Here is a 54,827-nt window from a genome sequence, read left to right as displayed (position 1 = left end):
CGCGGAGTGGATCGAGAGCCGCACCTGCCCGAGGCGGGTCGTCGCGGTGACGCCGTGGTTGTGGAGCGACGCCGTGAGCAGGGTCACCTGCTCGGCCGGCGGCTCCAGCACGACCATGCCGGCCCGCTCCTGCTCGTCGCGCGACGAGACGACGGCGATCGCGTACTCGTCGGCGAGCTCGATCGCGCGGCTCACACGCTCGGCCATGGCGGCGTTGATCGCGGAAACGCCCGTCTCGGCGATCTCCTCGAGGGCGGCCGCGAGCCGCGCCTGCGCGAGCGGGTCGGGGTTGGCGATGCGGTAGGCGCGGGCGTCGGGCGCGGGCGGCGGCACGTGCCCCCAGGGCTCGATCTCCTCGGTCGCACTGAACCCCGAGAACACGGGCGTCAAACGCTCGAGGGCACGGTCGGAGAGCACGAGCAGGCCCGTACCCCAACCGGCGCGGCACCACTTCTGCCCACCGGTGACGACGACGTCGGCGGCCTCCCACGGAGCATCCACGACGCCGAAGCCCTGGATCGCGTCGACGATCAGGAGCCGGTCGCCGATGACCTGACGGATGCCCTCGATGTCGCAGAGGTAGCCGGTGCGCGAGTCGACGAGGCTCACGGCGACGGCCGCGACGTTCTGCTCGAGCTGCTCGCGGATCTGGCCGGGCGTGACCTTGCCGTGGTCGGTCTCGAGCCACACGGGCTGCACCGTGTGCAGTGCCTCCTGCGCACGCACGGCGCCGATCGGCAGGCTCGGGAACTCCTCGGCCGAGAGCAGCACGCCCCCGGTGAGCCCGAACATCGCGTGCATGATGCCGGTCGTGGTGTTCGGCTCGAAGACGATCTGCTCGGGGGTGAAGCCGGTGACCGCCGCGGCGGCGGCGCGCACCCGCGCGTCCTGCTCGGAGAACGCGTCCATGCTGCCGTGGCGGGCGCGCTGCAGCACCTGCGTGAACGCGAGCACCTCTTCGGCGGCAGCGGTCGACAGCGGCCCCACCCGGCCGTAGTCGAGGTAGCCGGGTTCTTCCGTGAATCCGGCGTTGAAATCGTCGATGGTCACCTGATGTGCCCCCTTCTCCGTCGATCATCCTTGCAGAACGAGGGGATGCCTCGCAGCCCGGCTGACGACGGCGGTCGCCGGTCAGCCGCCGAAACGGCGGTGACGCTTGGAGTAGTCGCGGAGTGCCCGGAGGAAGTCGACCTTGCGGAGGTCGGGGCCGAGGGCCTCGACGAAGTAGAACTCGCTGTGCGCCGACTGCCACAGCATGAAGTCGCTGAGGCGCTGCTCGCCCGACGTGCGGATGACGAGGTCGGGGTCGGGCTGACCGCCGGTGTAGAGGTGCTCGCCGATGAGGTCGGGGGTGAGCCGCTCGGCCAGGTCCTCGAGGCTGCGCCCCTCCGCGTGGTGCGCGGCGACGATCGAGCGCATGGCGTCGGTGATCTCCTTGCGGCCGCCGTAGCCGACCGCGAGGTTGACGTGGAGGCCGTGCTTGTCGGCGGTGCGGTGCTCGGCCGCGTCGAGCGCGGCGACGAGCGGCTCGGGCAGGCCCGTGTCGGAGCCCACGTGCTGCACCCGCCAGTCGCGGTAGTGGCTGAGCTCTTCAGCGAGTTCGGCGATGATCTCGATGAGGTCGGCGAGCTCGTCGCTCGGACGGTTGCCGAGGTTGTCGCTCGAGAGCAGGTAGAGCGTGACGGTCGAGATGCCGGCGTCGTCGCACCACTCGAGGAACTCGCGCATCTTCGCGGCGCCGGCGCGGTGCCCGTGCGCGGCGGTCTCGAAGCCGAGCTGCTTCGCCCAACGGCGATTGCCGTCGATGATCATCGCGACGTGGCGCGGGAGGGCCGCGGGGTCGAGTCCGCGTCGGAGCCGGTTCTGGTAGAGCCGGTAGAGGATCCCGCGACCGAGGGGCTGATCGCTCGTCTGCACGGCACTACGCTACCCCTTCACCGGCGCCGCCGAACTCACAGCGGACCGTGACCGCCGAGGCTCTACGCTGTGACCATGACCCCCGAGCGCCACCGCGAACCCGCCGACCTCGTCGAAGGGTTGACGCTCCCGGTCGCTCCCGACGACCCGAGCGACGACACGGTCGCGCGTGACGAGCACGGCCCCGACCTGCCGAACATTCCGCTCCTCGACGACTCGCTCAGCCACGCTGTAGAGGTCAAGCCGACGTGGCGCGGCTGGATCCATGCCGTGACCTTCCCCGTCACGATCATCGCCGGCATCGTGCTCATCGTGCTCGCCGAGGGCGCCCCCGCGAAGTGGGCCTCCGCGGTGTTCGTGCTCACCTCGATGCTGCTGTTCGGCAACTCGGCGCTCTACCACCGCTTCAACTGGAAGCCGAAGACGAAGGTCGTGCTCAAGCGCATCGACCACGCGAACATCTTCCTGCTCATCGCCGGCACCTACACCCCGCTCGCGATCCTCGCGCTGCCGCCCGAGAAGGGCTGGCTCCTGCTCTCGATCGTCTGGGGCGGGGCGCTGCTCGGAATCGGGTTCCGCGTCTTCTGGATCTCGGCGCCCCGCTGGCTGTACGTTCCGCTCTACCTGCTGCTCGGCTGGGCCGCGGTCATGTACCTCGGCGACCTGCTCGCGGCGAACGTCGCGATGATGGTGCTCGTCATCGTCGGGGGCCTGCTCTACACCGTTGGCGCGGTCGTCTACGGCTTCAAGAAGCCGAACCCCTGGCCCGGCGTCTTCGGGTTCCACGAGATCTTCCACACCTGCACGGTGCTGGCCTTCATGTGCCACTGGACGGCGACGCTGCTGATCGCCATGGCGCCGGCGTACCACGCCGGCTGACGCTCAGCCCCGGTTCGGGGCGTCGTCGTCGCGCGGCCCGTCCTCCGCGGCATCCGTCGTCTGCGCGTCGGCCTCGCCGACGGCGGCTTCGTCCACCGCGGCCGCTTCGGCGGCGGCCTCGGCCTCGAGCTCGGCACGCACCTGCGCCCGGTAGTTGGTGCGGCGGATGCGTCGAACCATGTCGAGGATGAGCAGGAGCACCACGACCATGATGAGGAAGGTCACGACGAAGCCCCAGACCCCGGGGGTGACCGTGTTCGGGTCGAACTCGTCCTGCTCGGCGACGAAAGGAGTCGCCGGGAGCAGCAGAGAACGGACGGAGTCGACGAGCATCGGATTCCCTTCAGGGGGCGGCGTTAGGCTTGATGCAGCCTAGTCGATCCACCTCTGAAGGAGCCCGGGTGCCCACCCAGACCGACGCGCCCGCGAGTGCGCAGCTCGACGACCGATACGGGCGCACCCGCCGTCATCGCTCGCGCGACCGATTCCTCCTCATCGGCGCCGCGATCGCCTTCGCCGTGGTGCTCATCGCGTGGGTGGTCTGGGCCGGCCTCGACGGTCAGAAGCCGCAGCTCGAGGTGACCGACACCGGGCATCGCCTCCTGAACGAGGAGCGCGCCGTCGAGGTGAGCTGGAACCTCTCGGTGCCGCCCGGCAACGAGACCGCGTGCATCGTGCAGGCGCTGAACGAGGACTTCACGGTCGTCGGCTGGAAGGTGATCGAGGTCCCGGCCTCCGACCAGCACATCCGCAGCCTGACCGAGACCGTGCGCACCGCGCAGGAGGCGAACACGGGTTTGATTTACCGCTGCTGGCTCACCTAACATTGGACATTCGCCCTGAACGTCGTTCGGGGCGACACGTCTATCCGGCGTGACTTCCCCTACACAGGAGTGTGCATCATGGCGCAGGACGCCACCGTCACCTGGCTCACCCAGGAGGCCTACGACCGCCTCGCGGCGGAACTCGAACAGCTCTCGACCACCGGTCGCGAGGAGATCGCGAAGCGCATCGAAGCGGCACGCGAAGAGGGCGACCTCAAGGAGAACGGCGGCTACCACGCCGCGAAGGACGAGCAGGGCAAGATCGAGGCGCGCATCCGCCAGCTCAAGGGGCTGCTGAAGACCGCCGAGGTCGGCGACGCCCCCGCGTCGAAGGGCATCGTCGAGTCGGGCACCGTCATCACGGCGATCATCGCCGGCGACGAGGAGACCTTCCTCATCGGAAGCCGCGAGATCGCGGGCGACTCCGAGCTCGACGTGTGGAGCGAGCAGTCGCCGCTCGGCGCCGCGATCCTCGGCCTCGCGGTCGGCGCGAAGACGAGCTACACCGCGCCGAACGGCCGCGAGATCGCCGTCGAGGTCACCGCCGTCGACACCTGGGGCGGCCAGTAGGGCGCTCCCCCACCGACGAACGCGAAGAGCGGATGCCACGTGGCATCCGCTCTTTCGCGTTGTGCCCCGGTATCAACAGGGAGCACGCACTTCGGGACGATCCGCCGGGAATCGTCCTGAACCGCGCGCGTTCACCTGAGACGGCGCCCGCTCAGTCGTCGAGCACGACGGGCGAGTACCCGGCGCGACGGAGGGCCTCCACGACCTCGGTGCGGTGGGCGGGGCCGCGGGTCTCGACCGAGATGTCGATCTCGACCTCGGAGATCTGCATGCCGCGCCCGTGGCGGGTGTGCATCACCTCGACGACGTTCGCGTGGGTGCCCGCGACGAGCTCGGCGACGCGTACGAGCTGGCCCGGGCGGTCGGGGAGCCCGATCCGCACGGTGAGGTAGCGGCCCGATGCTGCGAGACCGTGCGCGATGACGCGCTGCACGAGCAGGGGGTCGATGTTGCCGCCCGAGAGCACGGCGACGGCCGGCCCGTCGTTCGGCACGGCGCCGGTCATGATCGCGGCGACCGCGACCGCGCCGGCGGGTTCGACGACGAGCTTCGCCCGCTCGAGCAGCACGAGCAGCGCGCGGGCGATGTCGTCCTCTCCGACGGTGACGATCTCGTCGATCGTGTCGCGGATGATCTCGAAGTTCAGGGCGCCGGGACGGTACACGGCGATGCCGTCGGCGATCGTCGGCACGACGGGCACCTGCTGCGGCGACCCGGCCGCGAGCGAGGCGACGTAGGGGGCCGCGTTGGCCGCCTGCACGCCGATCACGCGGATCGTGCGCCCCTCGGCCGCGGCCTGCTGCTTCACCGCGCTCGCGATGCCCGCGGCGAGTCCGCCGCCGCCGATCGGCACCACGATGGTCGTGGCGTCGGGAGCCTGCTCGAGGATCTCGAGGCCGAGCGTGCCCTGGCCCGCGACGACGTCATGGTGATCGAAGGGCGGGATGATGACCGCGCCCGTCTCCTCGGCAAAGGCGGCGGCCGCGTCGAGCGTCTCACCGATCGAGGCTCCGGCGAGCACGACGTCGGCGCCGTAGGCGCGCGTCGCCTCGAGCTTCGGCAGGGCGACGCCGACCGGCATGTAGATCGTCGCGCGGATGCCGAGCTCGCGTGCCGCGTACGCGACGCCCTGGGCGTGGTTGCCCGCCGATGCGGCGACGACGCCGCGCGCCCGCTCGTCGGCGGAGAGCGAGGAGAGCCGGTTGTAGGCGCCGCGCAGCTTGTACGAGCCGGTGCGCTGCAGGTTCTCGCACTTGAGGCGCACGGGGGCGCCGAACAGCCGCTCGAGATAGCGCGACGACTCCATCGGCGTCTGCCGTGCGACGCGCGTGACGACCTCGCGAGCGGCTTCGAACTCGGCGAGGGTCGGCCCCGCGACGGTGGTGCTCAACTCGTTCATTCTCCTCGGAATCCGGGTCGCTGGGGTACGGTGCGCCAGAGCGGAGATCGCACGTCGACGGTCGACGGTGGCGCGTCGTCCTTCCACGCTCCGCCCGAGACGTAGAGGATCATCACGTTGACCACCGCGGCCACCGGCACTGCGAAGAGCGCGCCGGGGATGCCGGCGAGCAGCGACCCCGTCGCCACCGCGAGCACGACGCCGAGCGGGTGCACCTTCACCGCGGTGCCCATGATGAGCGGCTGCAGCACGTGACCCTCGACCTGCTGCACGAGCAGCACGACACCGAGCATGATGAGCGCGATGGCCCAACCGTTGTAGACGAGCGCGACGAACACGGCGAGTGCGCCCGTGACGACTGCACCGACGATGGGGATGAACGAGCCGAGGAAGACGAGGATCGCGATCGGCACCGCGAGGGGCACGCCGAGCAGCAATGCGCCGAGACCGATGCCGATGGCGTCGATCGTGGCGACGAGGATCTGCACCTTGACGAAGTTCTGGAGCGTCGTCCAGCCGGCCCCGCCGGCGCCGTCGACGGCGGCGCGGGCGCGTCGCGGGAAGATCGCGACGATCCAGTTCCAGATGCCGCGGCCGTCGATGAGCATGAACAGGGTCGCGAAGAGGGCGAGCAGCATGCCCGCGAGGAAGTGGCCGAGGCTCGAGCCGACCGAGAGCGCACCGCTCCAGATGATACCGAGGTCCTGCTGCACGGCGGAGACCGCACGCTCGACGAGCGCGTCGAGTTGCGTCTCGGTGATGTGCAGCGGGCCTTCGAGGAGCCACTGGCCGAAGTCCTTCCAGGCGACGAGCGACTGGGCGGCGAGCTCGTCGGCGCCGCGCGCGATCTGCCAGATGCCGAGCGTGAGCAGGCCCCCGACGACGGCCAGCGCCGAGAGCATCGCCGTCGTCACCGCAAGCCACTTGGGCCAGCGGTGGTGCTGCAGGATTCCGGAGAACGGCACCAGGAGGGCGCTGAGGAGGACCGCGACGAGGATGGGGATCACGATCAGCCGGAGCTGGATGACGAGGAAGACCACGACCGCGAGCACGCCGCCGACGAGGAGGAGCCGCCAGGACCAGGCCCCCGCGAGCCGCATGCCGAACGGGATCGACTCGACCGGATCGCGCACGGGCTCGACGGGCGTCGGCGACGGGTCGGTCGCTCGCCCGGCCCATCGTCGCGACCATCGGCCGCGCTTCCCCGCCCCACCAGTCGAGTCCGCCATTCGTCCAGTCTAGGCACCGAGTATGCGCGGTTCGGCATGTCGTGCGCGACCGGCTCGTGAACGGCGAGCGCTGTGTCGGTCGTCGGCGGTAGCGTCGGATGCACCATGGTCGACGTCGTCAGTCCCGCTCTCGCCCGCCGCATCGCCCTCGCTGCGCAGGGTTTCGCCCGCCCGCACCCCGAGGCCGCCGGAACGCGCGCCCTGAACGGGGTGGTCGATCGGCTGGGCCTCCTCCAGATCGACTCGGTCAACGTGTTCGAGCGCAGCCACTACCTCCCGGCGTTCAGCCGGGTCGGCCACTACGACCGGGGGCTGCTCGACCGCATCACCTCGGGCCGCCGGGGGCGGATGGTCGAGTACTGGGCGCACCAGGCCGCCTACATCCCGCGCGAGCTCTGGCCGCTGTTCGAGTTCCGCCGCTACGAGTACCGGCGCGCGGGCAGCGACTGGGGCGGCTGGGTCGCCGAGCAGCGCGATCTCGCGATCTGGCTGCGCGCCGAGCTCGCCGCGAACGGCCCGATGCGCGCGAGCGAGATCGAGCACGACGCGAACGAACGGCGCGGCCCCTGGTGGGGCTGGTCCGACGTGAAGCGCACGCTCGAGATGATGTTCCGCACGGGCGACGTGATCTGCGTCGACCGGGTGCGCTTCGAGCGGGTGTACGCACTTCCCGAGCAGGCGCTGCCCGCCGAGCTCCTGGGCTCCGCCCCGGCCGAGGCCGACGCGGTGCGCGAACTCGTCGAGCGCGCCGCGGCGGCGCAGGGCGTCGCGACCGAGGCCGACCTCGCCGACTACTGGCGCATGAAGCGGGCACCGGTGCGGCAGGCCGTCGCCGAGCTGGTCGACGCGGGCGTGCTGCTGCCGGTCGAGGTGCCCGGCTGGCAGACGGGTTCGCGCCCGACGCCGGCCTGGCTCCACCGCGACGCGCACCGACCCCGCCGCATCGACCAGGTCGCGCTGCTCTCGCCGTTCGACCCGGTCGTCTGGTTCCGGCCTCGCACCGAGCGGCTCTTCGACTTCCACTACCGCATCGAGATCTACACGCCCGAGCCCGACCGCAAGTTCGGCTACTACTCGCTGCCGGTGCTCGTCGACGACCGGGTGGTCGCGCGCATCGACCTCAAGAGCGACCGCAAGGCGCGCACCCTGCGGGTGCAGTCCGCGTGGGTCGAGCCCGGCGCGCCCGCCGAGACGGCGGCCCGCCTCGTGCCCGTGCTGCGCCGCGCGGCGGCGTGGCAGGGTCTCGACGAGGTCGTCGTGGCCGGCCGGGGCGACCTCTCCCCCGCGCTCGCGAGCGAACTCGCCGCCGCGGCCGCCTGAGCGCGCAACGGGTCGCCTCGCGGCCCGGCGGCTCGATCGCCGCAGCCTAGAAGCTGCCGCCCATCTTCTCCAGGCGCTCGATGCGGTCGGCGATGGGCGGGTGGGTCGCGAAGAGGCGATCCATGACGCCGGGCTTCAGCGGGTCCGCGATCCAGAGGTGGGCCATCGACGAGTTCTGACGCTTCATCGGCCGCCCGTACGCGTCGAGCTTCGCGAGCGCGCGGGCGAGCGCGTCGGGGTGGCGGGTGGTCATCGCGCCCGTGGCATCCGCCAGGTATTCGCGCTGACGCGAGACCGCGAGCTGCACGAGGCTCGCGACGAGCGGTGCGATGAGCATCGCGACGAGCCCGAAGATCATGACGATGGGGTTCGAGTTGTTGTTGCTTCGCCCGAAGAACGCCATGCGCACGAGCATGTCGGAGATGAAGCCGACGGCCACCACGAGCCCGAACACGATCATCGACAGGCGGATGTCGTAGTTGCGCACGTGCCCGAGCTCGTGCGCCATGACGCCCTCGAGCTCGGCGTCGTCCATGATCTCGAGCAGGCCCGTCGTCGCGGCGACGACGGCGTGCTCGGGGTCGCGACCGGTCGCGAACGCGTTCGGCGCGGGATCGGAGATGACGTAGACGCGCGGCATCGGCGTGCCCGTCGTGATCGAGAGGTTCTCGACCGTGCGCCAGAGCCGAGGGTGCTCGGCCTTCGAGGTGATCTCGACCGCGCCCGACATCGACAGCGCCTGCCGGTCGGCCGTGAAGTACTGGATGAGCGCATACCCGGTCGCCACGACGAGCGTCACGATGACGATCGTCAGGTCCTGGTAGATGACTGCGGCCAACCAGCCGAGCCCGCCGATGACGGCGAGGAAGAACAGGATGATGAAGACGGTGTTGCGCTTGTTCTTCGCGATCGCTCGGTACAACGCCGGCCCTTAGAACTGGACGCGCGGCGGCTCGGCGATCGCCGCCGGCTCGGTGACCTCGAAGAAGTCGCGCTCGTGGAAGCCGAGGCCGCGCACGAACAGCGTGTTCGGGAACACCTTGATCTTGGTGTTGAGCTCGCGCACGCCGCCGTTGTAGAAGCGGCGCGACGCCTGGATCTTGTCTTCCGTGTCGACGAGCTCTGACTGCAGCTGCAGGAAGTTCTGGCTTGCCTGGAGCTGCGGGTACGCCTCGGCGACGGCGAAGATCGACTTCAGCGCCTGCTGCATGTGGTTCTCGGCGGCACCGGCCTCGGCCGGACCCTGCGCCTGCAAGGTCTCGGCACGCGCCTGCGTCACCGATTCGAAGACGTTCTTCTCGTGCGCGGCGTAGCCCTTGACCGCCTCGATGAGGTTCGGGATCAGGTCGGCACGGCGCTTCAGCTGCACCGTGATGTCGCTCCACGCCTCGTCGACGCGCACGTTGAGCGTGACGAGCGAGTTGTAGGTCGCCCAGAGGTAGATGCCGATCACCAGCACGAGTGCGACGACGATGAGGACGGGAATGAGCCATTCCATGGCGCGGACTCCTAGGGCATTCGGCTGCGTGATCGCGGGCTCTGCAATCCTACCGAGGCCGCCTTCGCGCCACGGCCGTTCCCATGAGACTCGGAGGAACCCCGGTGGATGCTCCGGGGTTAGGCTCAGACTGTGACGGAGCGTTCCAGCCCGCGGCGCCCCGGTCGCCCTCGCGGTGCGAAGCCCGGAGACATGCGGGCACGGATTCTCGCCGCAGCGACGGCCGAGTTCGGCGAGCGCGGCTACGAGGCGGCCTCGATGCGGGCGATCGCCCGCCGCGCAGGTGTCGACCCCGCCCTCGTGCACCACTACTTCGACGACAAGCAACGGCTCGTCGCCGAGGTCGTCGAGGTGCCGCTCCGCCCCGACCGCCTGGTGCGCACCGCGCTCGACGGGCCGCTCGACGGCCTCGGCGAGCGTCTCGTGCGTGCGGTGCTCACGGCGTGGGACTCGCCGGCCGTTCGCCCGGCCGCGGTCGCAGCCCTCCGTTCGGCGATCGGTCAGGGTCCGGTCGCCCGCATGCTGCGGGAGTTCCTGCGCGGCGAGATCATGCACCGGATCGCGGTGCGACTCGACGACGGCGGGGCCGGTGACGACGCCGGGGCCGTCGACGGCGGCGACGCCGAACTGCGCGCCGAGCTCGCGGCATCCCAGCTCGTCGGCGTGATCATGGTGCGCTACGTGCTCGAGTTCGACCCGGTCGCCTCGCTCCCCGTCGACGAGCTCGTCGCCCGCGTCGGTCCGGCGGTGCAATGGCACCTGACCGGTCGTCCGCCGGGGTCTTGACAGCGGGCTCGCGCAGCGAGATATTCAGCACATGCTGAATACCGCGGATGCCCCGGCGACGCAGCCGAGCGCCACCGCCGCCATCATCGCGGAGGACCTTCACGTCCACCGCGGAGGCACCCCCGTGCTCGAGGGGCTCTCGCTCGCCGTGCCGAGCGGCATGATCGTCGGCCTCCTCGGCCCGAGCGGCAGCGGCAAGACCACGCTCATGCGCTCCATCGTGGGGGTGCAGATCGTGAAGTCGGGCACGATCGACGTGCTCGGCCTGCCCGCCGGCAGCCGGGAGCTGCGCCACCGAGTGTCCTACGTCACCCAGCAGGCGAGCGTCTACGACGACCTCACAGTACGACAGAACCTCGGCTACTTCCGGCGGGTGCTGGGGGCACCGGCGAGCGACGTGGCGCGGGTCATCGAGCGCACCGAACTCGGATCCGTGGAGCACCGCCTCGTGGGCACGCTCTCGGGCGGCCAGCGCAGTCGGGTCTCGCTCGCGGCGGCTCTGCTCGGCAACCCCGAGCTGCTCGTGCTCGACGAGCCGACGGTCGGCCTCGATCCCGTGCTCCGAGTCGAGCTGTGGAACATGTTCCGCAGCCTCGCCGACGAGGGCGCCACCCTCCTCGTGTCGAGCCACGTGATGGACGAGGCGAAGCGCTGCGATCGCCTGCTGCTGATGCGCGACGGCGCCCTGCTCGCGGACGACACGGTGCAGGGCGTGCTCGAGGTGACCGGCACCGACGACGTCGAGACCGCGTTCCTCCGGCTCATCGAACGCGGCGAGCCCGACCTCAGGCCGCGAGACTCCACGACTGCCGAGCACGGCAGGCATTCGGCATCAGCCGGAGCCGAGACGGACGCCGCCGACGTCGAGGAGCCCCGATGACCCTCACCCGGACCTTCGCCACCGCTGGGCGCGTGCTCTCGCAGATCAGGCACGACCCGCGCACCATCGGGCTGCTGCTCGTCGTGCCGAGCCTCCTGATCGGGCTCGTCGCGTGGATCTTCGTCGACACCGACGTGTTCAGCGACATCGGCCCGGCGATGATCGCGCTGTTCCCGTTCATCGTGATGTTCCTCGTGACGAGCATCGCGACGCTGCGCGAACGTCGCAGCGGCACCCTCGAGCGCCTGCTGTCGATGCCGCTCGGCAAGGGCGACTTCATCCTCGGCTACGCGCTCGCGTTCGGCCTGCTCGCGGTCGCGCAGACCGCGATCGCGGTCTCGTTCGCGGTATGGGTGTGCGGCCTGGAGATCGAGGGATCGATCTGGCTGCTCTTCGCGGTCGCGGTCGCCGACGCGCTGCTCGGCACCGCGCTCGGGCTGCTCGCGAGCGCGTTCGCACGCACCGAGTTCCAGGTCGTGCAGTTCATGCCGCTGCTCGTGTTCCCGCAGATCCTGCTCGGCGGCATCTTCATCCCGACCGACCAGCTGCCCGAGGGGCTCGAGGCCATCAGCTCCTGGCTCCCGCTCACCTTCGCCATCGACGCGCTCCAGGCGGTCGCCGCCGACAGCGAGACGCCGGAATGGATCATGGCGAAGATCCTCGTGATCGGGGCGTGGATCGTCGGATCCATCGTGCTCGGGTCGATCACGTTGCGCCGTCGCACCGCCTGACCGCGCGCACGCCCGACCGCGCCGCGAACGGCGGATGTCGCTGCCCGCGGCGCGGGCGCGCACGGCGCCGGCATCCGCGGTTCGTCGGCTCAGACGCGCGCGTGCACCCCGTCGAGCACCCGCTCGAGGTAGGGGTTCTGGAAGCGCCGCTCGGGGTCGAGCTCCTCGCGCACGGCGAGGAAGTCGTCGAACCTCGGGTAGACACCGCGCAGCGTCTCGGCCGACTGCGTGTGCATCTTGCCCCAGTGGGGCCGACCCTCGTACGAGCGCATGATGTCCTCGACGGCGGTGAAGTACTCCCGCTCGTCCTCGCGGAAGTAGCGGTGGACGGCGATGTAGCCCGAGTCGCGACCGTGTGCGGTCGAGAGCCAGTTGTCGTCGGCCGCGGCGGCGCGCACCTCGATCGGGAAGCTCACCCGCCACCCCTTGCGGTCGATGAGCTCGCGCACCTCGCGGAACGCGTCGGGCACGGCCTCGAGGGGCACCGCGTACTCCATCTCGCGGAACCGCACGGTGCGGTTGGTGATGTACACCTTCTGCGAGAAGTCGGCGAAGTCGCGGTCGCCGGTGAACTTGTCGACCTGCCGGGCGAAGAACGGGGTCGTCGCCGGCGCCGCCTTGCCGAGGGCGCAGATGCCCCGGTAGAGGCCGTTCGCGAGCAGCTCGTCGTCGATCCATCGTGAGACGGTGCCGAGCGGCTTGCGCGGGGCGTCGCCGGGGAGGCGCGTGTTCGTCTTGGTGAGCGCCTGCTCGGTGTGCGGGAACCAGTAGAACTCGAAGTGGTCGGCACCCTGCACCCGGGGCATCCACTCGCCGAGCACCTGCTCGAGCGGCTCGGGCTTCTCGACGGCGTGCAGCACGTAGCGCGGAACGAGCTGCAGGGTGAGCTCGACGATGACGCCGAGGGCGCCGAGGCCGAGACGCACGGCGGGCAGCAGTTCGGGTCGTTCGGTCTCGCTCACGGTGATGAGCTCGCCCGTGCCGGTCACGAGCTTCGCCGCGACGATCTGGGTGGCGAGGCCGCCGAAGCCGAGCCCCGTGCCGTGCGTGCCCGTCGAGGTCGCGCCCGAGATCGTCTGCCGGTCGATGTCGCCCATGTTCGCCAGGGCGAGGCCGTAGGGCGCGAGCAGCGCCGGCAGCTCGTGCAGGCGGGTTCCCGCCCCGAGCGTGACCCGCCCGGTCGCGACGTCGGCGTCGATGACGCCAGAGAGCGAGGTGAGATCGAGCTGCACGCCCGGCGCCACGGCGATGCCCGTGAAGCTGTGGCCCGAGCCGACCGGCTTGATGCGCAGGCCGCTCGTCGCGGCCGACTGCACGGCGCGCTGCACGGCCTCGGGCGAGGCGGGGCGCTCCACCCTGAGCGGCCGAACCTGCTCGGTCCGCCCCCAGTTGCGCCACACTGCTCCGGTCGCGGTCACAGGAACGCCTTCCCTTCTCCCCGATACGTCGGGATCATCTCCACGGTCTCGTCGCCGTCGACGACGGCGAACTCGTTCAGGTGCTCGGCGAGCTCGCCCGACTTCGTGTGGCGGAACCACACCCGGTCGCCCACCGCGAGCCGGCGCGCGGCGCGGCCCGACACGGGCGTCTGCACCTCGCCGGCCATCTCGCGCGGCTCCATGACGAGCCCCTCGGGCCAGACGATGCGCGGCAGTCGATCGGGCGCGGGCGGCCCCGAGGCGATCCAGCCGCCGCCGAGGATCGTCGCGTGCGCCGAGCTCGGGCGCCGCACGACGTCGAGCGCGAACGCCGCCGCCGGAGCCGGGGTGAAGTGCTCGTAGCCGTCGAACAGGTGGCCGCCGAACAGGCCCGAGCCCGCGGCGATCTCGGTGACCGCCGGATCGGCCGAGGTGCGTTCGAGCGAGCCCGTGCCGCCGCCGTTCACGAACTCGAGCTCGGCGTGCTCGCGCACGGCCGCGACCGCGCGGGCGCGACGCTCGAGGAGCTCGGGCATCGAGCGCGACTGCATCCAGCGGTTGACGGCGCCGTCGACGGGCCGGCCGGCCGGCCGGTTCACGACCCCGGCGATCTGCGCCTCGTACGACATCATGCCGACGAGCTCGAAGCCGGGGCGGCGGACGATGTAGGCCGCGAGCGCTCCGGCGTCGGCAGGAGCGTGCACGGGCGAACGCCGCACGCCGAGGTGGCCCAGCACCGGGGCATCCCAGGAGGCGTCGAGTTCGAGGCAGACCCGGATCGTCTCGCGCTTGCCGGGCGGCAGCACGGCGTCGACGAAGTCGAGCTGCGCGGGCGAGTCGACCATGAGCGTGATGCGCGCAGCGGCGTCGGCGTCGGTGGCCAGACGACGCAGGCTCGCCCGCTCGGCCGTCGGGTAGCCGACGACGATGTCGTCGACCGTGTCGGCGAGCCAGAGGGCCTCGGCGAGGGTGTACGCGAGCACGCCGCGGTAGCCCGGCATCGTGAGCAGCGATTCGATGACGCTGCGCACCCGTACCGACTTCGACGCGACCCTGATCGGCATGCCGTTCGCCCGTCGCAGCATGTCGAGCGCGTTGTGGCGCAGGGCGCCGAGGTGGAGGGCGCCGACCGGGGCGTCGAGGTGCGCGGTCGCCGCGGTCAGGCGCGGCCAGTACTCGGCGGGCGTGCGCCAGTTCGAGGCGTCGGTCGTGGGGCTGCCGGTCATGCGCAGGTCGATCATGGTCATCAGCGCACGCTCCGCACTCGGGCGACGGCGAACGCCCCCGCGGTCGAGAGGGCCGCACCGAGCAGGAACACGAGCATGAACGAGCCCGAGACGACGACGGCGGCCGCACCGATCATCGGGGCGACGGCCTGCGGCACGGCCGAGGCGATGTTCATGATGCCGAGGTCCTTGCCGCGCGACGTGGCGTCGGGCAGCACCTGCGTGGCGAGCGCCTGGTCGACCGAGAGGAAGCAGCCGTAGCCGAGGCCGAGGAGGCCAGCGCCGACCATCGCGACGGTCAGGTCGGGGAACAGGCCGAGCAGCAGCGCCGCGACGCCCTGCAGGGCCGAGGCCACGAACACGAACTGCTTGCGGCGCCCGAGCTTGTCGGAGAGCTTGCCGCCGATGAGGGACGCGAGGATCACGAACACCATGTAGATGAGCGTGAGCACGATGAGGTCGTCCTCGGCGTTCTGGTCGTTCAGCTGGAACATGAGGAAGTAGAGCAGCAGGCTCGTGCCGAGCGCGTTGCCGGTCGAGACGAGCACTCGGCTGAGCAGGGTCCACCCGAAGTCGGGGTGCTTCCTCGGGCTGATCCAGAAGCCCGAGATGATGCTCTTCAGCGTCATCGGGGTGCGCAGCGCCGGGGCGAGCGGCTCGTCGTGCCGGGTGAGGAAGGGAACCGCGAGCACGAGGAGGAGCACCGCGAGCAGGACGTAGCCGAGCGACGCGTCGGTGACGAGCTCGGTCACGAGGATGAGCCCGACGATGATGCCGACCGCCTGGGGCGCCGACATCCAGCCCGACACGAAGCCGCGCTGGTTCACCGGCACCTGGTCGGAGATCGTCGCGGTGAGCGCAGCGGTCATGATGCAGAAGCCGATGGATGCCACGACCCACGCGGTGCCGATCGCCCACATCTCGGTCTGGAAGCCGAGTGCCACGAGCGATGCCGCGAACACGAGGCCGCCGATGAGGATCCAGGGCCGGCGGCGACCGAAACGCGAGCTCGTGCGGTCGGAGAGGGCGCCGGTCAGCGGGTAGGCGATGATCGTCGCGATCGCCGCGATGCCCGAGATGGTGCCGAACGCGACGACGGAGTCGACCCAGTGCTCGGGCTTGAGCTCGGCGTCGATCTGGGCCGGCAGCAGCAGTTGCACGGGAGTGAGCTGCGCCATCCAGATGCCGAACCAGACGGTCGCGAACGACGCGATCCATCCGGCGCCGATGCGGCGCGTCGGTTCGGCGAATGCCGCGGGGGTGGTGGGGGCGCCAGGGGCGTCGGCACGCGTCATCGGGTGTCGGCCATTCTTGTGAGTGCGTCGGCGGCCGCGTGCGCGACCGCCCGGGCGGCATCGTCGTCGCGGTCGACGAGCCAGGTGAGGGTGAGCCCGTCGGTGAAGGCGACGAGCACGCGCGCGACGCGTTCGACGGGGACCGTCCAGCGCGCGCCGGCGAGTTCGGCGCCGAGTTCGAGCGACTGCGCCGCGAGGGCGATGTACTTCTCGTACTGGGCGGCGGCGAGCGGCTGGCGTTCGGGTGAGCGGAGCGCGTACTGGGTGAGCTCGAGCATCGCCTGCTCGTGCTCGGGATCGGCCTTCAGGTGCTCGAAGTACCGGAGGATGCCGGCCTCGACGAGTTCGAACAGCGTGAGCCCCTCGACCTCTTCGGGCGTGACCGCCTGCTGCTCACGGGCGACCACGGTCGAGATGAGCTCGTCGATGAGCTCGTCGCGCGACTCGAACGCGTAGTGGAAGCTCGCGAGGCTCATGCCGGCCTCGGCGACGATCGCGCGGGTCGTCGCTTGGGCGAGGCCCTTGCGGGAGACCACGATGAGCGCGGCGGCCACGAGCGCGGCGCGTCGCTCGGCTGCGGGGATTCGGGCCACGTTGCTCCTCTCGACTGCGATGCCGACGAAGTGGGACAATCGTCCCAGTCGCATCAGTATGCACGAAAACGCTACGGCATGCATGCTCGCCACCGACTACGCTCGCAACATGCGTCTCGGTGTTCTCGATGTCGGTTCCAATACGGTGCACCTCCTCGTGGTCGATGCGCACCGCGGCGCCCGCCCGATCCCGATGACGTCGCACAAGTCGGTGCTGCGCCTCATGCGCTACCTCGACGCCTCCGGCGCCATCGACGAGGAGGGGGTCGCGGCCATCATCGAGGCCGTCGGCGCCGCCGCGGCCGCTGCGCGCGAGGCCGACATCGACGAGTTCCTCCCGTTCGCGACCTCGGCGATCCGCGAGGCCGCCAACGGCGAGGAGGTCCTCGCGCGCGTCGCCCGCGAGACCGGCGTCGAGCTCCAGGTGCTGCCCGGCGAGGACGAGGCGAACCTGACGTTCCTCGCCGTCCGGCGCTGGTACGGCTGGTCGGCCGACAACCTCCTCCTCTTCGACATCGGCGGCGGCTCGCTCGAACTCACCCAGGGCGTCGACGAGATCCCGGATGTCGCGCGGTCGGTGCCGCTCGGCGCCGGGCGGTCGACCGTCGAGTTCCTGCCCGACGACCCGCCCTCCGAGCAGCAGGTCGCGCGGCTGCGAGCCCACGCGCGAAAGCTCCTCGCCGACGAGGTCGGCGCGTTCCGCGGACTCCCCGCCCCCGACCACGTCGTCGGGTCGTCGAAGACGATCCGCTCACTCGCGCGGCTCGCCGGCCACGTCGCCGAAGGCGTCGGCTCGAGCGAGCGCTACGTGCTCACACGGCGCGGCCTCGACGACTGGACGCCCCGGCTCGCGAAGATCCCGGCCGACGCGCGGCCGGCGCTGCCCGGCATCACCGCCGACCGCACGTTCCAGATCGTGGCCGGCGCGGTCGTGCTCTCCGAGGCGATGCGCGCCTTCGACGTCCGCGAACTCGAGGTCTCGCCGTGGGCGCTGCGCGAAGGACTCATCCTCCGCCGGCTCGACCTGATGGACTGAGCGGGGCGGGCCCGAAGCATCCGTTCATGCGCGAAACGGCGGTCGCGCAGCCCCCACTGCGCGACCGCCGTTTGTTCTCGTCGGCTGCGGCGCTACCCCGCGATCGCCTTCGCCTTCAGCTGCTCGTACTCGGCCTGGTTGATCGCACCGGAGTCGAGCAGGCGCTTCGCCGTCTCGATCTCGCTCGCCGACGACGCGCCGCCACCGCCGCCGGTGCCCGCGACGGTGCGGATGTAGTCGGCGTTCTGGGCCTGCACCTGCTGGGCCTCCTCCATGCGACGCTGGGCCATCGAGTTGCCACGCGCGATCAGGTAGATGAAGGCCGCCAAGAACGGCAGGAACACGAGGAAGATCACCCACAGCGCCTTCGCCCACCCGTTGAGGGTGTGGTCCTTGAAGATGTCGATGATCACCGTGATGAAGATCCAGATGCACGCGATCAGGACGTAGAACCAGAAGAGCCAGATGAGGAAGTCCCAGAAGCTGTTGTTCACAGTGGTGCCCCTTTCGTCCGCGGCGTGACGGTCGCGCCGTCGTGCCTCGACACTAGACCTCCGCAGGGTCTCAGCGCATCACCTCATTCGGGTGGAATCCGCACCGCCGTCGCTTCGCGCGGCACGTTCGTGGAATCGAGATGGATGTCGCTGAGATCGACCGTGACCGGGGTGCGGGTGGTGTCCGGCGATCGATCGGGGAGGCGAAGGTGGACCCGGCGGCTCGTGGACAGGGTGATGCCGTCGATCTCGACATGCTCCGCCACGTACTGCGTCGTCTTGGTGTAGTCGTCGACCTCGGGCTGCACGTCGCTCCGCCGCAGTCGGTACTCCTCGTCGAAGTAGTACAGCTGGGTCCGATTGTGGCTGTCGACCTCCGGCGGGAATGTGACGCTGAGCCCGCGCCAGATCTCACCGTGCTCGGAGTGCGCCGCGATCTCGTGGCTCGTGACGCCCGGAAAGGCGAACACGAACGGCTCGACGAGGTGGAGCCAGGTCGCGTAGCAGCGGAAGTACGCCATCTGCGCCTCGCTCCAGACCGAGCGCTCGGTGTACCCGTCGAACGACCGCCGCGGATCGTGCAGCTCCTCGATGACGTCGCCGTTCGACTCCGTCACCGTGATCAGGTTCGCCGCCCGGTCGAAGACCATCTGAACCCCGCCGTCGGCATCGGTCTGCCGGATCCACTGCTCGTGCGCGCGGGCCTCCACGACCGCGGCTCCGGCGTAATCGGGATGCCCCTTCACCTCCCAGAACGAGCCGCCGTACCGCGCCGTGGCGGTGATCGTGGAGAGCGAGGCGAATCGGTCCGCCCCGTTCGCCTCGAGGACCAGCTCGAGTAGCGACGACATCTTCCCCCCGTCTCAGCGAGCGGCGCCCGCCGCTGTGGAGATTCTGGCGTCCGCCTGCTGGCGGTGCCCACGGGCGCGAGCCAAACGTCCGCGATCGCGTTCGCGTCGAGGGGATCGGCGCCGCGGCGACGCGTCGCCGCCGTCGGGTCGATCGTCAGTCGACCAGCACCTTGGCGATCTCGTCGAGCGAGCTGAGCTGTGTCAACGGATCGACATCCGCGTCGCAGGCGAGTTGGAGTGAATACGCGTTGCTCATCTGCGAAGCCGCGGAATCCAGGTTCGTGAACACGCGCGCGGCCATGAGCCACATCTTCCCGTCGGCCTCCACGATCACCGACCTGTTGGCCACTTCGCCATCCGCGACCCCGGGCGTCGATGCGTGGGTGAGCACGAAGTACTCATCCGCCGCGTACGTCGCCACCTCATCGGCCGATAGACCGGCCACTTCTGCGAGGAGCTCGTCGGACGCGGACCGGTCGTCGGCCGCCGCCGTCTCGAAGACCTCCTGGTAGTAGTACGCCGTGCACGTGCCATCGGCGTTCACGAAGCTCACTTCCCCCGTCTCGGCATCCGGGTTGTGCGTCCAGGCGGCGTCGTCGCCTCCCATGGACACATTCCAGCCCACCATCGCCATCGGGTCGAGCTGCGCGCCCTCGGCGAAGCCGAGCGATTCCGGCGCGTCGGCCGGTGCGGAACTCGAGGGGGTCTCGGCGGGGTCCGACTGCGACGGGGTCGAGGTCGCGTGCGCCCCGCCATCCGGGACGGCGGCGCAACCGGCGGAGAGCAATGCCGAGGACATCACGAGGATCATGCCGACGAGCCTCGCGCCGCCGAGGACTCGAACGTGCGGATTCCGCCTGGACCCGACGACTCGTGGCATGGCGAGCTCCCGTCCGTACGACGACCGGCCGCGTGACCGAAGGACGACGTGGCGTCACGCGTTGCCGCGTTCCGCTGACACGACGCTCTGCTCAGAGGCTAGCGAGCGCATGATCCCGGTCCCAGTCCCCCGATCGGGTGGACTCGGGAATCGCCGAGGTGTCGCCGTTGCCTCCTTCCGCGGATGGGTGTGCCGTGGTGGCCATGAACGCTCCCCCACGATGCACGGCGCACAGTGGATCGGGAGCGGCGCGCTTCGCTTGAGGGGGCCCGCTCTGGGTCTTTCGTGCGTCCGGCCCACGTCGTACTCTGACCCCGTGGACACTAGCGACACCTCGGCATTGTCCGCCGCCACCTCCTCGACGCCCGGCCGCCGGGCGGAATCCGAAGCGGTGTACGCGGCGCTGTCCGCCGGCATAGTCGGTGCGATCTACGGTCTCATCCTGGGGTCGGTCGTGCCCGACCGTCCCGTGGCCGGAGCGGCCGATTCGTTCGCGATCTGGGCGGCGACCGGTGCGGGAATCGTCGCCGCCGTCGCTTCGTCGATCGGGTACTGGCGGGCGCGCCACCGTCCAGGGCAGGAGTGGCGGGGGTCGCTCCCGTTGTGGAAGGCCATCGTCAACACGGCGTCGGTCGTGGTCGTGCACGCCGCACTCGCGTTCGTCGCTGCGTACGCGCTCTTCAGGGTGTTCGAGCGAGGGTTCATCGGGCTGCCGATCGTGACGTTCTGGTCGGTCGTCATGATGGCGACCACCCTGGGCCTCGCCGCCTGGATCGTCTACCTCTCGGTGTCAGCCATGACGACCCAACGAATGTCGTCGCTGATGCTGGCCTTCATCGCGATCGGCACGTTGACCGCGATGGTCACCACCCCCGACCCGAAGTGGTGGACGATCCACTTCAGCCACCTCGGCACCTTCGAGGACGACCTGTCGAGCTGGCTCTTCAACGGCACGTTGATCGCCGCCGGGCTTCTCGTGACGACGTTCGCCGTCTACGTGGCCCACGACATGCGCGCCCTCGCGGCGGCCGGGGTGCTCGAGAACCCGAGGGGGCCGCGCATCGTCCCCGTGCTGTTCGTCATCATGGGGATCATGCTCGCCTGCGTGGGCATCTTCCCCGTCGACGTGAACATGACGGCCCACAACCTGTCGGCCTCCGGCATGGCCGTGATGTTCCTGGTGCTCCTCATCGGTGGCCCGAGGTTCTTCCGCGGCCTGCCCCGCACGTACTTCGTCGCGTCGTGGGGGTTCCTCGCGGCGGTGGTCGTCTCGGTGATCCTCTTCATCCCCGCAATCGGCTACTTCTCGCTCACCGCGTTCGAGATCATCGTGTTCGCGCTGATCTTCGGTTGGATCGCGGTGTTCATCCGCTTCCTCGGCGTCGCGGGACGCCACGACTGACCGCAAGCTGTCTCGATCGATGGGAGTTCACGATGACACTCACCAGGGCAGAGCAGTTCCAGGACGGACGCGACCGGCGACACCGGATGCCGCGCAGTGCGCACGGCGAGTGGGCACCCGCGAAGGAACGGGCCGACCTGGTTGATGTGCTGACGGCATCCGATTCCGGCCGCTTGCAGGAGCTCATCCCGATCCGCTTCGCTCGCATGGCGGCGAGCCCCTTCGCGTTCTTCCGGGGCTCGGCGGCTGTCATGGCCAGCGACCTTGCCCACATCCCGACGACGGGACTGGGGGTCCTGCTGTGCGGCGACTGCCACCTCGTGAACTTCGGGCTGTTCGCGACTCCAGAACGCAATGTCGTCTTCGGGGTCAATGACTTCGACGAGACGATGCCCGGACCATGGGAATGGGATCTCAAGCGACTCACCGCCAGTCTGGTCGTCGCCTGCCAGGACTCGGGTATGGACGACCATGACGCGAAATCCGTCGCGATCGCCGGTGCGGCCGCGTACCGGCGTCGCATCGCCGAGCTCGCCACCATGACTCCGCTGGAGGTGTGGTACGACCGCATCGACCTGGCAAGGTTGATCGAGGAGGCGCCGGACAAGAAGACGAGGAAACGTCGAAGGAAGCTGCGACGCAAGGCACGCCGACGGGTTGCCGAGAACGTGTTCCCGAAGCTCGTGGACACCACTGCGGGAGGGCTGCGGATCGCCGATCAGCCGCCACTGATCTTCCACTTGGATGATGTGACGGTGGAGAGCGTCCAGGGGTTCTTCAGTGCCTACCGGTCCTCGCTTTCTCGCCCGCTTCAGGTGCTGTTCGACCGCTACACCCTGCGCGATGTCGCGATCAAGGTCGTGGGAGTGGGCAGCGTCGGCACCCGCTGCTACGTCGTGCTGTTCACCGACGATGACGGCAAGCCCCTGCTGCTCCAAGTCAAGGAAGCGAACGAGTCGGTCCTCGCCCCGTACGTCCCCCGACGCCCGGATGCGCTGACGCACCACGGCCAGCGCGTCGTCACCGGTCAGCGGCTGATGCAGCCCGCGAGCGACATCTTCCTCGGATACGCCACCAGCCCCGCCGGCCGTGACTTCTACGTGCGTCAACTGCGCGACATGAAGCTGTCGGTCGACCTCATCGCCGATGTCGGGCTGATGACGCGATACGCCGAATTCTGCGCAGCCGCGCTGGCCCGCGCCCACGCCAACACAGGTTCCGCCGCCGGGATCGCGGGCTACCTCGGCAAGAGCGACACGTTCGACAAGGCTCTCGGGCGCTTCTCGCTTGCGTACGCCGAGCAGACGGTCCACGACCATCACGCACTCGTCGACGCGATCAACGCCGGGCGACTTGAGGCGACCCTCGACACCGACTGACCCCTCACGAAGCACCGATCCGGCCTTCAAAGAGCATCAAGAACGGTGCTCCCGCTGGGATTCGAACCCAGACTCGAGCGGGTTTAAGCCGCCTGCCTCTGCCGATTGGGCTACGGGAGCGTCGCGCCCGGAAGATGCGGAACGCGGCGCCGCCCCGAAGGGCGACACCGCGTCTCAGCTTAGTCAGGGGCCATCCGCTACTTGGCGGCGACGGGCTCCTTCTTGGCGGGCTTGGCGTCCTTCGCCGCGGCGGGCGCGGCCGGTGCGGGCGCCTCGACCGCCGGCGGCTTCGGACGAGCTGCGAAGAGCTCGAACTGGGCGCGCGGGGTCTGCACCGCCTCGATCGCGACGATGTCGCGGCGGAGCCAGAAGTTGTTCCACCAGCCCCAGAACACGCGGAACTTGCGCTCCCAGCTGGGCATCGCGAGGCCGTGGTAGCCGCGGTGCGCGAACCAGGCCAGCAGGCCCTTGATCGCGAGCTTGCCCGACTGGAACACGCCCGAGCCGATGCCGAGGCCGGCGACGGCACCGAGGTTCTTGTGGAAGTACTGCTTGGGCTCCTCGCCGCGGAGCACCGCGACGATGTTCTTCGCGAGCAGCTTGCCCTGACGCACCGCGTGCTGGGCGTTCGGCACGCAGTAGCCGCCGACGCCGCCGCCCGAGAGGTCGGGCACGGCCGAGATGTCGCCGGCCGCCCACGCGTCGGGGACGAAGTCCTCGTCGTCGCCGACGCGGAGGTCGGCGCGAGTCTTGATGCGGCCGCGCTCTTCGACGGGAAGGTCGCTCGTGCGCACGATCGCCGGGTTCGCCATGACGCCGGCGGTCCAGACGATCAGGTCGGACTCGAAGCTCTCGCCGGTCGACAGCTCGATCTTGCCGTCCTGCGCGCTCGTGAGCTGGGTGTCGAGGTGGATCTCGGCACCGCGCTGCGCGAGGTGCTTGATGACCCAGTGGCTCGTCTCGAGCGAGACCTCGGGCATGATGCGCCCCATCGCCTCGATGAGGTGGAAGTGCGTCTCGTCGAAGCTCAGCTGCGGGTAGTACTCGAGCAGCGAGCTCGCGAAGGAGCGGAGCTCGGCGAAGACCTCGATGCCGGCGAAGCCGCCGCCGACGACGGTGACCGTGAGCAGTCGCTCGCGCTCGGGGCCGGCGGGCAGGCTCGCCGCCTTGTCGAAGTTCGAGACGAGGCGGTCGCGGATCGCGACGGCCTCTTCGATCGTCTTCAGGCCGATCGCGTTGTCGGCGATGCCGGGGATCGGGAAGGTGCGCGAGACGGCACCGCCGGTCACGACGACGACGTCGTACTCGAACTCCCACGGCTCGCCGAGCTCGGGGGTGATCGTCGCGGTCTTCGAGGCGTGGTCGATCTTGGTGACCTTCGCCGTGACGACGTTGGTCTTCTTCAGGTGGCGACGCTGCGAGGTGACTGCGTGGCGGGCCTCGATCGAACCCGCCGCGACCTCGGGCAGGAACGGCTGGTAGGTCATGTAGGGCAGCGGGTCGACGACCGTCACCTCGGCCTCGCCGGCGCGCAGCCACTTCTCGAGCTTCCACGCCGTGTAGAACCCCGCATAGCCACCGCCGACGATGAGAATCTTGGGCACGGTGAATGGACTCCTCAGTATCTGGTGATGCGGCCTGATGCGTGCGATCACTGCTCGCGAGTGCGGACAGTCCGCCTGGTATGCCGAGTGGCGCCGATGCCCAACAGCGCTGCTAGCGTACCAAATCCTGCGACGAGCGAGAGCGGCACCGTGATGTAGGCCAGTGTCCACGGCGTCGGAAGCAGTGTCGCCGTGCCCTCGTCGGCGGGTGGCGGCGGGTCGGCGATGGGCACGATCTCGGATTCGGGCGAATCCGTCGGCTGCGTCGTCGAGGAGGCGCGCCGGTGCAGGGTGATCCACTCCTCGAGGCTGCCGAGCGGGTTCTCGTCGACCTGCTCGACCTCGGCCTCGAGCGCCGGGACGGGGTCGATCAGCCCGTAGCCGTAGAGCGGGCTCGGCACCTCGTGCCCGTTCGGGTCGGCGGTCTGGATGACCCGGTTGATGACGTTCGCCGCGTCGAGCTCGGGGTACTCGGCGCGCACGAGCGCCACGAGTCCCGAGACGAGCGGGGTCGCCGCGCTCGTGCCGTCCCAGATGACGACGCGGCCGTCTGGCCGGACGCCCACGAGGTCCTCACTGGGTGCCGCGACGCCGAGCGTGATGCCCTGGGAGCTCGCGTCGAGGCTCGCGTTCTTCTCCTTGTCGACGCCCGCGACGGCGAGCACGCCGGGGATCGTCGCCGGCGCGCCGACCTCGGTCGTGCCGCTGCCGCGGTTGCCCGCCGCGGCGACGACCACGACGTCGTGCTCGAAGGCGTAGAGGAACGCCTCGTCCCAGCTCTCGGGCCAGTCGCGGGTGTTGCGCGTGAGCGACATGTTGATGACGTCCGCGCCGTTGTCGACGGCCCATCTCACGCCCTCGGCGATCTGCTCGTCGTTCGACTTCTCGGCGCCGGTGTCCTGCCCGAATGCGACCGACACCGTCAGCAGATCGGCCTCGGGAGCGACGCCGATGACGCCGGCCCCCTCCCCCGTGCCGCGCCCGGCCAGGAGCGACGCCACCATCGTGCCGTGCCCGCTCTCGTCGGGGTCGCCGACCGGCGTCTGCCCGTCGGGAGTGCCGAGGCCCGAGACATCCGTGCCGCCGGTGACGGCACCGCGGAGCTCGGTGACGTTGCCGTTCACCCCGGTGTCGATGATCGCGACCTTGACGCCCTTGCCCTTGGTGGTGTTCCACGCCGTCGTGAAGCCGTAGTCGCCGAGCCAGTACTCGTAGTCGCGAACCGTGTCGGCGCGGGCGGGGAGGGCGCCGCCGAGCAGCACCGCGGCAGCCGCGACCGCGGCGGTCGCGGTCTTCGCGAGCGTCGTTGCGAGGCGGCCCCGGCGGCGGGTCATTCCGAGTCGACTCCGTAGTCGGGGCATCGGCAGACGGCGGGCGACCAGCTCGAGCGTTCGAGGGCGAGGTCGCCGATGGGATTCAGGCCCGGCCCCGCCGCGAGCGACTGCGCGGCGAGCGCGTGCAGGCACTTCACCCGCGTGGGCATGCCGCCCGCCGAGATGCCGTCGACCTCGGGCACGTCGCCGAACCGGGCGCGGTCGGCGAGGTACTCGCGGTGGGCGTGCTCGTACGCGGCGCGCACGTCGTCGTCGCTCGCGAGCAGCTCGGTGCACTCGACCATGAGCTGGGCCGCCTCGAGGAACGACATCGCGGCCGTCGCACCGGGGTGCGAGAGGTAGTAGAACGTCGGGAACGGCGTGCCGTCGGCCAGGCGCGGCGAGGTCGCGACGACGGTGGGCGCACCGCAGACGCAGCGCGCGGCGATGCCGACGACGTTGCGGGCCGGGCGGCCGAGCTGGGCCGACACGATCGCGAGATCGCGCTCGGTCACCTCCTCGAACGGGGGCCGGGTCATCGCGCGCCCTCCGCATCGGGGGTCGCCGGGGCGTCGGTCGCCGGCGCCGCCGGGTCACCCGCCTCGGGGGCCAGCCCCGCGGTCATCACGGAGTCGAGCAGGGTGCGCATCCAATCGCCCTTCGATTCGGTCACTTCGGCCGAGACCGCGGCGGCGTCCTCCGCCTTCGCGGCCTCGCTGCGGTCGTCGATGACGAGGTAGCTCACCTCGCCCGGCATCACGTAGTACAGACGCTCACGCGCCTGGGTGACGATGAACGTCTCGTCGTTCCAGCGCTCGCGCTCGTCGCGCAGACGCTGGACCTCGGTCTCCTGCGCGGCCACCGCGGCGCGCAGCTCGGCGAGCTGCGCGCGCTGCTGCGCGAAGGCCGCGATCGTCGGTGCGAGCACCACGACCGCGAGCACGAGCACTCCCAGCATGATGAGCGAGAAACCTGAGAAACGGATGCCACTGAGCCAGCCCGCACGCACGGCGTCCGTCGAACCGCCCACGGCGGGAGCGGCCGAACGGGGAGGCTTCGCCGGCCCGGACCGGCCCGTCTTCGCGGCGGGGCGGGTGTTCGCGGGCTTCGCGGATGCCGCGGACTTCGCGTTCCCAGGCTTCGCGTTCGCCGGCTTCGCGTTCATCGGCTTCGCGTTCGCGGACTTCGCGTTCGCGGCCTTCGCCCCTGCGGCGCCTCGCTTCGCGGACGAGGCGGGCGCCGAGGCATCCCGGCCCTGGTTCTGCGGGGTGCGCGAACGCGGCGTGCGCGCACCGGCCGGGTTCGCGGGACGCCGGGGGTTGCGGGGGGAATCGTCCTTCATCGCCCCTCCTCCCGGCAGGCCCGGAAGACGACGACGGGGGCGGCCACCCGGCCACCCCCGTCGCTGCAGTTCAGCTACGCTGTCACGCCGTGAAGCGCGGGAACGCCGTGCGACCGGCGTACACCGCGGCCTCACCGAGCTCTTCTTCGATCCTCAGAAGCTGATTGTACTTGGCCACACGCTCCGAGCGGGCGGGCGCGCCCGTCTTGATCTGACCGCAGTTGGTCGCGACGGCGAGGTCGGCGATCGTCGTGTCCTCCGTCTCGCCCGAACGGTGCGAGAGCACCGCGGTGTAGCCCGAGCGCTGCGCGAGCGACACGGCGTCGAGGGTCTCGGTCAGGGTGCCGATCTGGTTGACCTTCACGAGGATCGAGTTGCCCGCGTGCTTGGCGATGCCGTCGGCGAGGCGCTTCGGGTTGGTGACGAACAGGTCGTCGCCGACGAGCTGCAGCTTCTGCCCGAGCTCGGCGGTGAGGGCCGTCCAGCCCTCCCAGTCGGCCTCGTCCAGCGGGTCCTCGATCGAGATCAGGGGGTACGCTGCGGCGAGCTCGGCGTAGTACGCGCTCATCTCGGCCGACGTGCGGTCCTTGCCCTCGAAGCGGTAGACGCCGTTCTCGAAGAACTCGGACGCGGCGACGTCGAGGCCGAGCGCGATGTCGGTGCCGAGCGTGAAGCCGGCCTTCTCGACCGCCTCCGAGATGAAGTCGAGCGCGGCGCGGTTGTGCTCGAAGTCGGGGGCGAAGCCGCCCTCGTCGCCGAGGCCGGTCGAGTAGCCCTTCGACTTCAGCAGGCTCTTCAGCGAGTGGTAGGTCTCGACGCCCCAACGGAGGCCCTCGGAGTAGGTCGGCGCGCCGATCGGCAGCACCATGAACTCCTGGATGTCGACGCCGGTGTCGGCGTGCGCGCCGCCGTTGATGATGTTCATCATCGGCACGGGCAGCACGTGCGCGTTCGGGCCGCCGAGGTAGCGGAACAGCGGCAGGTCGGCCGCGTCGGCGGCGGCCTTCGCGACGGCGAGCGAGACGCCGAGGATGGCGTTCGCGCCGAGGGCGCTCTTGTTGTCGGTGCCGTCGGCCTCGATGAGGGCCGCGTCGACGAGGCGCTGGTCGCTCGCGTCGAGGTCTTCGATGGCCGGGCCGAGCTGGTCGAGCACGGCGTCGACGGCCTTCTGCACGCCCTTGCCGAGGTAGCGGTCGGCGTCGCCGTCGCGCAGCTCGTAGGCCTCGAATGCACCGGTGGAGGCGCCCGAGGGCACGGCCGCGCGGGCCAGGGTGCCGTCGTCGAGCAGCACCTCGACCTCGACCGTCGGGTTGCCGCGCGAATCCAGGATCTCGCGCGCGCCTACAGCTTCGATGAATGCCACAGTGGACTCCTCGTGTGGGTGGGGTGACTGGGTGGAAGACTCCGTCGTGATCCGCGCCCAAGTCTAGAGGTCGAGGATGTCTCGCGCTTGCGAGCGATCCCGACCACGATCGAGCGGGCGAAGTTGGCGTGATCCATGCGCAGGTTGGCGCCGGCTCGCCCCTCGGCGAGCGCGGTTACGCGCCGAGCTCGCGGAACTCGAGCGCGGCGGCGTCGGTCGCCGAGGCCGACACGTTCGCGAAGGCGTCGAAGCCGTCGGCGGTCACGCGGTCGAGCAGGGCGCGCATGTTCTTGGTCCGGCGTTCGAGGCGAACGCGGGTTCCGGATGCCACGAGCTCGGCCTTGAGGGCGAGCAGGCGTGCCTGCGGGACCTCCCCGTCGTAGACCAGCACGACCGCACGCGGGCGCGCGTCGTCGGCGATCTCGAGCAGGTCGACGATGCGTTCGAAGCCGATCGAGAAGCCGCAGGCCGGCACGTCCTGGCCGAGGAACCGACCGATCATGCCGTCGTAGCGGCCGCCGCCGCCGAGCGAGTAGCCGAACTCGGGGTGGGCGATCTCGAAGATCGTGCCCGTGTAGTAGCCCATGCCGCGCACGAGCGTCGGGTCGAACTCGATCGCGGCGTCGGGCAGCGCTGCGCGCAGCGCGAGGAGGTCGTCGTAGGCGGACCGGTCGAGCCACGCGGGCGGCGGCACGACGCCGTCGGCGAGGTGCCAGTCGGCGCTCGTGAGCCCCTCGAGCGCGGTCGCCACGTCGACGTCGGCCGACACCGCCCCCGTCTCGGCGAGCTCGGCGGCAACGCCCGCGACGCCGATCTTGTCGAGCTTGTCGACGGTGATGAGGGCGCGCTCGCGCAGCTCCTCGGGCACGCCCCACGACGCGAGGATGCCCTGCAGCACGCGGCGGTCGTTGAGGCGGATCGTCGTGCCGGTGAGCCCGAGCGCGTCGAGCGTCGCGACGGTCGCGGTGAGCAGTTCGAGCTCGGCGAGCGGCCCGGCCTCGCCGATGATGTCGATGTCGCACTGCACGAACTGGCGGTAGCGGCCCTTCTGCGGGCGCTCGGCGCGCCACACCGGGGCGATCTGGATCGCACGGAACACGGGCGGCAGGGCCGCGCGGTGCGTCGCGTAGAAGCGGGCGAGCGGCACGGTCAGGTCGTAGCGCAGGCCGAGGTCGGCGAGCGCGAGGGCGTCACCGGATGCCGCGGCGCGCGCGAGGTCGTCGGCGGTCAGGCCGCGCTTCATGACCGCGAACGCGAGCTTCTCGTTGTCGCCGCCGAGCCCGGCGTGCAGGCGGCTCGAGTCCTCCATCACGGGCGTCTCGATCTCGTCGAAGCCGTGGGCCGCGTAGACCCCGCGGATCACGCCGAGGGCGTGCTCGCGGCGGGCCTTCTCGGCGGGGAGGAAGTCGCGCATGCCGCGCGGAGGAGTGACGGAAGCGGCCATGCGTGCCATTCTTCCAGTTGTGCGGGCCGACCCCGCGCGCGAGGAGGCACGATGGCAGGCATCACGGTCGCGGGCGTCGCCCGATCGTTCGGCGAGGTGCACGCGGTCCGCGATGCGAGCTTCGAGGTCGCGCCGGGCAGCGTCGCGGGCCTCATCGGACCGAACGGCGCGGGCAAGACGACCCTGCTGCTGATGCTCGCGACCCTGCTCGCGCCCGACGCGGGCACGATCCGCATCGCCGGCTACGACCCCGTCACCGAACCGCACCAGGTGCGACGGCGCATGGGCTGGATGCCCGACGTGCTCGGCTCGTGGCCGACGCTCAGCGTGCGGGTCGCGCTGGCGACGAGCGCCCGCATGTACGGGATGGGTGCCGACGAGGCATCCGCTCGTGCGCAGCAGCTCATCGACCTCGTCGACCTCGCCCCGCTCGCCGAGCAGGCGACGCGGGTGCTCTCGCGCGGGCAGAAGCAGCGGCTGAGCCTCGCCCGCGCCCTCGTGCACGACCCCGAGGTGCTGCTGCTCGACGAGCCGGCCTCGGGCCTCGACCCGGCCGCACGCGCCGAGCTCCGCGAACTCGTCCGCCGGCTCGCGGGCGAGGGCAAGACGATCCTCGTCTCGAGCCACGTGCTCGCCGAGCTCGAGGAGATGGCCGACTCGGCGGTCTACCTCGCGGCCGGCGCGACCGCCGCCCCCGAGGACGTCGCCCGTGCGGGCAAGGCTGCGAGGCACTGGCGGATCAGGTCGCTCGACCCCGATCGGCTCGTCGCCGCGCTCGGCGCGGCGGGCTTCGGCGAGGTCGCGGTCGTCGACCGCCTCGGCGCGGTGGTGCCGCTCGCGAGCGAGCAGGACGCGGCGCAGCTGCTCGCCCACCTCATCGGCACGGGCGTGCCGGTCTCGTCGTTCGCGCCGGCCGTCGGCGACCTCGAACACGTCTTCCACGACCTCAACCGGGCGGGGGACGACGCATGATCGGGTTCTTCCAGGGCATGTGGCTCATCGTCGCCCTCGACCTCAAGCAGCGTGTGCGCGGCGTCGCCTGGTACGTGCTGCTCGGCGTCTTCGTGCTGCTCGTCACGCTCGTCACGGTGCTCGTCGTCATCGCGACGAACGCGTGGGACTCGGGCGGCGGTGCGGTCTTCTCGACCGTGGTGTTCTTCGTGCTCCTGCTCGGCACGCTCGTCTCCCCCGCGCTCTCGGGCAACGCGATCAACGGCGAGCGCGACGCGGGCACCCTCGCGACGACCCAAGTGACGCTCGTGACGACCGCGCAGCTCGTCGTCGGCAAATGGCTCGCCGCCTGGATCACCGCCCTCGCGTTCCTCGCCGCCTCGGTGCCGTTCCTCGTGTTCGGCGTCGTGCTCGGGCAGGTCTCGGCGTCCACGATCGCGGTGTCGCTCCTCGTGCTCGCCGTCGAGGTGGGCGTGATCGCGGCGATCGGCGTGGGGCTGTCGGGGGTGATCACGCGGCCGCTCTTCTCGGTGGTCGTCACCTACCTCGTCGTCGCCGCGCTCTCGATCGGCACCGTCATCGCCTTCGCACTCGGCGGCGCGGCGATGCAGTCGACGGTGCAGCAGACCTACATCTCGGTCGACTACGAGCGGCTCGACGAGAACGGCCTGCCGCCCGACGGCGAGGACGTGCCGTGCCTGCCCGCGGAGACCGTCGAGTACCAGGTGCCGCGGTTCGACCACGTGTGGGGCTTCCTCGCGGCGAACCCCTACGTCGTCGTCGCGGATGCCTCGCCCGGCACCTTCGACGACTACGGCTCGCCGCGCGACCTCTTCGGCTGGATCGCGGTCGGCGTTCGTCAGGCGCAGCACGCCCCCGATCTCTCGCCGGTCTACGACGAGTGCGAGCAGTGGCGCGAGCACGGCGCGTACGGGTCCCCGGGCGACGAGGACTACGAGACCCCGCAGGAGGTCTACGACCGCTCGGTGCCGTCGTGGTTCGTGGGGCTCTCGATCCACGTGCTGCTCGGCGCGGGCGCGCTCGCCTGGGCGTGGCGCCGCACCGAGGTGCCGGCACGGCGACTCGCGAAGGGCAGCCGGATCGCCTGATCCGGTTCAGGCGTCGGTTCAGCCGGTCTGTCCGGCGCCCTCCGCCTGCGCCGCCTGCTCGGTCCGCCGCACCTCGTCCTCGAACTCGCGCACCGCGGCGCGGAGCGCGCGCTCGGCGTCGAGCCCCTGCGCGCGGGCGGAGGCCACGAGTGCGAACAGCTGCCGCCCGAGCTCCTCCTCGGTGGCGGGCGCGGTGACGCTCGACGGTTCGGCGGGCGTCGGCCACGGGGCATCCTGCGCGGTGACGCCGGCGTTCTCGGCCTTGCCCTGCACCTTGCGGGCGAGCGCGAGCGCCGGCATGCCGCGCGGCACCCCGTCGAGCACGCTCGTGCGGTGCGGCTTCTCGTCGGCCTTCAGGTCCTCCCAGAAGGCGACGACGTCGTCGGCGGTCTCGGCCTCGCGATCACCGAAGACGTGGGGATGCCGCGACACCATCTTGGCCGTCATGTGGCGGGCGACGTCGTCGATGTCGAAGCGCTCGTCGCCCGTATGCGCGGCGATGTCGGCGTGGAAGAGCACCTGGTAGAGCACGTCGCCGAGCTCCTCGAGCATCTCGGCGCGGTCGCCCGCCTCGATCGCGTCGATCAGCTCCCAGCACTCCTCGACGAGGTACTGCACGAGCGATTCGTGGGTCTGGTCGGCGTCCCACGGGCACCCGCCGGGGGCGCGCAGCAGGGCGACGGTGGCGACGAGTTCGTCGAGTCCGGGATGGGGTGCGCTCATACCGGCAGCCTAGGCGGCCGTCGCTCCGGCGTGCGCGGGTCGCGCCGAGCTCAGTGCACGAACGCGAGCAGCAGCCCGACGCCGATGAACAGCACGCCGAACGCCGTGTTCACGATGCGCTGCCCCCGCACCGAGCGGGTGAAGCGGCGCATGCCGTGCGCGGCGAGCGCGAAGAATCCCCACATCACGAGGACGTCGACGACGATGACCGTCGCCCCGACGACGAGGTACTGCGGCAGCAGCGGCTGGTCGGGCCGGATGAACTGCGGCAGGAAGGCGAGGAAGAACACGATCGCCTTCGGGTTCAGGAGGTTCACCCAGAGCCCCCTGCGGAACATCGACCAGCGCGACTCGGATGCGGCGAGCGGCGCCGTCGCCGAGACATCCGGCCCGTCGGCGTCGTCGTCGTCTGGCGCCTGCGGCTTCGCGATCAGCTGACGGATGCCGAGGTAGACGAGGTAGGCGGCTCCGGCGTAGCGGATCACCTCGAATGCGACGGGCGACTTCGCGACGAGGACGCCGACGCCCGCGGCGACGATGAGGATGTGCACGACGAGCGCGGCCTGCTGGCCGAGGATGCCCCAGATCGACCGGCGGAACCCGTGGCTCAGCGAGTTGCCCATCGTGTTGATCGCCCCCGCGCCCGGGGTGAAGCTGATCACGAAGCACGCGGCGAGGAGCGTCGCCCAGAGCGAGAGGGTCACCGGACAAGCGTAGGCGGGGCAACGGGGTGCTCCTGTCGCGCCGCCGTCCCGCCCGGCCCAGCGCGGCCTCGCCCGATAGACTCGATCGCGGAGTGCCGGGAAGTCTGGTCGGCCGGCGGGAGACCGTCGTCACCGTCCTTCCCGCGTCGCCTCACGGCTCCGGCCCTGCACGCGCACGCGACGTCCGAAACAGGAGTCCCATGAACTTCCTCCGCTCCGAGCGATGGGCCGCCGGCCTCCTGCTCATCGCGGCCGCCCTCGGCCTGCTCCTCGCGAACACGGCGGCCGGCCCCGCGCTGCTCGACGCCAAGAACGCGCACCTCGACCTCTCGTGGATCGGGCTCGACCTCTCGGTCGGCCACTGGATCAGCGACGGGCTGCTCGCGATCTTCTTCTTCATCGTCGCCGTCGAGCTCAAGCGCGAGCTCGTCATCGGCGAGCTCAACAGCCTCTCGAAGGCGCTCCTGCCGGCGATCGCCGCGGTCGGGGGCGTGATCGTGCCCGCCCTGATCTTCCTCGGGTTCACGGCGGGCACCCCGACCGTCGACGGCTGGCCCATCCCCACCGCGACCGACATCGCCTTCGCACTCGGCGTGCTCGCCGTGTTCGGCACGTGGATCCCGACGCGCGTGCGCGTGTTCCTGCTCGCCCTCGCGGTGCTCGACGACCTCATCGCGATCCTCATCATCGCGTTCTTCTTCACGAGCGACGCGAATCTCGCCTCGATCGGCTTCGCGGGCATCGCGATCGCACTGTTCGGCGCGGTCAGCCGCATCATGAAGCCGCGTTCGGCGTGGATCCTCGCCCGGCGCCCGCAATGGCCCATCGTGCTGCTGCTCGTCGTGCTCGGCGTGCTCACCTGGTACTTCGTCTACCGCTCGGGCGTGCACGCCACGATCGCCGGTGTCGCCCTCGGCCTCGTGATGTCGCGCCGCCCTGGCGGTCGCGCCGTGCACGCGCTCGAACCGTGGTCGAACGGCGTCATCCTTCCGCTGTTCGCGTTCTCCGCGGCGATGGTCGCCGTGCCGCAGGTGAGCCCGAGCGAGCTCGATCCCGCGTTCTGGGGCATCCTCGTGGGCCTCCCGGTCGGCAAGATCGTCGGCATCGTCATCGCCGGCGGCCTCGGCGGCCTCGTGGCCCGGCGCAGGTCGGGCACCCCGCTCACGCTGGGCGACCTGCTCGTCGTCGGCACGCTCGGCGGCATCGGCTTCACCGTGTCGCTGCTCATGAACGAGCTCGCGTTCGCCGCACTGCCCGGGGTCGCCGACGAGGGCACCCTCGCGGTGCTGCTCGGTTCGGGCATCGCGATCGTCGCCTCCGGCGTCGCGGTCGGCGTGCGCTCGGCGCAGTACAAGCGCAGCGGAGCGCAGGCCGGGCCCGGCGGGGCGTTCTCGCGATGAGCGGCAGTGAAGATGCAGGACCGGGCGAATCGGCCCGATCGACGAAGGACGATGGAGGATTTCGATGAGCGGCGCTGAGTTCGGCACCGACGGCCAGCGCGCCGCAGACCCGGCGAGCCTGCACCTGAGCGCCGAACTGCGACCGCGACGGCTTCGCGGCATCCGCAGGGCCGTGCACACGGCGCTGCTCCTCGCGGGCGAGGCGTTGAGCCTCGGCGGGCCCTCGGTCGCCGAACTGGTGGTCGTGCGCACCGGGACCGGGGCTCCGGTCATCCGAACCCCGGCCGGATCGCTCATGGAGGCCGACGAGCTCCTCCGGCAGATCCGCGCCGACCTCGATCGGTTGAGCGTCGAGGAGTTCCTCGCCGAGTGGGGGCACCTGAAGGCCTAGGCTCGGGTGCCCCGAGGCGACTCACACCGCAGGCGCCGCCATCGAGTCGCTCGGCTCGAAGATGTTCGTGACGAGCCGCGACACCCAGTCGATGAGTTCGGCGTCGGGCAGCATCTCGCCGCCCGGCATCGGGAACGGCACGAGGATGACGTCGTTCTGCGCGAAGTGCTTCGCCCCCTGGTACATGCGCTCGAGACGCACACGGCGCGAGTCGGGGATCTTCGCCGGTGCGATGCGCAGCTTCGACCCGGTCGCGAGCAGGTCGCTGAGCCCCGCGAGCTGGGCCTGCCGGCGCAGCCGCGAGATGGCGATGAGATGCTGCACCTGCTCGGGCGGGGTGCCGTAGCGGTCGACGAGCTCCTCGAGCACCGTGTCGATCTGGTCGTCCTTCGCGGCCGGGCCGCTCGCGGCCGAGAGCTTCTGGTACGCCTCGAGGCGCAGCCGCTCGCTGTCGACGTACTCCTCGGGGATGTGCGCATCCACGGGGAGTTCGAGACGCAGTTCGGTCTGGCCTTCGGCGACGTCGCCGCGGAACGCGGAGACGGCCTCGCCGATCATGCGCAGGTACAGGTCGAAGCCGACCCCCGCGATGTGCCCGGCCTGCTCGGCGCCGAGCAGGTTGCCGGCGCCGCGGATCTCGAGGTCTTTCAGGGCGACCTGCATGCCCGAGCCGAGCTCGTTGTTCGCGGCGATCGTCGAGAGCCGGTCGTGCGCGGTCTCGGTGAGCGGCTTCGCAGGGTCGTAGAGGAAGTACGCGTACGCCCGCTCGCGCCCTCGGCCGACTCGGCCGCGCAGCTGGTGCAGCTGGCTGAGGCCGTACTTGTCGGCCTTGTCGATGATGATCGTGTTCGCGTTCGAGATGTCGAGGCCGGTCTCGATGATGGTCGTCGAGACGAGCACGTCGAACTTGCGCTCCCAGAAGTCGTTCACGATCTGCTCGAGCACGTGCTCGTTGAGCTGGCCGTGCGCGACGGCGATGCGCGCCTCGGGCACCAGCTCGGCGAGCTGGGCCGCGACCCGGTTGATCGACGAGACGCGGTTGTGCACGAAGAAGACCTGCCCCTCGCGGAGCATCTCGCGGCGGATCGCCGCGCCCACCTGCTGCTCGGAGTAGGGCCCGACGAAGGTGAGGATGGGGTGGCGGTCTTCAGGCGGCGTCGCGAGGGTCGACATCTCGCGGATGCCGGTGACCGCCATCTCGAGGGTTCGCGGGATCGGCGTCGCGCTCATCGCGAGGATGTCGACGTTCGTCTTCAGCTTCTTGAGCGCGTCCTTGTGCTCGACGCCGAACCGCTGCTCCTCGTCGATGATCATGAGGCCGAGGTCTTTGAACTGGACCTTCTCGGTGAGGATGCGGTGGGTGCCGATGACCATGTCGACGGTGCCGTCGGCGAGGCCCGCGATGGTCTCGCGCACCTCCTTGTCGGTCTGGAACCGGCTGAGCGGCCGCACGCGCACCGGGAACCCGGCGAAGCGCTCGCTGAAGGTCTCGAGGTGCTGCTTCGCGAGGAGTGTCGTGGGCACGAGCATCGCGGCCTGCTTGCCGTCTTGGATCGCCTTGAACGCCGCGCGCACGGCGACCTCGGTCTTGCCGAAGCCGACGTCGCCGGCGAGGAGGCGGTCCATCGGGATGGGCCGCTCCATGTCGGCCTTCACCTCGTCGATCGTCTGCAGCTGGTCGTGCGTCTCGGTGAACGGGAACGCCTCTTCGAGCTCGTGCTGCCACGGGGTGTCGGGGCCGAAGGCGTGCCCCTTCGCCGCCATGCGCGCCGAGTACAGCTTCACGAGTTCGACGGCGATGTCGCGTACGGCCTTGCGGGCCTTGTTCTTCGCCTGCGACCAGTCGCTGCCGCCCATCTTCGAGAGCGCGGGCGCCTCGCCGCCGACGTAGCGCGAGAGCAGGTCGAGCTGGTCGGTCGGCACGAACAGGCGGTCGCCCGCCTGGCCGCGCTTGGAGGGCGCGTACTCGAGCACGAGGTACTCGCGCACCGAGGTGGGCTGCTGCTGGATGCCGGCGGTGCGGCTCGGGCCCTTCGGGCGGGTGCCGGTCGCCACCTCGCGCTGCACCATCTCGACGAACCTGCCGATGCCGTGGGTCTGATGCACCACGTGGTCGCCCGCCTTCAACTGCAGCGGGTCGACGACGTTGCGGCGGCGCGAGGCGAGCTTCTTGCCCTGCCTCGCGTCGTAGCCCGCGGCGCGGCCGTAGAACTCGGCCTCGGCGATGAGCCCGAGCTTCGCCTCGGGCACCTCGAAGCCGCGGGCCGCATCGGCGTGCACGAGGTACGCGACCCCGGGCTCGAACTCGCTCGGCGTCGCCTCGACGATGCGCGCGGCGAGGCCCGCCTCGGCGAGCACGTCGCGGGCGCGCTCGACGAGCCCCTGCCCGGCCGAGACCACGACGAGCGACCAGCCGTCGTTGAGGCGCCCGGCGACGTGGTCGACGGCGCCCTCCACGTTGCCCTGGAAGCTCGGCATCGCGTTCGCCGCGACGCGGCGGGTCGCGGCCGCCGCCTGCGCGGCCTGCTCGGCGGCATCGCCCCCGGCCGCGGCGACCACCTCGGCGGCGTCGCCGAGGTCGAAGCTCGAGAAGTTCCACCACACGCGGCGCGGGTCGGGCTCGCCCGGTGCGCTGTAGATGGCGGCGTCGCGCAGCGCCCGCACCGTGAGGAAGTCGCCCGCGGCGAGGTCGATCGGGGCCTCGGCACCATGGGTCGCGGCCATCCACGCGGCCGAGAGGAACTCGCGGTTCGTCTCGCCGAGGCTCACCGCGCGCCCCGAGACCCGCTCGGGTTCGAGCACGGCGAGCGCCGCGCCCTCGGGCAGATAGTGCGTGATCGGCACGAGCCGCTCGAGCAGGGCCGGGGCGAGCGACTCCATGCCCTCGACGGGGATGCCCTCGGCGATCTTCTCGAGCATCGCCGAGAGGCTCGGGAACTCGTGCACCATCTCGCTCGCCCGCTGCCGCACTGGCGCGGTCAGCAGCAGCTCGCGGCTCGGCGAGAGCACGACGCGTTCGACGGGCTCGGGCAGCGACCGCTGGTCGGCGACCGAGAACGCACGGAGCTCCTCGACCTCGTCGCCGAAGAACTCGACGCGCACCGGGTGGTCGGCGGTCGGCGGGAACACGTCGAGGATGCCGCCGCGCACCGCGAACTCGCCGCGCCGGGCGACCATGTCGACGCGGGCATACGCGAGGTCGACGAGCTCGACGGCGAGCTTGGAGAGCTCGTGCCCCCGGCCGCCCTGCACGAGCTCGATGGGGGCGCGATCGGCGAGGTTGTCGGCGAGCGGCTGGAGGGCGGCGCGCACCGACGCGACCACCACGAGGGGATGCGACGCCGACGACGCCGACCATTCGTGCATGCGGCGCAGGGCATGGAGCCTGCGGCCGACGGTCTCGGCGCTCGGCGAGAGACGTTCGTGCGGCAGCGTCTCCCATGCGGGGAACTCGAGGAGCTCGGCGTCGTCCGGCAGGTAGGGCGCGAGCGAGGCGCGCATCGCCTCGCCCTCGCGGCTCGTCGCGGTGATGACGAGGAGGGCCGGTGGCAGCCCCGCTTCGACCCGACGGGCGAGGAGCCCGGCAAGCAACGGCGCATCGAGACCCGCCGGAGCCGAGAAATCGGCGTTCCGCAGGGCCTCCGAGAGGGCGCCGTCGATCGTGGAGGCGCGCGAAAGCGCCGTGTTCAGACCCTGCAGACTCACCCGACGAGTCTACGCGCGCCCTCCGACACCGCCGGCGGCCTGGATGGCGCTCTCCGACACGACGGCCTGCGACAGGCGCCGTCGGCGGCGCCGGATACGATTGGCGCGGCTCGACGGAAGGACCCCGCATGATCATCGCCGCTGCAGACGGCTCGGCCCTCGGCAACCCCGGCCCGGCCGGCTGGGCCTGGTACGTCGATGACGACCGCTGGGCGGCCGGCGGGTGGAAGCACAGCACCAACAACGTGGGCGAGCTCACGGCCGTGCTCGAACTGTTCCGCGCCACCGCCCACCTCGACGACGAACTGCTCGTCCAGTGCGACAGCCAGTACGTCATCAACTCGGTGACGAAGTGGATGCCCGGGTGGAAGCGGAAGGGCTGGCGCAAGGCCGACGGCAAGCCCGTCATGAACGTCGAGATCTTGCAGGAGATCGACGCCGAACTCGTCGGTCGACGCTACCGCTTCGAATGGGTGAAGGGTCACGTGGGCCACCCGATGAACGAGGCCGCCGATCAGCGGGCCCGCGCCGCTGCCGAGGCATTCCGCAGCGGGCTGCCGGTTCCCACGGGGCCGGGGTGGCCGGGCGGCGCCGACCACGAGGGCGGCGACACCGAGCCGACGGGCGACGCCGCGGCATCCGTGATCGAACCCGACGACGACCGCGACGCCGACGAGGTGCCCGCAACGCTCTTCGACCTCGACGAGGCGCCCGACGCCTGGCAGACACTCACCGTCGAGCTCTCGACCGAAGAGCACGAGCGGCTCGTGCAGCGCGCCCGTGCCGCGGGCCTCTCGCCCGAGGAGTTCCTCCGCGGCCTCATCTGAGCTCGCGGGGCCGCCGGCTCAGGCCGGTGAGTGGAATCGCTGCTGCGCCGCGAGCAGCCCGTCGGAGGCGACCGCCTCGACCGCGTCGGCCGCGTCGCCGAGCAGGATCGCGAGGTTCTGGCGCTCGGTGCCCGAGAAGTCCTTGAGAACGAAGTCGGCCGGGTCCTGCCGGCCGGGCGGGCGGCCGACGCCGACGCGCACCCGCACGTAGTCGGGGCCGAGCGCCTTCGAGATGTCGCGCAGGCCGTTGTGCCCGCCGTGTCCGCCGCCCTGCTTGAGCTTCACGGTGTCGAAGGGCAGGTCGAGCTCGTCGTGCACGACGATGAGGCGCTCGGGTTCGATGCCGTAGAACTTCACGAGCGCCGAGACCGGGCCGCCCGAGGTGTTCATGTACGAGTTCGGCTTCGCGATGACGAGCTTCGGGCCGCCGGGGCGAAGGAAGCCCTCGGCGACGCGCGAGGGCGTCTTGTGGCTCTTGAAGCTCGCGCCGATGCGCGAGGCGAGCTCGTCGGCGACCATCTGGCCGACGTTGTGGCGGTTGCCGGCATACTGCGCCCCGGGGTTGCCGAGGCCGACGACGAGCCAGGTGTTCGCGGCCACGATGGGGTCCTTCCGGGAGCGAAAGCGGTCGAGGAGTCCGATGATCGTCTCCGTTCGCGAGGTTCGAGGGGTGGGTGCCGGTGACAGCACGAGGGCCTGCGGCCCGCTCCGAGCGTACCCGGAGCGGCGCCGCAGGCCCCTGTGAAGCGGTGCGCCTTACTCGGCCGACTCGGCCGCGGCCTCCTCGACGGCTTCGCCCTCGGCGGCCTCGCCCTCGGCAGCCTCGGCGGCCTCTTCGCCGAGGTCGACCTTCTGCGGGGTGTGCACGTTCACGACGAGCGCGTCACCGTCGGTGATGAGCGTCGCGCCCTTGGGCAGCTCGACGTCCTTGGCGTGGATCTGGGTGCCCTCTTCGAGGCCCTCGACCGACACGACCACGTTCTCGGGGATGTGGGTCGCCTCGACCTCGAGGAGCAGCGTGTGCGAGTCGAGGTCGGCGATGGTGCCGGCGGCGGGCTCGCCCTCGAGGTGCACGGGGACCTCGACCTGGACCTTCTCGCCCTTCTTGATGACGATGAGGTCGAGGTGCTCGATGATCTGGTGCACCGGGTCCTTCTGGACGTCCTTGACGAGCGCGAGCTGGCTCTTTCCGGCGATCTGCAGGTCGAGCACGGCGTTCGCCTTGCGGATGAGCAGGCCGACCTGGTGGGCCGGGAGGGTGACGTGCTGCGGCTCGGTGCCGTGGCCGTAGACCACTGCGGGGATCTTGCCGGCGGCGCGGATCTTGCGGGCCGCACCCTTGCCGAAGCTCTCGCGGGCTTCTGCGATGACCTTGTTGTCGTCGTCCATGATGATTCTCCTTGCGGGCGCACGGCCCAGATCGTGTGTCTGTCGTTTCGACTCGAACGCGCGCAGTGGCCTGCGCAGAGCGTGAGGAAAAGCCGTGGAGCCTGCTCCTACCGCGTCGATCACGGATGCCTCGCCGACCGTTCGCACGGGCGGGCGGGCGTCCCTCGCCGAAGTCCAATCGCCCATTCTACCCGAAGGCGGCCGTCCTGCCGATTCGAGCGGCCCTGGCACTCAGGCGCGGCCCGACAGGCCCAGCGCGGCGCGCACGTCCTCGACGAGCTCGGCGGGGCTCCGGCGCACGTCGACCACGATGCCGCGCTCGTCGTCGCCGAGCGGCTCGAGCGCCTCGAGCTGCGAGGCGAGCAAGCTCGCCGGCATGAACTCGTGCGCACGGTCGCGCTGGCGTTCGGCGATGAGCTCGGCATGGCCGGCGAGGTGCACGAACACGGTGCCGGGCGCGTGCGCCACGAGCTGCTCGCGATAGCGCCGCCGGAGCGCCGAGCACGCGACGACGATCGGGGTCCCCGCGTCGAGCTCGGCGCCGATGCGCACGGCGATGCGCTCGAGCCACGGCACGCGATCCTCGTCGTTGAGCGGGCGCCCCTCGGCCATCTTCCGCTTGTTGGCGGGCGGGTGCAGGTCGTCGCCATCGACGAACGGCACGCCGAAGGCCGCGGCGAGCGCGGCGCCGACGGTCGACTTGCCCGAGCCGGAGACGCCCATCACGACGAGCGGGGTGCGCAGGACCTCTGACACGGCATCCTCCTCGGGCTCCTCGCCGGCTCCGACCGGCCGACTCCCGGCGCGCATGACGGTGCGCGGGATCGCGACTGCGAAGCTACCGCAGACCGGGCGCCGGGGCGAGCGATCCGCACCGGCTCACTGCAACACCGTGCAACCGTGAGGCCCGCTCACAGTACGCTGGGATCGACCCCACCCTTTCTTCGAGGAGAGCTACGTGCCTGTCACCCCTTCAGCAAACATCGGCGTCGTCGGCCTCGCGGTCATGGGCTCGAACCTCGCCCGCAACCTGGCGAGCCGCGAAGGCAACACCGTCGCCGTGTTCAACCGCTCCCCCGAGCGCACCCGCACCCTCGTCGAGGAGCACCCCGAGGCCGGGTTCGTCGCGAGCGAGTCGTACGACGACTTCGTCGCCTCGCTCCAGAAGCCGCGCACCGCGATCATCATGGTGCAGGCGGGCCGCGGCACCGACGCCGTCATCTCCGAGCTGGCGAGCCGCTTCGAGCCGGGCGACATCATCGTCGACGGCGGCAACGCGAACTTCCACGACACGATCCGCCGCGAGGGCGAGATCTCGCCCACCGGCATCCACTTCGTCGGCACCGGCATCTCGGGCGGCGAGGAGGGCGCGCTCAACGGCCCCTCGATCATGCCCGGCGGCTCGGCCGAGTCGTACGAGACCCTCGGCCCGATCCTCGCCTCGATCGCCGCGGTCGCGGAGGGCGAGCCCTGCGTGACCCACGTCGGCACCGACGGTGCCGGTCACTTCGTCAAGATGGTGCACAACGGCATCGAGTACGCCGACATGCAGCTCATCGCCGAGGCCTACGACCTCATCCGCCAGGGCACCGGCAAGAGCCCGGCCGAGATCGCCGAGATCTTCGCCGAGTGGAACACCGGCGAGCTCGAGAGCTACCTCATCGAGATCACCGCCGAGGTGCTCCGCCAGGTGGATGCCTCGACCGGCCTCCCGCTCGTCGACGTCATCCTCGACGAGGCGGGCGCCAAGGGCACCGGCGCGTGGACGGTACAGAACGCGCTCGACCTCGGCGTCCCCGTGTCGGGCATCGCCGAAGCCGTGTTCGCCCGGAGCCTGTCGTCGAAGCGCGCCCAGCGCGAGGCATCCGCGACCCTGCCGGGCCCCGACGGCGAGTTCGCCGTCGCCGACGCCGACGCCTTCATCGAGGACGTCCGCCAGGCCCTCTACGCCTCGAAGATCATCGCCTACTCGCAGGGCTTCGACGAGATCATCGCGGGCGCCGAGCAGTTCGGCTGGGACGTCAAGAAGGGCGACATCGCGAAGATCTGGCGAGCCGGATGCATCATCCGCGCCCGCTTCCTCAACCGCATCGCGGACGCCTACGCCGAGGACCCCGAGCTCGTGGCCCTCGTGGTCGCGCCGTACTTCCGCGACGCGGTCACCGGCGCCCAGGCGGCCTGGCGCCGCGTGGTCGTCGCGGCGGCGCAGTCGGGCATCCCGACGCCGGCGTTCAGCTCGTCGCTCGCGTACTACGACGGCCTGCGCGCGCCGCGCCTGCCCGCGGCCCTCGTGCAGGGCCAGCGCGACTTCTTCGGCGCGCACACCTACAAGCGCGTCGACAAGGCGGGTGTGTTCCACACCCTGTGGTCGGGCGACCGCAGCGAGATCGAGACGACGCCCTCGTCGCACTGATCCCCCACCCGTCCGCTTCGCCGGACGGGTGACCACCACGTGCCGGGCCCGGTGCGGCCGAGCGCCGCACCGGGCCCGCGCCCGTTAGGCTCACGGAGGAGGTGCCGATGGTCGAGCCGAAATGGCGGAGCGAGGGCGACGACCCCGACTACCGCTTCACCCTGGCGAACGAGCGAACCTTCCTCGCCTGGATCCGCACGGCGCTCGCGCTGATCGCCGGCGGCGTGCTGCTGCACGAGTTCGCGGCGGCGATCGGCCCGCGCGTCATGGTGACGATCCTCGCCGTCGGGCTCGGGCTCGCGGCGGCGGCCCTCGCCCTCCTGTCGTACCTGCGCTGGCGCAGCAACGAGATCGCGATGCGCCACGGCCGCCGGCTCGCCTTCAGCTGGGCCCTGCCCGTGCTCGCGGCGGTGTGCCTCGTGACGGCGGTCGTGCTCACGGTGTTCCTGGCCCTGCCATGAGCCTGCCGATCGCCCGCGACCCGGGCCTCCAGCCCGAACGAACCGCCCTGTCGTGGACGCGCACCGCCCTCGTCGTCGCCGTGAACGCGCTGCTCGCACTCCGCACCGGCCTCCTCCACGGCGAGGCGTGGCTCGTCGCCGCGGGCGTCGTGCTCGTCGCGGCCGCCTCCGCCGTCGCGGCCGTCGGCAGCCTGCGCCGCCGGCAGCTCGAAGCGGGCCGCTACGCCCCGCACCCGCTCCTCGTGCTCGCGGTCGCGGCGGCGACGGTCGCCTCGGCCGCCGCCGGCATCGCGTCGATCCTCATCAGCGAGCCGCAGCGATGACCGACGAGCGCCCCGAGCACGACGACGCGCGGCACGACGACGACCGCCCGGTCTACGGCGAACGTCGCCGACGGGTGCTCCGCATCACCGTGCTCGTCGCGCTGGCCGCCCTCGTGCTGCCGCTCGTGCTCTCGGTCGCCGGTCAGGCCCAGTCGGCGGCGGCGCGTGCGTGCGCCGTCTACGTCGACCGGTACGACTACGACGCCGTCGGCTCGCGCGTCGCGCTCGACCTCTTCGCCGACGGCGGCCCCGGATGGATGTGCTCCGCGGTGTCGGAGGGCGGGGTCGCGACCCCGCTCGCGAACCTCGGGCTCCTGCCGAGCGCGCCGCGCCCGGTGGACCCCGAGGAGCGCCCGGCCTAACCCGATCGCTCGGTTCGGCCGATCATCTCGGCACCGGGGAACCGGCGTCGGGCGCGCCGTCGACGACGTGATCGTTGCCGGCCGTACCCAGGTCGCCCGGGCCATCGGCGAACGCGGCCGGCGCCACGGGCTCACCGGGATTGCGCAGGAAGACGATCACCCAGCTGAACACGAGCACCGCGACGACCAGTTCGACGGCCGTCAGGTTGTAGTAGCCCGAGATGAAGAAGACCGCCATCACGACGATCACGCCGATGTAGACGTAGCCGAGCAGGAGGAACACGCGCGGCGTCGTCGGGATGAACCGGCGGAGCGAGAGCACGAGCACGGTGTAGACGATCGCCATGCCGGTCGCCGCGACGTTGTGCGCCGTCAGGAACTCGTCGACCGGGAACACCCCGACGCAGGCGAGCAGCACCCCGATGACGGCGAGGAACACCGCGACGGTCCTCCGGCCCTTCGCCTCCTCAGGGGTCGACGCCGGCACCCCGGACACGGCGTAGTGGGCGATCGTGGTCACGAGGACGCCGGCGATGATGAGCGTGAGGTTGAACGCGAGCGCCGAGATGTCGTCGGTCATGCCGAGCGAGCTCAGGTTCTTCTGCCACCAGTGCGGATCGGAGGCGCTGAGCATGCTCGCGAGCGCGCCGACCACGAGGAACACCGCGAGCACGAGCGACAGCACCATCGGGCTGAGGTGCACCGAGGAGAGGAACACGGCGTACGCCGTGATCGCCGTCGCGACCGCGGTCAGCGCCGCCGCGGGCACCGCGAAGACGACCGCGTCGACGAAGCTCAGGCTGAGCACGGCCGCGAGCCCGATCCAGCCGAGCAGCGCGATGACCTCGTGCGCGACGGCGAGGGCGGCGATGTCGTACCACCGCAACCGACCGTGCGGCGGCACGACCGCCCCGTCGGGCGCGAGCGGCGTCTCCGCGGAGCCGCGGGTGGCCACCACCCGGCGGCCGACGACGAAGACGACGAGGGCGACGACGGCCGAGGTGATGCCGATCATCTGGCCGAGCGACCCGTCGCCCGAGATCGGGAGCTCGCGCCCCCAGTAGATCAGCAACGACAGCGGTGCCGCGACCACGAACACCGCGGCGCCGACGAGCAGCGCAGCCGACTCGAGCGACTGCGCGTTCGCTGCCGGGTGACGAAGCAGCTTGGTGATCGACGTCGACATGGCACTCCCCGTGTCCGCGTCGTGGTCGGTGCGATCCAGGCGTCCGTGCCCCGACATCCATCGGGCCGCTCGGCCCTTGAGCCGCAACCTAGCACCACGCGTGGCTCGGGGCCAGCATCCCCGTTCGGGGCGTCGTGCACGGGGCTCGACCGAGCCCGCCCTCCGAACTATCTTGATATCGAGAGAGTTCGGAGGCTCGCATGCTGCATCACGTCCAACTCGCCTGCCCGCCCGGCAGCGAGGCCGCGCTCCGCGACTTCTACGCCGGAGTGCTCGGCTTCGCGGAGCTCGAGAAGCCGCCGGCGCTCGCGGCGCGAGGCGGCTGCTGGTTCCGCGGCCACGGCATCGAGCTGCACCTCGGCGTCGAACCGGAGTTCGCCCCGGCGAAGAAGGCGCATCCGGGCCTCCTGGTCGCGGGGCTCGACGCGTGGGCCGATCGTCTCCGCGACGCAGGCTACCCCGTGCACTTCGACGACGGATTCCCGGGGATGCGCCGCTTCTACAGCGAGGACTGCCACGGCAATCGGCTCGAGTTCCTCGAACCGATCGCGTGAGGCACCGGCGCGCCGCGGTTCACCCGGCGTCGGGCTCGTCGGGGAACACCCGCTTGTACTTGCGCCCGTCGGGGAGCTCGACGGTCTCGGCGCGCAGGATGCCGCGGGTGACCCGCTGGTAGATCGCCTGCGCCGTGACGCCGTACCTCGCCGCGGCCTCGGCGACGGAGAGCCCCGGCAGTTCGGTCGGCACGCTCGATGGCCGCTCGCGCTTGCGCTTGCGGCTCGCCTCCTGGCGTGCCGAGATCGTCTCGTCGTCGCCCGCCCAGCGGTACTTCGCCGCCGAGGCGCTGAGTCCCGCGGCCTCGGCGATCTCGTCCCAGCCGATCTCGGCGGCGACCGCCTCGCGCACGGCGGCGAGCACCGCCGGGTCGGCTTCGAGGGCGGCCACGAGCGAACGGATGCCGCCGAGCCGCTCGAGCGGTGAGGCATCCTCGCCGTCGGGCCCGGCCGCCCCGTCGAGGGCGTCGAGCGCGACGAGCTCGGCGAGCGCCCGCGCGGTCTCGGCGGAGAGGAACGACACGGCGCCGCCCCCGCTCAGCCGTTCAGCAGGCTGTTGCGCACTTCGCGGCGCAGCACCTTGCCGATGAGCGATCGAGGCAGGTCGTCGGCCGGCAGGATGCGCTTGGGCACCTTGTACGGCGTCAGGCCGTCGCGCACGAAGTCGCGGATCGACTTCTCGTCGAACTGCGCCCCCTCGGCGAGCACGACCACCGCGACGACCTCTTCACCGGAGTGCTCGTCGGGGAGGCCCACGACGGCCGCGTCCTCGACGTCGGGGTGCGCACGCAGCGCCTCCTCGACCTCGCTCGGCGCGACGTTGAAGCCGCCCGTGATGATCAGCTCCTTGATGCGGTCGACGATGCGCACGAAGCCCTCGTCGTCGATCGAGACGATGTCGCCCGTGCGGAACCAGGGCGCCCCGCCCTCGGGGTCGGCGACGAAGACGGCCTCGGTCTCCTCGGGCTTCTGCCAGTAGCCCGAGAACACCTGCGGGCCGCGCACGATCAGCTCGCCCTCGGTACCGGGCGCGACATCGTTCGACGGCTGCTCGGGGTCGACGACCCGGCATTCGGTCGACGGCAGCGGGAGGCCGACGGTGCCCGCCTTGCGGTTCGGCGCGACGGGGTTCGCCATGAGCACGGGCGAGCACTCGCTGAGGCCGTAGCCCTCGACGAGATACCCGCCGGTCGCGGCCTCCCAGGGCTCGACGACCTCGGCCGACAGGGGCATCGCCCCCGAGATGGCGATCTGGATGCCCTGGAGCGAGACGCCCTCGGCAGCCGCGGCCTTCGTGAGCCGGTCGTAGATCGGCGGCACCGCAGGCAGGAAGGTCGCGGGATGCTTCTTCACGACCTTCAGCACGAGCTCGGGGTCGAACTTCGGGAACAGCACGAGGCGTGCGCCCATGCTCATCGCGAAGGTGAGGCAGAGTGTCAGCCCGTAGGCGTGGAACATCGGCAGTACCGCGTATACGACGGCGGTGCCGCGCGGCACGTCGGGCACCCATGCCCGTGACTGCGCCGCGTTCACCAGCAGGTTCGCGTGCGTCAGCGTCGCGCCCTTCGGGCTGCCCGTGGTGCCGCTCGTGTACTGGATGAGCGCCACGTCGGCGACCGTCGGCGCGATGATGTGCGGGTCGATCGGCGCCGAGGAGGTGAGCTCCTCCCAGCGCACGGTGCCGCGCACCTTCGTCGTGAGCGCGGCCCGCGACTCGCGCGCCTTCGCGACCGGCAGGCGGAGCAGCGCGCGCGTGAGGAACGGCATCGCCCGGGTCACGTCGACCGAGACCAGGTGCGCGACCTGCACGTCGGAGGGGAACGCCTGGATCGTCTCGACGACCTTGTCCCAGGCGATCACGACGCGGGCGCCGTGGTCCTCGAACTGGTGGCGGAGCTCGCGCGGCGTGTACAGCGGGTTGTGCTCGACGACGATCGCGCCGAGCCGCAGCACCGCGTAGAACGCGACGATGTGCTGCGGGCAGTTCGGCAGCACGAGGGCGACCGGGTCGCCCTTCTGGACGCCGAGCAGGCGCAGCCCCTCGGCGGCGCGCTCGATCTGCTCGCCGAGCTCGCGGTAGCTCATCGTGCGCTCGAAGAACTCGAGTGCGACGTTGTCGGGATACTGCTCGACCGAGCCGCGGATGAGGTCGTAGAGCGAGCCCTCGGGCTCGTCGATGTCGTCGGGGACTCCCGCCGCATAGCTCGCGAGCCAGGGACGGGGCGTCGTGATCGCCATCAGCGGGGCCTACGCCTCACCGTTGAACATGCTCGTCACCGAGCCGTCCTCGAAGACCTCGCGGATCGCGCGACCGAGCAGCGGGGCGATCGGGAGGATCGTGAGCCCGTCCCACAGCTTCTCGGGCGGCAGCGGGACCGTGTCGGTCACCACGACCTGGTCGATCGACGGATCCTGGAGGCGCTCGGCCGCCGGGTCGCTGAAGATCGGGTGGGTCGCCGCCACGATGACCCGCTCGGCACCGTTCGCCTTGAGGGCCTGCGCCGCCTTCACGATCGTGCCGCCGGTGTCGATCATGTCGTCGACGAGCAGGCACACCCGGCCGGCGACGTTGCCGACGATCTCGTGCACGGTGACCTGGTTCGCGACCTTCGGGTCGCGACGCTTGTGGATGATCGCGAGCGGCGCGCCGAGGTCGTCGGCCCAGGTGTCGGCGACGCGGACGCGACCCATGTCGGGCGAGACGACCGTGAGCTTCGCGCGGTCGTCGGTCGACAGGTTCTCCTCGAAGTGGCGCAGCAGCACGGGCTTCGCGAAGAGGTGGTCGACGGGACCGTCGAAGAAGCCCTGGATCTGTGCGGCGTGCAGGTCGACGCTCATGATGCGGTCGGCGCCGGCCGTCTTCAGCAGGTCGGCGACGAGGCGGGCCGAGATGGGCTCGCGACCGCGGCCCTTCTTGTCTTGCCGGGAGTACGGGAAGTAGGGGGCGACGACGGTGACGCGCTTCGCCGAGGCGCGCTTGAGCGCGTCGAGCATGATGAGCAGCTCCATGAGCCACTCGTTGACGGGCGGGCCGAACGACTGCACGACGAACACATCGCAGCCGCGCACCGAGACCTCGAACCGGGTGTAGATCTCACCGCTCGCGAAGGTGCGGTGCTCGGTCGGCGCGAGCTCGGTGCCGAGGACCGCGGCGACCTGCCCCGCGAGCGCCGGATCGCTGCGACCCGTGACGACCACGAGACGCTTCTTGGTCTTGGCCTGCAGGCCGGGTGCGATGTTGTTCTCCAGGTCGAGATCGACGACCTTCTTCTTGCGCCCCATGGTTCGCCTTCTGCTCACTTGCCTCGTTCGCCGGACCGCGCCTCGGCGGCGACACGTGCCGCCTCCGTACCGGGTCGGTGTTCTTCGACCCACCCCTCGATGTTGCGCTGAGGGGCGACGCTGAGGGCCAGTGCCCCGGCGGGAACGTCCTTCCGAACGATCGCACCGGCGCCGGTCTTCGCTCCGGCACCAAGCCTAACGGGCGCGACGAGCACGGTGTGCGAACTCGTGTGCACCTGATCGGCGATCTCGGTGCGGTGCTTGTTGACGTCGTCGTAGTTCGCGGTGATGGTGCCCGCGCCGAGGTTCACCCCGCGCCCGATGGTGGCATCGCCGACGTACGAGAGGTGCGGCACCTTGCTGCCCTCGCCGATCCGCGTGTTCTTCGACTCGACGAAGGCGCCGATCTTGCCGTCGGCGCCGAGCACCGTGCCGGGCCGGAGGAACGAGAACGGGCCGACCGTCGCGCCGGCGCCGATGACGGCGAGCGTGCCGTCGGTGCGGCGCACCTCGGCGTTCTCGCCGACCTCGCAGTCGACGAGGGTCGTGTCGGGGCCGACGACGGCTCCGGTCGCGATGACCGTGGCGCCCTTCAGCTGCGTGCCGGGGCGGATGGTCACGTCGGGCTCGATCTTCACGGCGAGGTCGATCCACGTGGTCGTCGGGTCCTCGATCGTGACCCCGGCGAGCTGCCAGCCGCGCACGATGAGCGCGTTGAGCCGCGCCGCCGCCTCGGAGAGCTGCGCCCGGTCGTTGATGCCGGCGACGAGCCAGGGCTCGGCCACCGGGACGGCCTCGACCTCGGAGCCCGCCGCGCGCAGGAGCCCGATCACGTCGGTCAGGTACTTCTCGCCCTGGGCGTTCTCGGTCGTGAGGTTCGCGAGCTGATCGCGGAGCGCCGACGCGCCGAAGGCGTAGATGCCGGCGTTGATCTCGGCGATCGCCCGCTCTTCTGACGTGGCATCCTTCTGCTCGACGATGCGGTCGAAGGCACCCGCGTCGCTGCGCACGATGCGCCCGTAGCCGCTCGGGTCGTCGTAGACGGCCGAGAGCACGGAGGCGGCCGAGCCGGTGTCGCGGTGGCGGCCGAGGAACTCGGCGAGGGTGTCGGCGTCGAGGAGGGGAACGTCGCCGTTCAGGACGAGCACGTCGCCGTCGAAGCCCTCGGGCAGCGCGGCGATGGCGAGCTCGACCGCGCGGCCGGTGCCGTCGATCTCGTCCTGGTCGACGAGCACGGTGCCCGGGAAATCGGCCTCGATCGCCGAGGCGACGCGCTCGCGCTCGTGGCGCACCACGGCGAGCACGTGCGCGGCGTCGAGGGCGCGCGCCGTGGCGAGCACGTGGCCGACGATCGGCGCCCCCGCGAGCGGGTGGAGCATCTTCGGCAGGGAGGACTTCATTCGAGTGCCCTGGCCGGCGGCGAGGACGATGATCGCGAGGTTCTGGTCGGTCATGCGGCTTCCTGTGGTTGCGGCGGTGTCGGAGGCGACGGAAGAGTACGGGCTCCGCCACCAGGATTCGAACCTGGGCCTCACAGCTCCAAAGGCTGTCGTGCTGCCGTTACACCATGGCGGAATGCGCGAGGCGGCTCGCCGGCGCACGCGCCCTCAAGTCTGCCATGCCGCAAACGGCGCGCGATAATGGCGGGATGAGCGATGCCGACGAGGTCGACCGGATCGTCGACGACTGGGAGCGCGAGCGCCCCGACCTCGACTTCTCCCCATTGCAGGTGCTGTCGCGCGTCGCGCGGCTGGCGAAGCACCTCGACCGGGCGAGGCGGCAGGCCTTCGCGCGCTCCGAGCTCGAGGCGAGCGAGTTCGACGTGCTCTCGGCGCTGCGGCGAGCGGGCACCCCGTACCGGCTCTCCCCCAAGGCGCTGCTGCAGCAGACGCTCGTGTCGAGCGGCACCATGACGAACCGCATCGACCGGCTCGTCGAACGCGGGCTCGTCAGCCGCCAGACCGACCCGAACGACGGCCGCGGCATCCTCGTGGAGATGAGCCCGGCCGGCCTCACCCGGGTCGACGCGGCGATCACCCGACTCGTCGACGCCGAGGCCGAGCTGCTCGCCCGCCTGCCCGCGGCCGAGCAGAAGCGCCTCGCAGGGCTGCTGCGCAAGCTCAGCCTGGGGTTCGACGCGCTCTGAGCGGGGCGCGACGCACCTCGGGGCGGCCGCGGCCGGTCAGCGCCGCAGCACCTTGCGAGCCAGCCAGTTGCCGAGGAACTGCAGCGCCTGCACGAAGACCACGATGAGGAGCAGCGCCGCCCAGGTGATCGCCGGCTCGAACTGCCGATAGCCGTAGACGAGCGCGAAGTTGCCGAGCCCGCCGCCACCGATGAAGCCGGCCATCGCCGTCATGTCGACGATCGCGACGACGATGAAGGTGTAGCCGAGGATCAGGGGGCCGAGCGCCTCGGGGATGACGACCGTGCGGAGGATGCGGACGGGGCCGGCGCCCATGGCGCGGGCGGCCTCGATCGCGCCCGGCGAGACCGTGATGAGGTTCTGCTCGACGATGCGCGAGATCGCGAAGGAGGCGGCGATCGAGAGCGAGAAGACCAACGCGTCGTTGCCGATGCCGACGCCGATCACGTACCGGGCGAGCGGCTGCACCGCCGCGAGGAAGATGATGAACGGGATCGGGCGGAAGAAGTTGATGACGACGTTCAGGACGTTGAACACCGCACGGTTCGGCAGCAGGCTGCCGGGGCGGGTGCTGTAGAGCACCACGCCGAGCAGAAGGCCGATCGCACCGCCGATGAGCAGCGTGAGCGCGACCATGTACAGCGTCTCGTACGCGGCGACCCAGAACTCCGAGCCGAGTTCGAACAGGCGATCCATCAGGCGGCCTCCGTCACTTCCACGCGCGCGGCGATCGAGGCGAGTGCGGCGTCGGTCGCGGCATCCTCACCCCTGATCGCGAGTGTCAGATGACCGAACGCCCGGCCCTGGATGTCGTTGATGCCGCCGTAGACGAGCTCGAAGTCGAGCCCCGCCTGGGCGAGCTCGAGGAAGACCTGCGCCTGCGAGGCGTCGCCGTCGCGGAAGGAGATCGTGACGATGCGCCCCTCGTGGCGCTCGCGCAGCACGGCGAGCTCGGCGGGCGAGGGCACGCCCTTCACGACGGTCGCGACGAAGCGCTGCGACGAGGAGTTCTGCGGCGTCGAGAAGACGTCGAAGACGTCGCCGTCCTCGATCACCCGGCCGCCGTCCATCACGGCGACCTTCGTCGCGATCGACTGGATGACGTCCATCTCGTGGGTGATGACGACGATCGTGACGCCGAACTCGCGGTTCACCCGCTTGAGGAGCTCGAGCACCTCCTGCGTCGTCTCGGGGTCGAGCGCGCTCGTCGCCTCGTCGGCGAGGAGGAGTCGCGGCGAGGTCGCGAGCGCTCGGGCGATGCCGACGCGCTGCTTCTGCCCGCCCGAGAGCTGCTCGGGGTAGGACTTCGCCTTGTCGGAGAGCCCGACGAACTCGAGCAGCTCGGCCACGCGGGGCGCGATCTCGGCCTTCGACCAGCCCGCCACCTTCAGCGGGTAGGCGATGTTGCCCTGCACCGTCTTCGAGGTGAACAGGTTGAACTGCTGGAAGATCATGCCGATGCCGAGGCGGATCTTGCGGAGCTCGCGCTCGGGCAGGCCCGTGAGCTCGCGGCCGTCGAACGAGATCGAGCCCGAGCTGGCCGGCTCGAGCGCGTTGACGAGCCGCACGAGGGTCGACTTGCCGGCACCCGAGTACCCGATGATGCCGTAGACGTCGCCGGGCTCGATGTCGATCGTGACGTCGTCGACGGCGACGACCTCGCGGCCGTCCTTCTCGGGTGCCGGGTAGGTCTTCGTGACGTTCTTCAGCGCGACGAGCGCCATGGTGGTTCTCCTCCGGACTCGTGGTCCTCTGGAAACGCGCATCGGGCGGTGGGACCGGGTGGGTCGCCACCGCCCGCGCGGCGGTACGGATGGAACGGGCGTCAGCCCTTGGCGGCCTTGGTGTCGGCCTCGACCTTGGCGAGCGACTCGGCGAGGTCGGCGACAGGCGTCACGACCGGCACGCCGGTGCCGCCCGAGGCCTCGACGAGGCCGGCCTGCACCTCGGGGTCGGTCTGGAAGATCTCGACGAGCTTCTTGTAGGTCGCGTTGTCCTTGTCCTCCGCGCGGGTGGCGAAGATGTTCACGTAGGGCAGCGCGTTGGGGTCGCTCGGGTCGTCCTGCGCGATCGCGTCCTCGAAGGTGAGGCCGGCGTCGGCGACGAAGTCGTTGTTGATGACCGCGGCGGCCACGTCGGGCAGCGAGGTGGGCGTGAGCGAGGCCTCGAGGGCGGTGACCTTGACGCGCGAGGCGCTCTCGTCGACGTCGGCGAGGTCGGAGAAGATCGTGCCGCCGCTCTTCAGCTCGATGAGGCCGGCCGACTGCAGCACGAGCAGCGCGCGCGCCTGGTTCGACGGGTCGTTCGGCACGGCGACGGTCTCGCCGTCCTTGATGTCGTCGGCCGACTCGTACTTGGTCGAGTAGAGGCCGAGCGGGTAGATCGCGGTCGAGCCGATCGCGGTGAGGTCCTCACCGGCCGACACGTTGTAGTCGGCGAGGTAGACGATGTGCTGGAACTGGTTGAGGTCGAGCTCGCCCTCGGTCGTCGCCGGGTTCGGCTGCGCGTAGTCGCCGAAGTCGACGATCTCGATGGTGATGCCCTCGTCGGCCGCGGCCTCCTCGAACGCCGCCCACTGCGGGTCGCCCTTGCCGACGACGCCGATCTTCACGACCTCGCTCGCCGAGTCGCCCTCGCCGCCGGCAGCGGGCGTCGCGCACGCGGCCAGACCGAACAGGAGGGGGGCGGCCGCGAGTGCGGCGATGAGCTTCGTGGTGCGGTGTGACATGGGATTCCCTTTCGCTTCGGGCGCCGCGGTCTGGGTGCGGATGGGCGTGGAGCAGGCATGGCTCCGCCACCGTTGATTTCAGTGGGGGCTTCGATGCCGCGATCGCGGGCGCATCTCTACGCTAAGCGAAGGTTCTTCGCCGTGTTGACCACCTGGTCACAAACGGTCACAGCTTCTGCGACGTCAACCCTCGAGATTCTCAGATACTTCGAGCCAGCGGGTCTCGAGGTCGGCGACGGATGCCTCGAGCCCCCGCAGTTCGTCCCCGAGCGCGCCGAGCCCGACGTAGTCGGACTGGTCGTGACGGGCGAGCTTCTCGTGGTGCACGGCGATCTCGGCCTGCAGCTTCTCGAGCCGGCGGTCGATCGAGGCGAGCTCCTTCTCGGCGTTGCGGCGCTCGGCACCCGAGAGCGCCGGCGCAGCGGCCGTGCCGGAGGCGGGCGCTGCACCGCCGGCGGGAGCGAGCACACCGGGGCCGCCCGACGAGCCACCCGGCGCCG

The 54,827-nt window shown here is 70.9% G+C and carries 56 protein-coding genes and 2 tRNA genes (2 of these 58 cut by a window edge); 21 read left to right on the top strand and 37 right to left on the bottom strand.

Annotated elements, in window-relative coordinates:
• A protein-coding gene (locus ACFVTR_RS15445) for an aminotransferase class V-fold PLP-dependent enzyme (protein ID WP_387038704.1) crosses the window boundary here: on the bottom strand, positions 1-1,050 show its 5' portion. It extends 69 nt beyond the left edge of the window; only the first 1,050 of its 1,119 coding nucleotides appear in the window; it begins with the start codon at positions 1,048-1,050; the stop codon falls past the left edge of the window.
• An 81-nt stretch (positions 1,051-1,131) separates the two neighbouring features.
• Positions 1,132-1,917, bottom strand: a complete 786-nt coding sequence (locus tag ACFVTR_RS15440) for an isoprenyl transferase (protein WP_376947293.1) — start codon at positions 1,915-1,917, stop codon at positions 1,132-1,134.
• Between the two features lie 75 nt (positions 1,918-1,992).
• Here ACFVTR_RS15440 and ACFVTR_RS15435 point away from each other — a divergent pair, with 75 nt between their 5' ends.
• Positions 1,993-2,796 (top strand): hemolysin III family protein, encoded by an 804-nt coding sequence (locus ACFVTR_RS15435; RefSeq protein WP_387038701.1) that lies wholly within the window; start codon positions 1,993-1,995, stop codon positions 2,794-2,796.
• Between the two features lie 3 nt (positions 2,797-2,799).
• Here the strand turns inward: ACFVTR_RS15435 and ACFVTR_RS15430 are convergent, their stop codons facing one another.
• A complete protein-coding gene (locus ACFVTR_RS15430; protein WP_387038700.1) occupies positions 2,800-3,129 on the bottom strand; it encodes a hypothetical protein in 330 nt (109 codons plus the stop codon).
• A gap of 68 nt (positions 3,130-3,197) precedes the next feature.
• Here ACFVTR_RS15430 and ACFVTR_RS15425 point away from each other — a divergent pair, with 68 nt between their 5' ends.
• Complete coding sequence (locus tag ACFVTR_RS15425) at positions 3,198-3,620, top strand: DUF4307 domain-containing protein (protein WP_387038698.1); 423 nt, start codon at positions 3,198-3,200, stop codon at positions 3,618-3,620.
• Between the two features lie 78 nt (positions 3,621-3,698).
• Positions 3,699-4,190 (top strand): transcription elongation factor GreA, encoded by a 492-nt coding sequence (gene greA / locus ACFVTR_RS15420; RefSeq protein ID WP_387038696.1) that lies wholly within the window; start codon positions 3,699-3,701, stop codon positions 4,188-4,190.
• Between the two features lie 151 nt (positions 4,191-4,341).
• Here greA and ilvA read toward each other — a convergent pair whose 3' ends face one another.
• Together ilvA and ACFVTR_RS15410 are read right to left on the bottom strand one after the other, a co-directional pair.
• On the bottom strand, positions 4,342-5,589 hold the full coding sequence (gene ilvA / locus ACFVTR_RS15415; protein WP_387038693.1) for a threonine ammonia-lyase: 1,248 nt from the start codon (positions 5,587-5,589) through the stop codon (positions 4,342-4,344).
• Positions 5,586-6,818: an AI-2E family transporter gene (locus ACFVTR_RS15410; protein ID WP_387038691.1), complete on the bottom strand. Its 1,233-nt coding sequence runs from the start codon at positions 6,816-6,818 to the stop codon at positions 5,586-5,588. The genes ilvA and ACFVTR_RS15410 overlap by 4 nt, the downstream gene beginning before the upstream one ends.
• Before the next feature lie 105 nt (positions 6,819-6,923).
• On the opposite strand from ACFVTR_RS15410, the gene ACFVTR_RS15405 reads away from it, so the two are divergent.
• Positions 6,924-8,138, top strand: coding sequence for a winged helix-turn-helix domain-containing protein (locus tag ACFVTR_RS15405; RefSeq protein ID WP_387038688.1), 1,215 nt, complete (start codon positions 6,924-6,926; stop codon positions 8,136-8,138).
• Between the two features lie 46 nt (positions 8,139-8,184).
• Here ACFVTR_RS15405 and ACFVTR_RS15400 read toward each other — a convergent pair whose 3' ends face one another.
• Together ACFVTR_RS15400 and ACFVTR_RS15395 are read right to left on the bottom strand one after the other, a co-directional pair.
• The gene (locus ACFVTR_RS15400; protein ID WP_387038687.1) at positions 8,185-9,060 is read right to left on the bottom strand and encodes a M48 family metalloprotease; all 876 of its coding nucleotides are present in this window, start codon (positions 9,058-9,060) and stop codon (positions 8,185-8,187) included.
• Between the two features lie 9 nt (positions 9,061-9,069).
• Positions 9,070-9,636, bottom strand: a complete 567-nt coding sequence (locus ACFVTR_RS15395) for a LemA family protein (RefSeq protein ID WP_387038686.1) — start codon at positions 9,634-9,636, stop codon at positions 9,070-9,072.
• Positions 9,637-9,828: 192 nt separating this feature from the next.
• On the opposite strand from ACFVTR_RS15395, the gene ACFVTR_RS15390 reads away from it, so the two are divergent.
• Genes ACFVTR_RS15390 through ACFVTR_RS15380 form a run of 3 tightly spaced genes read left to right on the top strand, consistent with a single transcriptional unit; the run spans position 9,829 to position 12,033 of the window.
• Positions 9,829-10,422 carry a TetR family transcriptional regulator gene (locus ACFVTR_RS15390; RefSeq protein WP_387038684.1) on the top strand — a complete coding sequence of 198 codons (594 nt, stop codon included), beginning with the start codon at positions 9,829-9,831 and terminating at the stop codon, positions 10,420-10,422.
• Between the two features lie 31 nt (positions 10,423-10,453).
• Positions 10,454-11,302 carry an ABC transporter ATP-binding protein gene (locus tag ACFVTR_RS15385; RefSeq protein WP_387038682.1) on the top strand — a complete coding sequence of 283 codons (849 nt, stop codon included), beginning with the start codon at positions 10,454-10,456 and terminating at the stop codon, positions 11,300-11,302.
• On the top strand, positions 11,299-12,033 hold the full coding sequence (locus ACFVTR_RS15380) for an ABC transporter permease (protein ID WP_387038680.1): 735 nt from the start codon (positions 11,299-11,301) through the stop codon (positions 12,031-12,033). The genes ACFVTR_RS15385 and ACFVTR_RS15380 overlap by 4 nt, the downstream gene beginning before the upstream one ends.
• Before the next feature lie 89 nt (positions 12,034-12,122).
• On the opposite strand, the gene ACFVTR_RS15375 is transcribed toward ACFVTR_RS15380, so the two are convergent.
• The 4 genes from ACFVTR_RS15375 to ACFVTR_RS15360 are packed head-to-tail and all read right to left on the bottom strand — an operon-like array spanning position 12,123 to position 16,565.
• Positions 12,123-13,451: a D-arabinono-1,4-lactone oxidase gene (locus ACFVTR_RS15375; RefSeq protein WP_387038679.1), complete on the bottom strand. Its 1,329-nt coding sequence runs from the start codon at positions 13,449-13,451 to the stop codon at positions 12,123-12,125.
• Positions 13,448-14,692 (bottom strand): alanine racemase, encoded by a 1,245-nt coding sequence (locus tag ACFVTR_RS15370; protein WP_387039154.1) that lies wholly within the window; start codon positions 14,690-14,692, stop codon positions 13,448-13,450. Before ACFVTR_RS15370 ends, ACFVTR_RS15375 begins: the two co-directional genes overlap by 4 nt.
• A 5-nt stretch (positions 14,693-14,697) precedes the next feature.
• Entirely contained in the window at positions 14,698-15,972 is a 1,275-nt protein-coding gene (locus tag ACFVTR_RS15365; protein WP_387038677.1) for an MFS transporter, read from the bottom strand.
• Positions 15,969-16,565: a TetR/AcrR family transcriptional regulator gene (locus ACFVTR_RS15360; protein WP_376947263.1), complete on the bottom strand. Its 597-nt coding sequence runs from the start codon at positions 16,563-16,565 to the stop codon at positions 15,969-15,971. The genes ACFVTR_RS15365 and ACFVTR_RS15360 overlap by 4 nt, the downstream gene beginning before the upstream one ends.
• A gap of 109 nt (positions 16,566-16,674) precedes the next feature.
• On the opposite strand from ACFVTR_RS15360, the gene ACFVTR_RS15355 reads away from it, so the two are divergent.
• Positions 16,675-17,601 carry a Ppx/GppA phosphatase family protein gene (locus ACFVTR_RS15355; RefSeq protein WP_387038675.1) on the top strand — a complete coding sequence of 309 codons (927 nt, stop codon included), beginning with the start codon at positions 16,675-16,677 and terminating at the stop codon, positions 17,599-17,601.
• A 92-nt stretch (positions 17,602-17,693) separates the two neighbouring features.
• Here ACFVTR_RS15355 and ACFVTR_RS15350 read toward each other — a convergent pair whose 3' ends face one another.
• The 3 genes from ACFVTR_RS15350 to ACFVTR_RS15340 all read right to left on the bottom strand — a co-directional run bounded on the left by ACFVTR_RS15350 (position 17,694) and on the right by ACFVTR_RS15340 (position 19,757).
• Positions 17,694-18,095, bottom strand: coding sequence for an SHOCT domain-containing protein (locus ACFVTR_RS15350; protein WP_387038674.1), 402 nt, complete (start codon positions 18,093-18,095; stop codon positions 17,694-17,696).
• Positions 18,096-18,178: 83 nt separating this feature from the next.
• Complete coding sequence (locus ACFVTR_RS15345) at positions 18,179-18,946, bottom strand: hypothetical protein (RefSeq protein ID WP_387038672.1); 768 nt, start codon at positions 18,944-18,946, stop codon at positions 18,179-18,181.
• Positions 18,947-19,100: 154 nt separating this feature from the next.
• Positions 19,101-19,757 carry a hypothetical protein gene (locus ACFVTR_RS15340; RefSeq protein WP_387038670.1) on the bottom strand — a complete coding sequence of 219 codons (657 nt, stop codon included), beginning with the start codon at positions 19,755-19,757 and terminating at the stop codon, positions 19,101-19,103.
• 385 nt (positions 19,758-20,142) lie between these two features.
• Here ACFVTR_RS15340 and ACFVTR_RS15335 point away from each other — a divergent pair, with 385 nt between their 5' ends.
• Complete coding sequence (locus ACFVTR_RS15335) at positions 20,143-21,228, top strand: DUF998 domain-containing protein (protein WP_387038668.1); 1,086 nt, start codon at positions 20,143-20,145, stop codon at positions 21,226-21,228.
• A 32-nt stretch (positions 21,229-21,260) separates the two neighbouring features.
• Complete coding sequence (locus ACFVTR_RS15330) at positions 21,261-22,607, top strand: DUF2252 domain-containing protein (RefSeq protein ID WP_387038666.1); 1,347 nt, start codon at positions 21,261-21,263, stop codon at positions 22,605-22,607.
• A 46-nt stretch (positions 22,608-22,653) separates the two neighbouring features.
• Here ACFVTR_RS15330 and ACFVTR_RS15325 read toward each other — a convergent pair.
• The 7 genes from ACFVTR_RS15325 to hisS all read right to left on the bottom strand — a co-directional run bounded on the left by ACFVTR_RS15325 (position 22,654) and on the right by hisS (position 29,673).
• Positions 22,654-22,727, bottom strand: a tRNA-Leu gene (locus ACFVTR_RS15325).
• A 77-nt stretch (positions 22,728-22,804) separates the two neighbouring features.
• A complete protein-coding gene (locus ACFVTR_RS15320) occupies positions 22,805-24,211 on the bottom strand; it encodes an NAD(P)/FAD-dependent oxidoreductase (protein ID WP_387038664.1) in 1,407 nt (468 codons plus the stop codon).
• Positions 24,212-24,258: 47 nt separating this feature from the next.
• Positions 24,259-25,545, bottom strand: a complete 1,287-nt coding sequence (locus tag ACFVTR_RS15315; protein WP_387038662.1) for a S8 family serine peptidase — start codon at positions 25,543-25,545, stop codon at positions 24,259-24,261.
• Positions 25,542-26,063 (bottom strand): DUF501 domain-containing protein, encoded by a 522-nt coding sequence (locus tag ACFVTR_RS15310; RefSeq protein WP_387038660.1) that lies wholly within the window; start codon positions 26,061-26,063, stop codon positions 25,542-25,544. The genes ACFVTR_RS15315 and ACFVTR_RS15310 overlap by 4 nt, the downstream gene beginning before the upstream one ends.
• The gene (locus ACFVTR_RS15305; RefSeq protein WP_387038659.1) at positions 26,060-26,866 is read right to left on the bottom strand and encodes a septum formation initiator family protein; all 807 of its coding nucleotides are present in this window, start codon (positions 26,864-26,866) and stop codon (positions 26,060-26,062) included. The genes ACFVTR_RS15310 and ACFVTR_RS15305 overlap by 4 nt, the downstream gene beginning before the upstream one ends.
• Before the next feature lie 82 nt (positions 26,867-26,948).
• Complete coding sequence (gene eno, locus ACFVTR_RS15300) at positions 26,949-28,229, bottom strand: phosphopyruvate hydratase (RefSeq protein ID WP_387038657.1); 1,281 nt, start codon at positions 28,227-28,229, stop codon at positions 26,949-26,951.
• 175 nt (positions 28,230-28,404) lie between these two features.
• Positions 28,405-29,673 carry a histidine--tRNA ligase gene (gene hisS, locus ACFVTR_RS15295; RefSeq protein ID WP_387038655.1) on the bottom strand — a complete coding sequence of 423 codons (1,269 nt, stop codon included), beginning with the start codon at positions 29,671-29,673 and terminating at the stop codon, positions 28,405-28,407.
• Between the two features lie 51 nt (positions 29,674-29,724).
• On the opposite strand from hisS, the gene ACFVTR_RS15290 reads away from it, so the two are divergent.
• Together ACFVTR_RS15290 and ACFVTR_RS15285 are read left to right on the top strand one after the other, a co-directional pair.
• On the top strand, positions 29,725-30,645 hold the full coding sequence (locus ACFVTR_RS15290) for an ABC transporter ATP-binding protein (RefSeq protein WP_387038653.1): 921 nt from the start codon (positions 29,725-29,727) through the stop codon (positions 30,643-30,645).
• A complete protein-coding gene (locus tag ACFVTR_RS15285; RefSeq protein ID WP_387038651.1) occupies positions 30,642-31,733 on the top strand; it encodes an ABC transporter permease in 1,092 nt (363 codons plus the stop codon). The genes ACFVTR_RS15290 and ACFVTR_RS15285 overlap by 4 nt, the downstream gene beginning before the upstream one ends.
• A gap of 18 nt (positions 31,734-31,751) precedes the next feature.
• On the opposite strand, the gene ACFVTR_RS15280 is transcribed toward ACFVTR_RS15285, so the two are convergent.
• Both ACFVTR_RS15280 and ACFVTR_RS15275 read right to left on the bottom strand, forming a co-directional pair.
• A complete protein-coding gene (locus ACFVTR_RS15280; protein WP_387038649.1) occupies positions 31,752-32,456 on the bottom strand; it encodes a YabN family protein in 705 nt (234 codons plus the stop codon).
• A gap of 50 nt (positions 32,457-32,506) precedes the next feature.
• Positions 32,507-33,160, bottom strand: coding sequence for a LysE family transporter (locus ACFVTR_RS15275; protein ID WP_387038647.1), 654 nt, complete (start codon positions 33,158-33,160; stop codon positions 32,507-32,509).
• A 200-nt stretch (positions 33,161-33,360) separates the two neighbouring features.
• Between ACFVTR_RS15275 and ACFVTR_RS15270 the strand changes: the two genes are divergently transcribed.
• Together ACFVTR_RS15270 and ACFVTR_RS15265 are read left to right on the top strand one after the other, a co-directional pair.
• Positions 33,361-34,560 (top strand): Na+/H+ antiporter NhaA, encoded by a 1,200-nt coding sequence (locus tag ACFVTR_RS15270; RefSeq protein WP_387038645.1) that lies wholly within the window; start codon positions 33,361-33,363, stop codon positions 34,558-34,560.
• Between the two features lie 64 nt (positions 34,561-34,624).
• The gene (locus ACFVTR_RS15265) at positions 34,625-34,951 is read left to right on the top strand and encodes a hypothetical protein (protein WP_387038643.1); all 327 of its coding nucleotides are present in this window, start codon (positions 34,625-34,627) and stop codon (positions 34,949-34,951) included.
• A 21-nt stretch (positions 34,952-34,972) separates the two neighbouring features.
• On the opposite strand, the gene mfd is transcribed toward ACFVTR_RS15265, so the two are convergent.
• Positions 34,973-38,656 (bottom strand): transcription-repair coupling factor, encoded by a 3,684-nt coding sequence (mfd, locus tag ACFVTR_RS15260; protein ID WP_387038642.1) that lies wholly within the window; start codon positions 38,654-38,656, stop codon positions 34,973-34,975.
• A gap of 128 nt (positions 38,657-38,784) precedes the next feature.
• Here mfd and ACFVTR_RS15255 point away from each other — a divergent pair, with 128 nt between their 5' ends.
• On the top strand, positions 38,785-39,483 hold the full coding sequence (locus ACFVTR_RS15255; RefSeq protein WP_387038640.1) for an RNase H family protein: 699 nt from the start codon (positions 38,785-38,787) through the stop codon (positions 39,481-39,483).
• An 18-nt stretch (positions 39,484-39,501) separates the two neighbouring features.
• Here the strand turns inward: ACFVTR_RS15255 and pth are convergent, their stop codons facing one another.
• From pth to ACFVTR_RS15240, 3 genes are all read right to left on the bottom strand, one after another.
• Positions 39,502-40,083, bottom strand: a complete 582-nt coding sequence (gene pth / locus ACFVTR_RS15250; protein ID WP_387038638.1) for an aminoacyl-tRNA hydrolase — start codon at positions 40,081-40,083, stop codon at positions 39,502-39,504.
• Between the two features lie 156 nt (positions 40,084-40,239).
• The gene (locus ACFVTR_RS15245) at positions 40,240-40,872 is read right to left on the bottom strand and encodes a 50S ribosomal protein L25/general stress protein Ctc (protein WP_387038636.1); all 633 of its coding nucleotides are present in this window, start codon (positions 40,870-40,872) and stop codon (positions 40,240-40,242) included.
• A 231-nt stretch (positions 40,873-41,103) separates the two neighbouring features.
• Entirely contained in the window at positions 41,104-41,628 is a 525-nt protein-coding gene (locus ACFVTR_RS15240; protein WP_387038635.1) for a gluconokinase, read from the bottom strand.
• A 202-nt stretch (positions 41,629-41,830) separates the two neighbouring features.
• Between ACFVTR_RS15240 and gndA the strand changes: the two genes are divergently transcribed.
• From gndA to ACFVTR_RS15220, 4 genes are all read left to right on the top strand, one after another.
• Positions 41,831-43,285: an NADP-dependent phosphogluconate dehydrogenase gene (gndA, locus tag ACFVTR_RS15235; RefSeq protein ID WP_387038633.1), complete on the top strand. Its 1,455-nt coding sequence runs from the start codon at positions 41,831-41,833 to the stop codon at positions 43,283-43,285.
• Positions 43,286-43,392: 107 nt separating this feature from the next.
• Positions 43,393-43,746: a YidH family protein gene (locus tag ACFVTR_RS15230; protein WP_376947215.1), complete on the top strand. Its 354-nt coding sequence runs from the start codon at positions 43,393-43,395 to the stop codon at positions 43,744-43,746.
• A complete protein-coding gene (locus ACFVTR_RS15225; protein ID WP_387038632.1) occupies positions 43,743-44,069 on the top strand; it encodes a DUF202 domain-containing protein in 327 nt (108 codons plus the stop codon). Before ACFVTR_RS15230 ends, ACFVTR_RS15225 begins: the two co-directional genes overlap by 4 nt.
• Positions 44,066-44,431 (top strand): hypothetical protein, encoded by a 366-nt coding sequence (locus ACFVTR_RS15220; protein WP_387038630.1) that lies wholly within the window; start codon positions 44,066-44,068, stop codon positions 44,429-44,431. The genes ACFVTR_RS15225 and ACFVTR_RS15220 overlap by 4 nt, the downstream gene beginning before the upstream one ends.
• A 22-nt stretch (positions 44,432-44,453) precedes the next feature.
• Here ACFVTR_RS15220 and ACFVTR_RS15215 read toward each other — a convergent pair whose 3' ends face one another.
• Positions 44,454-45,617 (bottom strand): DUF998 domain-containing protein, encoded by a 1,164-nt coding sequence (locus tag ACFVTR_RS15215; protein WP_387038628.1) that lies wholly within the window; start codon positions 45,615-45,617, stop codon positions 44,454-44,456.
• Positions 45,618-45,817: 200 nt separating this feature from the next.
• Between ACFVTR_RS15215 and ACFVTR_RS15210 the strand changes: the two genes are divergently transcribed.
• Positions 45,818-46,171 (top strand): VOC family protein, encoded by a 354-nt coding sequence (locus ACFVTR_RS15210; RefSeq protein WP_387038626.1) that lies wholly within the window; start codon positions 45,818-45,820, stop codon positions 46,169-46,171.
• A gap of 19 nt (positions 46,172-46,190) precedes the next feature.
• On the opposite strand, the gene ACFVTR_RS15205 is transcribed toward ACFVTR_RS15210, so the two are convergent.
• The 5 genes from ACFVTR_RS15205 to ACFVTR_RS15185 all read right to left on the bottom strand — a co-directional run bounded on the left by ACFVTR_RS15205 (position 46,191) and on the right by ACFVTR_RS15185 (position 51,028).
• The gene (locus ACFVTR_RS15205; protein WP_387038624.1) at positions 46,191-46,694 is read right to left on the bottom strand and encodes a hypothetical protein; all 504 of its coding nucleotides are present in this window, start codon (positions 46,692-46,694) and stop codon (positions 46,191-46,193) included.
• A gap of 14 nt (positions 46,695-46,708) precedes the next feature.
• Complete coding sequence (locus ACFVTR_RS15200) at positions 46,709-48,409, bottom strand: long-chain-fatty-acid--CoA ligase (RefSeq protein ID WP_387038622.1); 1,701 nt, start codon at positions 48,407-48,409, stop codon at positions 46,709-46,711.
• A 9-nt stretch (positions 48,410-48,418) separates the two neighbouring features.
• Entirely contained in the window at positions 48,419-49,453 is a 1,035-nt protein-coding gene (locus ACFVTR_RS15195) for a ribose-phosphate diphosphokinase (RefSeq protein ID WP_387038620.1), read from the bottom strand.
• Between the two features lie 14 nt (positions 49,454-49,467).
• Positions 49,468-50,907: a bifunctional UDP-N-acetylglucosamine diphosphorylase/glucosamine-1-phosphate N-acetyltransferase GlmU gene (glmU, locus tag ACFVTR_RS15190; RefSeq protein WP_387038619.1), complete on the bottom strand. Its 1,440-nt coding sequence runs from the start codon at positions 50,905-50,907 to the stop codon at positions 49,468-49,470.
• A gap of 49 nt (positions 50,908-50,956) precedes the next feature.
• Positions 50,957-51,028: transfer RNA gene (locus tag ACFVTR_RS15185), tRNA-Gln, on the bottom strand.
• A gap of 73 nt (positions 51,029-51,101) precedes the next feature.
• Here ACFVTR_RS15185 and ACFVTR_RS15180 point away from each other — a divergent pair.
• The gene (locus ACFVTR_RS15180; protein ID WP_376947197.1) at positions 51,102-51,599 is read left to right on the top strand and encodes a MarR family winged helix-turn-helix transcriptional regulator; all 498 of its coding nucleotides are present in this window, start codon (positions 51,102-51,104) and stop codon (positions 51,597-51,599) included.
• Between the two features lie 36 nt (positions 51,600-51,635).
• On the opposite strand, the gene ACFVTR_RS15175 is transcribed toward ACFVTR_RS15180, so the two are convergent.
• The 4 genes from ACFVTR_RS15175 to ACFVTR_RS15160 all read right to left on the bottom strand — a co-directional run.
• Entirely contained in the window at positions 51,636-52,295 is a 660-nt protein-coding gene (locus ACFVTR_RS15175) for a methionine ABC transporter permease (RefSeq protein WP_387038616.1), read from the bottom strand.
• Complete coding sequence (locus tag ACFVTR_RS15170) at positions 52,295-53,323, bottom strand: methionine ABC transporter ATP-binding protein (RefSeq protein ID WP_387038614.1); 1,029 nt, start codon at positions 53,321-53,323, stop codon at positions 52,295-52,297. The genes ACFVTR_RS15175 and ACFVTR_RS15170 overlap by 1 nt, the downstream gene beginning before the upstream one ends.
• A 101-nt stretch (positions 53,324-53,424) precedes the next feature.
• A complete protein-coding gene (locus ACFVTR_RS15165; protein WP_387038612.1) occupies positions 53,425-54,327 on the bottom strand; it encodes a MetQ/NlpA family ABC transporter substrate-binding protein in 903 nt (300 codons plus the stop codon).
• 183 nt (positions 54,328-54,510) lie between these two features.
• Positions 54,511-54,827, bottom strand: partial view of an ABC-F family ATP-binding cassette domain-containing protein gene (locus tag ACFVTR_RS15160; protein ID WP_387038610.1) — the 3' portion only. The gene runs 1,561 nt beyond the window's last position; only the last 317 of its 1,878 coding nucleotides appear in the window; its start codon lies off the right edge, out of view — the gene reads right to left on this strand; the stop codon is at positions 54,511-54,513.

This window comes from Agromyces sp. NPDC058126 (assembly GCF_042884595.1).
Classification (GTDB): domain Bacteria; phylum Actinomycetota; class Actinomycetes; order Actinomycetales; family Microbacteriaceae; genus Agromyces.
Note: the sequence above shows the minus strand (reverse complement) of the source record. Positions and strands in the feature narration are given on the sequence as shown.

Bases quoted from the DNA above. Each gene is read 5' to 3' on its own strand.
- ACFVTR_RS15435 (WP_387038701.1), top strand. From the start codon at position 1,993: ATGACCCCCGAGCGCCACCGCGAACCCGCCGACCTCGTCGAAGGGTTG.
- ACFVTR_RS15430 (WP_387038700.1), bottom strand. From the start codon at position 3,129: ATGCTCGTCGACTCCGTCCGTTCTCTGCTGCTCCCGGCGACTCCTTTC.
- greA (WP_387038696.1), top strand. From the start codon at position 3,699: ATGGCGCAGGACGCCACCGTCACCTGGCTCACCCAGGAGGCCTACGAC.
- ilvA (WP_387038693.1), bottom strand. From the start codon at position 5,589: ATGAACGAGTTGAGCACCACCGTCGCGGGGCCGACCCTCGCCGAGTTC.
- ACFVTR_RS15410 (WP_387038691.1), bottom strand. From the start codon at position 6,818: ATGGCGGACTCGACTGGTGGGGCGGGGAAGCGCGGCCGATGGTCGCGA.
- ACFVTR_RS15405 (WP_387038688.1), top strand. From the start codon at position 6,924: ATGGTCGACGTCGTCAGTCCCGCTCTCGCCCGCCGCATCGCCCTCGCT.
- ACFVTR_RS15395 (WP_387038686.1), bottom strand. From the start codon at position 9,636: ATGGAATGGCTCATTCCCGTCCTCATCGTCGTCGCACTCGTGCTGGTG.
- ACFVTR_RS15390 (WP_387038684.1), top strand. From the start codon at position 9,829: ATGCGGGCACGGATTCTCGCCGCAGCGACGGCCGAGTTCGGCGAGCGC.
- ACFVTR_RS15385 (WP_387038682.1), top strand. From the start codon at position 10,454: ATGCTGAATACCGCGGATGCCCCGGCGACGCAGCCGAGCGCCACCGCC.
- ACFVTR_RS15380 (WP_387038680.1), top strand. From the start codon at position 11,299: ATGACCCTCACCCGGACCTTCGCCACCGCTGGGCGCGTGCTCTCGCAG.
- ACFVTR_RS15370 (WP_387039154.1), bottom strand. From the start codon at position 14,692: ATGATCGACCTGCGCATGACCGGCAGCCCCACGACCGACGCCTCGAAC.
- ACFVTR_RS15365 (WP_387038677.1), bottom strand. From the start codon at position 15,972: ATGACGCGTGCCGACGCCCCTGGCGCCCCCACCACCCCCGCGGCATTC.
- ACFVTR_RS15355 (WP_387038675.1), top strand. From the start codon at position 16,675: ATGCGTCTCGGTGTTCTCGATGTCGGTTCCAATACGGTGCACCTCCTC.
- ACFVTR_RS15345 (WP_387038672.1), bottom strand. From the start codon at position 18,946: ATGTCGTCGCTACTCGAGCTGGTCCTCGAGGCGAACGGGGCGGACCGA.
- ACFVTR_RS15340 (WP_387038670.1), bottom strand. From the start codon at position 19,757: ATGATCCTCGTGATGTCCTCGGCATTGCTCTCCGCCGGTTGCGCCGCC.
- ACFVTR_RS15330 (WP_387038666.1), top strand. From the start codon at position 21,261: ATGACACTCACCAGGGCAGAGCAGTTCCAGGACGGACGCGACCGGCGA.
- ACFVTR_RS15315 (WP_387038662.1), bottom strand. From the start codon at position 25,545: ATGACCCGCCGCCGGGGCCGCCTCGCAACGACGCTCGCGAAGACCGCG.
- ACFVTR_RS15310 (WP_387038660.1), bottom strand. From the start codon at position 26,063: ATGACCCGGCCCCCGTTCGAGGAGGTGACCGAGCGCGATCTCGCGATC.
- ACFVTR_RS15305 (WP_387038659.1), bottom strand. From the start codon at position 26,866: ATGAAGGACGATTCCCCCCGCAACCCCCGGCGTCCCGCGAACCCGGCC.
- hisS (WP_387038655.1), bottom strand. From the start codon at position 29,673: ATGGCCGCTTCCGTCACTCCTCCGCGCGGCATGCGCGACTTCCTCCCC.
- ACFVTR_RS15290 (WP_387038653.1), top strand. From the start codon at position 29,725: ATGGCAGGCATCACGGTCGCGGGCGTCGCCCGATCGTTCGGCGAGGTG.
- ACFVTR_RS15285 (WP_387038651.1), top strand. From the start codon at position 30,642: ATGATCGGGTTCTTCCAGGGCATGTGGCTCATCGTCGCCCTCGACCTC.
- ACFVTR_RS15280 (WP_387038649.1), bottom strand. From the start codon at position 32,456: ATGAGCGCACCCCATCCCGGACTCGACGAACTCGTCGCCACCGTCGCC.
- ACFVTR_RS15270 (WP_387038645.1), top strand. From the start codon at position 33,361: ATGAACTTCCTCCGCTCCGAGCGATGGGCCGCCGGCCTCCTGCTCATC.
- ACFVTR_RS15265 (WP_387038643.1), top strand. From the start codon at position 34,625: ATGAGCGGCGCTGAGTTCGGCACCGACGGCCAGCGCGCCGCAGACCCG.
- ACFVTR_RS15255 (WP_387038640.1), top strand. From the start codon at position 38,785: ATGATCATCGCCGCTGCAGACGGCTCGGCCCTCGGCAACCCCGGCCCG.
- ACFVTR_RS15245 (WP_387038636.1), bottom strand. From the start codon at position 40,872: ATGGACGACGACAACAAGGTCATCGCAGAAGCCCGCGAGAGCTTCGGC.
- ACFVTR_RS15230 (WP_376947215.1), top strand. From the start codon at position 43,393: ATGGTCGAGCCGAAATGGCGGAGCGAGGGCGACGACCCCGACTACCGC.
- ACFVTR_RS15225 (WP_387038632.1), top strand. From the start codon at position 43,743: ATGAGCCTGCCGATCGCCCGCGACCCGGGCCTCCAGCCCGAACGAACC.
- ACFVTR_RS15220 (WP_387038630.1), top strand. From the start codon at position 44,066: ATGACCGACGAGCGCCCCGAGCACGACGACGCGCGGCACGACGACGAC.
- ACFVTR_RS15215 (WP_387038628.1), bottom strand. From the start codon at position 45,617: ATGTCGACGTCGATCACCAAGCTGCTTCGTCACCCGGCAGCGAACGCG.
- ACFVTR_RS15210 (WP_387038626.1), top strand. From the start codon at position 45,818: ATGCTGCATCACGTCCAACTCGCCTGCCCGCCCGGCAGCGAGGCCGCG.
- ACFVTR_RS15200 (WP_387038622.1), bottom strand. From the start codon at position 48,409: ATGGCGATCACGACGCCCCGTCCCTGGCTCGCGAGCTATGCGGCGGGA.
- ACFVTR_RS15195 (WP_387038620.1), bottom strand. From the start codon at position 49,453: ATGGGGCGCAAGAAGAAGGTCGTCGATCTCGACCTGGAGAACAACATC.
- glmU (WP_387038619.1), bottom strand. From the start codon at position 50,907: ATGACCGACCAGAACCTCGCGATCATCGTCCTCGCCGCCGGCCAGGGC.
- ACFVTR_RS15180 (WP_376947197.1), top strand. From the start codon at position 51,102: ATGAGCGATGCCGACGAGGTCGACCGGATCGTCGACGACTGGGAGCGC.
- ACFVTR_RS15175 (WP_387038616.1), bottom strand. From the start codon at position 52,295: ATGGATCGCCTGTTCGAACTCGGCTCGGAGTTCTGGGTCGCCGCGTAC.
- ACFVTR_RS15170 (WP_387038614.1), bottom strand. From the start codon at position 53,323: ATGGCGCTCGTCGCGCTGAAGAACGTCACGAAGACCTACCCGGCACCC.
- ACFVTR_RS15165 (WP_387038612.1), bottom strand. From the start codon at position 54,327: ATGTCACACCGCACCACGAAGCTCATCGCCGCACTCGCGGCCGCCCCC.